This window comes from Euzebya rosea (genome assembly GCF_003073135.1).
GTDB lineage: Bacteria > Actinomycetota > Nitriliruptoria > Euzebyales > Euzebyaceae > Euzebya > Euzebya rosea.
On record NZ_PGDQ01000016.1, the window covers coordinates 1 to 57,330 of the forward strand.

Consider the following 57,330-nt stretch of genomic DNA (forward strand, 5'->3'; position numbering starts at 1 on the left):
GCCCTCCCTACGCGCCGCCTGCGGCGGCGGCGGCGATGGCGGCCTCGTTCGCGGTGAACCACGCGCGGGCCTCGTCGGCGATGGCGGCGATCTGGTCGTCGACCTCCGGCGCCCCCTCGCCCAGCTCGATGTCGTAGTCACCGAGGTAGTCGAAGTGCCAGTCCTGGCCGCTGGTGGACCACCACAGCATGGTCATGGCGGCGTCGGTCACGTTGGACCAGGCGGAGATGTCGAAGCCGATCGAGTCCGACCGGCCGTCGTAGGCGGTGAACGACACCGAGCCCAGGCCACCGTCCTCGAAGTCGGCCAGGTGATCGCTGATGACGGTCGGGATGGCTTCCAGCGCCTTCATGGACTCCCAGGCGTTCATGGCGGCACCGCGGACGAAGGGGTGGACGTTGGTCCGGGCGACGTCGGCCGCGTCGTAGACCTCCTGCCAGCGGGGGTCGCTGCGGTCGACGGTGGCCATCATCTCACCGAGGGCCTTGAGCGACCCGCCGTGGATGGCGAAGTTCTCGTGGCCGAGGTTGGCCGTCAGCGCCGTGTAGAAGTCGTCGAAAGCCGCCAGCTGGCTGGGGCTGCCCGTCTCGATGCGGAAGGTTCCCACCTTGTTGAGGTAGTCGACGTCGGAGCTGACGGCCTCAAGGTAGAGGGCCTCCACGGCCGGGTTGCCCTCCCAGTCCGCCTGCCAGATCTCGTTGGCCACCGCGGCGTCCAGGGCTGGATCGTCGATGTCGGCGGCGAGGGCGAGCATCGCGTCGAGCAGCTCGGCGGGCTCCTCGTCCAGGTTCAGCGCCTTGCCGCCCAGCTCGATGGCCGCGGTCACGATGTTGGGATCGGTGTCGGCGGACAGGTGGCTGGTGACGACGGACAGGAACTCCTCGTCGATCGGGTTGCACCCGTCGAACTCCCCGGGGCAGTAGCTCTCGTCGAGCGCCTGCAGCGCCGCGCGCACCAGCGTCGGGTCGGTCTCCGTGGCCGCCAGGTAGAGGAAGAGGGGGCCGTTGGCCTGCTCGTCCTCGAGCTCGTAGGGGAACGACTCGCCGTCGATCATGGCCGCCAGCGCGGCGGCGTCGGCGGCACGCGGGTCATCGGCAGCCGGGGCGGCGTCCTCGGTGGGCTCGGCGTCCACCTGGGTGAGCTCGGCCTCCTCGGCGGCCGGTTCCTCGGTCGGGTCGGGCGTGTCCTCGACGGTCTCGGCGGCGGCCTCGTCGGTCGGATCGGCGGCCGTCGTGTCCGACGCCTCCTCCCCTCCTCCACATGCGGCGAGCACGAGTGCGAGCACGGCGAACAGGGCGATGTAACGGGTCTTCACGATGTTGCTTCCCCTCAGAAGGTTTGTACTGCCCGGTGACCCTACACAGGGCCCCCGGGGATCCGACGAGGCGGAAAGGACCGTGTAAGGAACGGTGGTCCGCACCCCGGTGCAGGTGCTCGAATCGCTGCGGTGCATGGATGCCGACTAGGATCCGCCTCCGATGTCGACCACTGAACAGAAGCTGCAGGAGCTCCGTCGCCGCATCGACGAAGCTGAACACGCCGGATCCGCGAGGGCGGTGGAGAAGCAGCACGCGAAGGGCAAGCTGACCGCGCGCGAGCGCCTCGACCTGTTGCTCGACGAAGGATCCTTCGTCGAGACCGATCGGCTCGCCGTCCACCGCGCCACCGGATTCGGGCTGGAGGAGAAGAAGATCCCCGGCGACGGGGTCGTGACCGGCTACGGCACGATCGACGGCCGGCAGGTCTGCGTCTTCGCGCAGGACTTCACCGTCTTCGGGGGGTCCCTCGGCGAGGTGTTCGCCGAGAAGATCGTCAAGGTCATGGACCTCAGCCTGAAGATGGGCGTCCCGATGATCGGCCTGAACGACTCGGGCGGTGCACGCATCCAGGAGGGTGTGGTGGCGCTGGGCGGGTACGGCGAGATCTTCTACCGCAACGTCCAGGCGAGCGGCGTGGTGCCCCAGATCTCGGCGATCATGGGCCCCTGCGCCGGCGGCGCCGTCTACTCCCCCGCGATGACCGACTTCATCTTCATGGTGAAGGAGACCTCGCACATGTTCATCACGGGCCCGGAGGTCATCAAGACCGTCACCGGTGAGGACGTGTCCATGGAGGAGCTCGGTGGCGCGATGAGCCACAACACCAGGTCCGGTGTGGCCCACTTCGCCGCTGACGACGAGCCGGCCTGCATCGAGGACATCAAGTACCTGCTGAGCTTCCTGCCGCAGAACAACCTCGAGGACCCGCCCTGGGAGGCACCCAGCGACAGCCCCGACCGGGTCGACGAGTCGCTGGACACCTTCCTGCCCGACTCGCCGAACGTCCCCTACGACATGCGGGACATCATCACCCGGGTCGTCGACGACGAGGAGTTCTTCGAGGTCCAGCCGCACTGGGCGACCAACCTCGTCACCGGCTTCGCACGGCTGAACGGGTATCCCGTCGGCATCGTGGCGAACCAGCCGATGTCCCTGGCCGGCACCCTCAACATCTCCGCGTCGGAGAAGGGGGCGCGCTTCGTGCGGACCTGCGACGCGTTCAACCTGCCGATCATCACCTTCGAGGACGTGCCCGGGTTCCTGCCCGGCACCGAGCAGGAGTGGGGCGGCATCATCCGCCACGGCGCCAAGCTGCTGTACGCCTACTGCGAGGCGACGGTGCCGAAGCTGACCGTCATCACCCGCAAGGCCTACGGCGGGGCCTACGACGTGATGGGCTCCAAGCACGCCGGTGCGGACATGAACTTCGCCTGGCCGTCGGCGGAGGTCGCCGTGATGGGTGCACAGGGTGCGGTCAACATCCTGTACCGCAGCGAGCTGGCCGAGGCCGAGGATCCCGAGGCCAAGCGCCAGGAGATCATCGACGGCTACAACGAGCGGTTCGCGACCCCCTACATCGCTGCCGAGCGCGGCTACGTCGACGAGGTCATCGAGCCGTCGCAGACCCGCCCGATGCTGATCAAGGCGCTGGAGCTGACCAAGTCCAAGCGCGAGTCCAGGCCACCGCGCAAGCACGGCAACATCCCCCTCTAGGTTCGACACCGCCATGACCGAGTTCGACGCCGCACCGCTGGACAGCACCGCCAGGGTGGTGTCCGCGGTGCTGGTCGTGATGCTCGTCGTCATCGGCGTCGTCCTGTGGACCGTGGCCGGTCCGGCCGTCGGGCCGCTCGTGGCGATGCTGTACGTCGTCATCCTGGCCTTCAGCTGGGCCATGGCGCCGCGGTCCTACGAGGTGCAGGGCGGCGACCTCGTCGTCAACCGCAACGCCTGGCGCCCGTTCCGGTCACCGCTGCGGGGGCTGGCGGAGATGTCGGAGCCGGGCCGCATGGGCCTGCGGATCGCTGGTTCCGGCGGCGGGTTCGGCTACTACGGCCGCTTCCGCCGCGGCGACATCGGCACCTACCGTGCGTACCTGACCAGCCGTGACCACGCCACCGTGGTGCCCGTCACCACCGACGTCGGCATCGTGACCGTCAGTCCCGCCGACCCGCAGTCGTTCGTGGCGAGGGTCACCGGCCGCTGAGCCACGTCCGTCGCGGGGCCGGACGGTCACCGGACCACCTCGAACGGAACCGCCTCGCCGACGATCCGCCCGTTGACCTGGACAGCCACCGTGTGGGGTCCGGGGTGGTGGGTGCGGGTGGTGTGCTGCCGCAGCGAGACGGTCTTGACGACCTGCTGGGCCATGTCCGGTTCGAGGAGGAGCTCGGCGCCCTTGAACACCTTGGGCCGCACCGAACCATCCGCCTTCACGAAGCCGACGACGAGGTCGACCAGGGCAGGGGTCGGGGTCGACGCCGGCGTGCGCACGTCGACGGTGATGCGCACGCGATCGCCGATGACCCCGACCGGCGGGTCGACGGTGACACGGTCCACGACCACCGCGGCGTCCGCCGCGTACCCGAGGACCGCCAGCGCGCCGGGGTGGCCCCGCTTGACCAACGTCCGCAGGGCGTGGCGGACCAGCCGTCGCCGGGTGTCGTCGCCGTCGGCCCACCACCGCGCGGCGATGTCGACGACGAGGTCGGGATGGTCCTTGGCGATGTCGTTGAGGTTGTTGGCCACCGACCGGCGGACGTACTCGGAGGGATCGTCCCGCAGCAGCTCCAGCAGGGCCAGGACGGGCGAGGGGTCGGCGACGAATTCGCGCAGGACGGGCGCCCACGGCAGGCGCGGCCTCGTGCCCTCGCTGACCAACCGTCGGACGTGGTGGTTGTCGTCGGTGGCCCAGCGACGAAGGCGGGCCATCGTCGCCTCGGGAGCCTGCTGGACGAAGGTGCGGATGCTGAACTCCGCGGTGAACCGTTGGGTGAGGGCGTGCTGGAGGTCGAGGGCCGCGTCGACGTCAGCCAGTCCGTGCGTGGCAACCCAGTGGCCGTAGGGCATGTAGCGGAAGGCGTCCATGCCCTCCAGCGACTCGCCCAGGGGGTCGCCGAGCGCCGCCACGATCATGTGCATCGCCGACGTCGGATCACCGGGCAGGTGCACGGCAAGGGCACCTGCGATGTGGCGGGACCGGTCGGTCAGCTCGAGCGCCTCGAACCCGTCGAGTGCCATGGCGGTGAAGCCGTCGACGTCGAAGGTCGGATCGACGCGGGACAGGTCGGTGGCCAGGCCGTGGACGACGTCGGGCCCGAACCGGGACTTCAGGGTGTCTGCCACGGGCGGGACGCTAGCGCCCCTGTCGGTCGCCCGACGAGCTGCCGGTTGTGGGCTGCTGCCATCGCCATGGCAGGATCGTCGGCGTGAGCAGCGACGACACCCCTTCGGTCAGCATCCACGTCACGGCGGGCAACCCCACCGACGAGGAGCTGGCTGCCGTGACCGTCGCGGTCCTGGGCCTCGGCGCCGGCAGCGCCCCCGAACCCGTGCACCGCGCACCGGCGTGGGCTCGCGCCGCCCGCTTCGAGGCGATCGGCCAGGCCCCCTTCATCGCCTCCAACGACCCGCGGCTGACCCACCGCACCTCCGGTGCGCTTCCTCCCGCGGCCACCTGACCCGCCGCCCGTCCGGCCAGCACCACCTGAACGACCGGTCTCCTGACACACACCTGTCAGGAGGCGGCACCCGCGTCGGGACCTCGTCGTCGACGCCCCGAGTAGCGTGTGGCCGATGAACGCACTCAGGAGCATCCCGTGGACGCGATGATCCACGCAGAGGCGCTGACGAAGGCCTACGGCGACGTCACGGCGCTGGCGGGCATCGACCTGTCGGTCCCCGAAGGCACCGTCCAGGGCGTCCTGGGTCCCAACGGCGCGGGCAAGACCACCGCCGTCCGGATCCTGTCGACGCTGCTGAAGCCCGACGCCGGACGCGCCACGATCGCCGGGGTCGACCTGCTGTCCGACCCGTCGGGCGTCCGCGAGCTGATCGGCCTGTCGGGCCAGTCCGCCGCCGTCGACGAGTACCTGACCGGGGTCGAGAACCTGCAGATGGTCGGCGAGCTGTACGGCATGTCCCGCTCGAAGGCGAAGGCCCGCGCGACCGAGCTGCTGGCGCAGTTCTCGCTGACCGACGCCGGCGACCGGATCATCAAGACCTACTCCGGCGGCATGCGGCGACGGCTGGACCTCGCCGCAGCGCTGGTCGCGCGGCCGCCCGTGCTCTTCATGGACGAGCCAACGACGGGACTGGACCCGCGCGCACGGAACGAGCTGTGGGACGTCATCCGTGAGCTGGTCGACGGCGGCGCCACCCTCCTGCTGACCACCCAGTACCTGGAGGAGGCCGACAAGCTGGCCGACGACATCGTCGTCATGGACCACGGCCGCATCATCGCCCAGGGCGACGCCGACCAGCTCAAGGCCCAGGTCGGTGGCAAACGGGCCGAGGTCACCGTGGAACGCCCCGAGGACGTCGACCGCGCCCGCACCGTGCTGGCCACCCACGCCGTCGGTGACGTGCGAGTCACCCCCCAGTCGCGCCTGCTGACCGCCCAGGTTGCCGACGGCGCCTCGTCGTTGCGTCGCCTGCTCGACGGCCTGGACGACGCCGGCGTCGCGGTGCTGGACTTCGGCCTGCGCCGCCCCACCCTCGACGACGTGTTCCTCACCCTCACCGGCCATCGGGCAGAGACGACCACCGACGCCACCGACGCGGCCGCGACGACCCAGGAGGCCACCCGATGAGCACCATGGCCCGGACGTTCCGCGACTCGCGCATCGTCGCGCGACGCAACCTCATCAAGATCAAGCGGGTTCCCGACCTGCTGGTCTTCACGCTGCTCAGCCCGATCATGTTCGTGCTGCTGTTCGCCTACGTCTTCGGCGGGTCGATCTCCCCGCCGGGAGTGGACTACCGCGAGTTCCTCATGGCCGGCATCTTCGCCCAGACCGTCATCTTCGGCGCGACGATCACCGGGGCCGGGCTGGCCGAGGACCTGCAGAAGGGCATCATCGACCGCTTCCGGTCGTTGCCGATGTCCCGCTCGGCGGTCCTCGCCGGACGCACGGCCAGTGACGTGGTGAACAACGTGCTCGTCATCATCGTGATGTCGGTGACCGGACTGATCATCGGCTGGCGGATCCGCAGCACCCCGCTGGAGGCGATCGGCGGGTTCCTGCTGCTGCTCGCCTTCGCGTACGCGATCTCGTGGATGATGGCGTGGGTGGGGCTGCTGGTGCCCTCACCCGAGGTCGTCAACAACGCCTCGTTCATGGTGATCTTCCCGATCACCTTCATCGCCAACACGTTCGTGCCGTCCGACAACCTGCCCACCCCGCTGCGACATTTCGCCGAATGGAACCCGGTGTCGTCGGTGACACAGGCGGCGCGTGAGCTCTTCGGCAACACCGCTGCCAACATCCCCGCCCCGGATGTGTGGTCGCTGCAGCACCCGGTGCTCTACACGATGATCTGGATCGGCATCATCCTGGCGATCTTCGTGCCCCTGTCGGCCCGGCAGTACCAGCGGACCACCGAGCGGGGCTGACCCGCCCGGTCAGGCCTCCTCGCGAGCCCGGCGGGTCATGTCGACCATGACCTGCCGGACCTCCGACGGGTCGATCGGCCCGCCAGGGAAGGGGATGCGGGCGGTGCCGTCGGTGTCGTCGTCGGCGATGTCCACGTCGAACCCCCGGTCGTCCATCGCGGTGATGGTCACGTCGGTCACGTGCATCCCCGTGACGTGGCGGACGATGTCGACCAGCGCGTCGGCGTGGTCGGCGTTCATGTGGTCAACGGCCCGCTGGTAGTCGCTCATGGGCGGCAGTGTGCCCGCGACCGGCCGGTCCATGCCTGTCCACCTTGTCGGAGGATCGCGCCCGCACAACCCCGCCGCGTGTCGGGAAATCACCACCCACGGCCCAGAACCCGACAGGCGCCGGGTGGGCGATGCAACGGCGCGGGCCCCGGCCGGATCCGTGATCCAGCCGGGGCCCGTCGAGCCGTCGGTCGTGCGTCAGCCGGTGGCGGCCAGGCGGCACCACGCGCGTTCGTTGGGGGCAACCGACCCGACGATGCCGAGGTTGGTCAGCCATGCGTTGTCCAGCTCGACCTGCGAGGGGGTGGGGGCGCCCCGGTCGAAGCTGACGATGTCGATGCCGCGGGCGTAGTCCACGGAGTAGACGAACTCGTCGTCGACCCAGTAGGCCGCGCCGGCCTCGGTGGCGATCGGCTGGAAGAAGCCGACCTCGTCGATCGTGCCGACCTCCATGTCGATGTCGAAGAAGTGGATGCCGTGCTCGTACCAGCTGGCCGCCACGACACCGTCGCGGATGGTGAACCAGTGGCCGGAGCAGCCGAGGGCGTTGACGAGCGGACTGCCGTCGACGTAGGTGCCCTTCAGCGGACGGAAGACCTCCAGGGGCTGCATCTCCGCGCCCTGGTCGAAGTTGGCCATCGACCAGGTGCTCAGGCCGCCGGCGGCGCTGCAGCCGGTGTTGAGGTTGGACTCGGAGTTGCCGATCAGCAGCTCGCCCTCGCGCAGGACGGGTCGGTCGTCGAGCTCCGACAGGCTCCGCTCCCGGCCGGTGACGGTCCGGGTCTCGATGGCGTCGGCCGGGTCGGACGGATCACGGGGCGTCCAGTCCAGGGCGCCGGGACGGCGGTTGTTGTGCTGCAGCCGGTCGTCGTTCACCGGACGCTCGCCGATGGACAGCACCGCCGGGTTCTCGGGGGTGGCCAGCGGCTCGAACAGGCCGAGGGGGTCCAGGACCAGGCGCGGGGTGGAGTCGGCGATCACGAGGCCGGACTCGTCCCGGTCGAGTGCGTGGATCTGGGTGGTCTGGCGGAACTGCCCGGTGGTGGGGTCGAGGAACTGGTTCCACTGGCGCTGGATCGGGGTGATCGTGCCGGCCTCGAAGTCGACGGTGTAGATGCGGCCGGTCCGCCCGTAGATGACCGAGCAGTCGTCGACGGCGCACTCCGCGGTGTGCTCGGCGATGCCGCGGTTGGTCCCGCGTCCCATGACCAGGTCGTTGGAGGACGCGACGATCTCGGGGAGGGCCGGGTCGGTGACGTCGATCAGGGTGATGCCGACGGTCAGCGGGGCGATGGGGACCAGGATCGAGCCGTCGGCGGCGATCATGACCATCGTGCCGTCCGCGGAGGTCCGGACGTCCTCGTTCTGTGCGTGCCAGAACGGGAAGGTGCTGACCAGGATCGGGAGGGCCGGGTCGGTGATGTCGTAGATCGACAGGCCCTTCGCCCCGGTGGCGTAGAAGAACGTCTTGTCGAGGTCCTCGCGGTGGACGACCTCGCCGCCGACACCGGGCGAGTCGATCGGGATGGTGCCGTGGTAGGTGACGTTGTCGGACGTCAGGACCTGCTGGTCGAGCTGCAGCAGGTCGACGGGACCGGTCTCGCTGCGGACGACCGACAGTGCGTCGATCGCCCCGGCCGGGACAGCGACGCTGCCCAGCAGGAGGAGTGCGAGGAGGACGACGAGGCGTGCACGCATCCGGAGTTGCTCCTTGGACGTTGAGGGGATGTCGCCGCTCTGTTCGACACCCGAGCCCGGTCCTCCTGCACGACTTGGCGCCGATCCCCCTCCGTCAGGCCGCGGTGGTGCGTGCGCGTTGCGAGCGCACGCGCCCCGTCAGGCGCGGCATGCCCGTCGGCACCTTCCCGCGGGTGACGAAGCTGTCGACGACACGGCCGCCGACGCTGCGGGTGCCCAGCGACTCGATGGTGGCGCCCTCGTCGGCCAGCCAGCGGCAGATCGCCGCCAGCGTGCCCAGATGGTCATCGGCCTCGACGGTGACCAGGGTCCGGTCCTCGGTCTGGCCGTGGATGCGCACCACGGGGGCGGACGAGCGGGGGGTCGGGACGGGCACGGGCGTGCCGTCGGCCTGCTGCAGCCGCGCGCCGATGGCGTTCCAGCGCTGGACCGAGAAGTGCTCGTCGGGCTCGACGGTCAGGGAGTGCAGCGCCATGCCGAGGCGAGCCCACGTGATCGCGCTGGCCCCGAGGATCGACAGGCCCTCCCCAGCCAGGATCGCGGTGGTGTCGGCCAGCAGGCCCGGGCGGTCATGGGCGACGACGGTCAGCCGCAGCAGGCGGCTGTCCTCGATCGGCACGACGACGGCACGGACCTCCCCGTCCTCCAGCGGCGGCGTGCACAGCGCCAGGTCACCGGCGAGGGTGCGTTCGTCCTCGCTCATCAGCCACAGCGGCGACGCCTCGTCGAGCAGCCGGCGACGGTCCTCCGCCGACATCGGCGTCTGGGACAGCAGGTCGTCGAGGGCCTCCAGCCGGCTGGCGTTGGTGCGGCTGCGGTGCTCGGCGACCTGCACGTCGACGACGTTTGCCAGCACCTCGCCCATCGAGTCCGGGTCGGTCAGCAGCCACGAGTGCCGGCCGGCGACCACGTGGCCGTCGGTGCCGATGGCGGCGCAGAGCGCCTCGAAGGCAGCCTGCGGGATGACGGAGTCGGCGTCGCTGGTCAGCGCCAGGACCGGGATCCGCCGAGATCGAAGCCACGCCAGCTCGGCGGTCAGGTTGGCCCGGCGGGCCATGTGGGCCGACCGCCACACCCCCATCGGGTTGCGGACCAGGTTGCCCACCACCTCGGGCACCACCGAGCGGATCGCCTTGACATCGGTCGTGGCGACGGCCGCCTCGCGGGCGAAGTGCATCGCCCAGTCCCACAGCGGGCGGTCGGCCAGCGGTCGGCTGTCGCCCACGAGGCCCGACCACCGTCCCCCGCCCACGGCGTTCAGCAGCACCAGGTACTGCACGAGGTCCGGTTGGGAGTGGGCCATCCCGATGGCGACCGCCCCGCCGAAGGAGTGCCCGATGACGATCACCGGCTCGGACACGCCGACCGACGCCAGGAACCGGGCCGCCCACCAGCCGTAGCCGGCGACGGTCCGGGCATGTGGCGCCAGGTCGGCGGTACCCCCCAGTCCGGGCAGGGCGGGCGCGTAGATGCGGCATCCGCGGCGGATCAACCGTCGCAGCGGCCGACGGTAGGCGCGCGTCCCCAGCGCCCAGCCGTGGAGGAACAGGACCGGTGGCCCCTCGCCACCGACGGCGTACCGCGTGGGCACGCCGTCGACGTCGACCTGTCGCCAGGAGAGGACGTCGGAGGTACCCATGCCGGGCGACGATACGCCCGGTCCGTTTCGCCAGCGTTACGCGGTGCCGAGGGGGTTGGCGCTGTCGCCGGCCACCTGCTCGACGGTCCCGCCACGGGGGACGTGGAAGGCCGCAAGGGTGGACACGCCCGACCGGTCCTCCTCCACGGTGTCGACGACCCTGTAGGTGTTGGTCACCCCGTCGGGGGTGAACTCGATGATCGCGTAGCCCTTGCGGGTGCCCTCGAACCACTTGAGGTGGCGGTTGTGCAGGTACGCGTCGCTGCGAACCGGTTCGTTGCCGCCGACCTGCTCGAAGCCCGGGGAGGTAACGGACGTGCCGACGAACTCCGTGCCCACCGACGGGGCACCGGCGTCGTCGAAGTCCCGGGTCAGGTCGAACACCCAGTGGGAGTGGATGTCGCCGGTCAGCACGACGGTGTCGGGGATGGCGTTGTCGGCCAGGTGGTCCAGCAGCGCCTGGCGTTCGACCCGGTAGCCGTCCCACTGATCGATGTTGAAGTACAGGTTGCCGGCACCGCCGTCGGGGACCTCGGCGGGCAGCCCGAGGGTGCGCAGCTGGCTGACCATGACCTGCTGGGCGATGCAGCGCCATGCGGTGGTCGACGTCGACAGGTTGCCGAACAGCCAGTCCTTCTGGGTGGCGCCGAGCATGGTGGCGTCGGGGTCGTCCTGCTCGGCGCAGCGCGCGACGACGAACTGTTCACCACCCGTCAGCGGGTTCTCGCACGGCTGGTCGGTCCGGTACTGCCGAGTGTCCAGGACGCTGAGGTCCAGCAGGTCGCCGAAGACGAACTGACGGTAGATCTGGTAGTCCGGGGCGTTCACGGCGTTGCGGTCCGGTGCGGGCCGGATCGGCAGGTTCTCGTGGTAGGCCTGGAAGGCGTTGAAGCGCCGTTCGGCGTACGCCACCGGGGTGGCGTTTCCGACGTCGGTGGTGTTCTCCGGGGTCTCCCCGGCCCAGTTGTTGTCGATCTCGTGGTCGTCCCACGTCGTGATGAACGGGAAGCGGGCGTGACAGGCCCGCAGCCAGGGGTCCCCGCGATACGCGGCGTAGCGGACACGGTAGGAGTTCAGCGAGAAGACCTGGTCCACCGGGGGGCTGGAACGCAGGTCGCCGTAGCCCCCCTCGCCGTACTCGTACATGTAGTCGCCGAGGTGGAAGACCACGTCCACGTCCTCCTGGAGGAGGTTCTGGTAGGCGGTGAAGTAGCCGTGGGGGAAGCTCTGGCACGACAAGTAGGCGATCCGCAGCTGCTGCAGCGGCGCGATGCCGGCCGTCCTGGTCCGCCCGATGCGTGACGTCGCCCCGAGCGCGGCGAACCGATACCAGTACACCCTGCCGGGCTCCAGTCCGGTCACGTCGACGTGCACGGCATGTCCGGTGGCCGACGACGAGCCGACCGTGCCCCGGGCCACGACGCGACGCAGGCGGGCGTCCTCGGCCACCACCCACTCCACCTCGACGTCCTCGGGGACGGTGCCCCACGGGGCGTCGAGGTCGAAGGGGGCATCCGACAGGCGGGTCTGCAGGATGACGCTGTCCGCGGTCGGGTCACCCGAGGCGACGCCCAGCGGGAACGGGGCGGCGTCGAAGCGCACGCCCAGCGGCTGCATCTGCGCCTCGGCGTCGTCGCGCAGCATGCCGACCCCGTAGGGCAGCATCAGCCCGCCGACCCCGGCGGCTGCTGCGGCGGACATGAAGGAACGGCGGGTCCAGGTGGTCGACACGATGTGCCCTTTCGGTGCTGGAGGAGGAGGGAGGCGACGGGGGCCCGCGGTCAGCGGGCGTCCTCGGCGGCGGTCAGGGCAGCGGGGCCGACGCGGTCGGTCCCGCCCAGCACGACCAGCTCGCCGTTGCGGCCGGCCAGCGCCTCGACGACGACGCCGGAGAGGGTGTCGACGTCCGGCCCGTTGAGCAGCAGCGGCTGCAGCAGGGTGGCGCCGGCGTTGGCGAGCACCCAGCCATCGTCGGCGAAGCCCTGGACGATGGTGGTGCCGGTCACGTCGGTGCCGAACTCGGCCACCATGGCGGCGGCCGTGTGAGCGCGAGTCGGGCCGGTCACCCGCCGGTCGGCGTCCAGCGCGGTGAACACCGACGCCTCGATGGCGGCGGGGCCGCCCAGCACCACGACCTCGTGGTCGGGGTGGGCCCGGAGCCAGTCGACGGTGGCCGCCGAGGCGCCGGATCCGTCGGTGAGGAGCAGCGGGAGCCGTTCGCTGGCGGCGAGGGCCCCACCGGCGACGGCGTCGGGCCAGCGGTCCGCTCGCGCGACGAGGACGGTGTCAGCGGGGCCGTACAGCGTGGTCGCCTCGTCCGCGATGGCCGCGGCCGTGGCCGTGCGCTCCTCCCCCGCGAGCCGCACGACGCGATACCCGAGAGCCTCGACGGCGCTGACGATGTCCTCGGAGACCGCGGCGGCCCCGCCCGCGACGAACACGTCGGCAGCCGGGGGCAGGAGCCGTTGCAGCTCCGTCGCGACCGGACCCGGCAGCGTCCCGTCGGGGCCGCCGGGCACGTACAGCAACGGCCCGCCGTCGAGCAGCGGGCCCGCCGCCAGCGAGTCGGCGAACTCGTCGTCGCGCCCGAGCACGACGTGGCGGGCGGTCGTCCCGGCCCCACCGGCGTCGTCGAACGTCGCCGTCGACACCGCGATGGCCTGGCTCGAGGGGTCCGTCCCCTCCAGGCGCACCGCTGCGGGAGCGGACTGGGCGATCGCCACGCCGACCGGGACGAGTCCCACGGCGAGGGCGACCGCCACCATCCAGGGGGCACGACGACGGAGACGCGACGGGGGCAACGGGGACAGCACGGCGAACACCTCGGGCAGGACGAACCCGACCCCGGGACGAGGTCAGGACGCGCGCGGCGGACTGCTCGCCCACGCACCTACCGGACGGTAACCACGGCAGGTGAACCCACGATGGCCGGCTGGTTGCCCCCAGCCGACCGGTGGACGACCCCCGAACGACGACGCCGGACCGACGCCGGAGGGGCTACCCGACCGTGATCTCGCCCTCCATGCCGGCCGCACGGTGGCCCGGGATACCGCAGTAGTAGGTGTAGGTGCCGGCCGGGATCGTGTTCACCGCGGCGAACTCGCCCTCACCCGGACCGTCGACCAGCACGCGGTCGCCCTCGAGGCCCTCGAAGATGACGTTGTGCGGCAGGCCACCGATGACCTGCAGGCCCATGACGACCTCGTCGGCAGGCATGCTGGAGGGGGCGCTGGTGAAGGCCAGCTGCTCGGCGACCCAGACGGCCTCGGCAGACGCGAAGTCGGCCTCGGCGGCCGCTTCGCCCTCTTCGCCTTCAGCAACCTCGGCGACCGCCTGCGCGGCGGGCACCTGCTCGTTCAGGACGACCTCTGGCTCCTGGGCGCTGCACGCCGTCAGGAACATGCCGAGGACGAGGACGAGGACGATGGACGTGCGACGCATGGTCTGATGACTCCTTGCAGGACGCGTGAGTAGTCGGGGCGTGACCGAGCCGGCACAACGAAGGACGTCGCGGCGGTCGGCACGGAGCTATCCGACTGCGGAGGGTACGACGGACAGGGTGCCCGGCGCGAAGCGAGGTCACGCAGCCCTCGCTTGAAGGCTTCGGGTGTCCGACCGCTAGCATCCCGGCGAACGACCGCTCAGCCGTCGAAAGGGTCGACCCGTGTCCGCTTCTGCATCCGCCAACCCCTCCTCCGCGCTCGCCTCTCTCGGGCCGGTTCTGGTGGCCAACCGTGGGGAGATCGCCCTGCGTGTGTTCCGCACGTGCCGCGACCTGGGCCTGCCCACCGTGGCGGTGTACTCCGAGGCCGACCGTGACGCCCCGTGGCTGCGCTACGCCGACGAGGCCTACCTGCTGGGCGGTGCAGCGCCCGCGGAGTCCTACCTCAACACCGAGCGGATCGTGGAGGTCATCGAGCAGTCCGGTGCACGGTCGGTGCACCCCGGATACGGGTTCCTCAGCGAGAACGCCGACTTCGCGCAGGCGATGACCGACGCGAACGTCACATGGATCGGCCCGCCGCCCCAGTCGATCGTGAAGATGGGCGACAAGCTGAGCGCTCGCGAGGCCGCCAAGGCCGCCGAGTGCCCGCTGGTGCCGGGGATGATGGAGCCCACCGACGACGCCGAGGAGGTCAAGGCCTTCGCGGCCGAGCACGGCTACCCGCTGATCATCAAGGCTGCCTACGGCGGTGGTGGTCGCGGCATGAAGGTCGTCAACGCCGACAACGAGCTGCAGGAGGCCCTGGACTCCGCCCAGCGCGAGGCGGTCGCGGCCTTCGGTCGGGGTGAGGTCTACGTCGAGCGCTACCTGGCCCGTCCGCGCCACATCGAGATCCAGATCCTGGCCGACACCCACGGCACGACCCTGTACCTGGGCGACCGCGACTGCTCCACGCAGCGCCGACACCAGAAGCTGATCGAGGAGGCGCCTGCGCCCGGGCTGTCCGACGCCACCCGTGCGGCGATGGGTGCCTCCGCGGTCCGCGTCAGCGAGCAGGTCGGCTACACCGGCGCCGGCACCTGCGAGTACCTCTACGACCCCGCGACGGCGTCCTCGCCCGGCGCAGGCGACGGCGACTTCTTCTTCCTGGAGATGAACACCCGCCTGCAGGTCGAGCACCCCGTCACCGAGCAGGTCACCGGCATGGACCTGGTGGAGTGGCAGCTTCGGATCGCTGCGGGCGAGGCGCTGCCCCTGACCCAGGACGACGTCGAGCTGACCGGCCACTCCATCGAGGCGCGCATCAACGCCGAGAACGTGGGCATGGGCTTCGTCCCCTCCCCCGGCCTGATCACCGGGTGGCGCGCACCGTCGGGCCCGGGTGTGCGCGTCGATGGCGTCGGCGAGGCGGGCTGGGAGATCCCCCGGTCCTACGACTCGCTGATCGCCAAGCTCATCACCACCGGTTCCGACCGCGACCAGGCCCGCCGGCGCATGGTTCGTGCCCTGACCGAGCTGGAGATCGAGGGTGTCCCCACGACCGTGGACTTCTTCCGCGTCGCCTTCGAGCACGACGACTTCATCACCGCCAACACGGCGACCATCTCGGTGGAGAAGGAGTGGGACCTGTCGGGTATCCCCGTCGCCCCGATGCCGGGTGCGGCCGACGACGACGAGGCCCCCGCACAGGAGGTGACCGTCGAGGTCGGCGGCAAGCGACTCGCCGTCACCGTCCGGGGGCTCGCCGCCGCAGCGGCACCGGCCCCCACCAAGGCCAAGCGCACGCGTGGTTCCTCCGGCAGCGGCGGTGCCGCAGCCAGCGGTGACGACCTGGCGGCCCCCATGCAGGGGACCATCGTCAAGGTTGCCGTCGAGGAGGGCGCCACCGTCGAGGTGGGCGACCTGGTCGTGGTGCTGGAGGCCATGAAGATGGAGAACGCCATCAAGGCCCACAAGGCCGGGACCGTGACCGCGCTGCCCGTCGAGGCCGGCGCCGTCGTGAACTCCGGGGACGTGCTGGCCACGATCGCCGACGCGTAGGACGATGGGGTCGGTGCCGATCGTGACCGATCCCCGAACAGTCGGCGCCGCCCTCGTGGCGGCGCTGCTGCTGTCCGGCTGCGCCGGAGGCGGTGGCGCGGACACAGCGGCCCCCACGTCGGCCCCCGCGTCTGCGGCGACGACGGACACGGCCCAGCAGGACCAGCAGGACCAGCAGGGCGAGGACAAGACCTATCCGGAGCTGCAGCTCGACGACCGGCTCGAGCCGATCCCGGCACCGCCCGCCGGCGCCGACCCGACGGTCGCACCCGCGGCCTCGGAGCCGGCAGCGGACGCCGGCGGCAGCCCGACGTTCAGCCTGCCGACGGTGCCGCTGGGCACCCCGGCGGTCAGCGGGAGCTGGGAGGTCACGATCCACGGGATCGTCGACCCGCTGGAACCGGTCAACACCATCTCGGTGCCGGAGGAGGGCAGCCGGTTCGTCGGCCTCGACATGGAGGTGCACCACCTCGGCACCGAGCCGCGGACGTTCTCCGCGTCGTTCTCCACCGAGATGCTGCTGACCGACGGCACGTTCGTCGACGTGCGGGTGGCGACGCTCCACGAACCGCCGGGGCCCGGCGGGGAGATGAAGCCCGGCGAACGACAGCGCGGGATCGTCGTCTACGAGGTCCGGCAAGCCGTGGACGTCATCACCGACGCCGTCATCGTCCTGGGCCGCGCGTTCGCGACCAGCGAACCGGCGTACCTGGCCCTTCGCTGACTGGCCCTTCGCTGACCGGCCCTTCGCTGACCGGCCTTCGCTGCCCGGCCCTTCGCTGACTCACCCCGGGCTGTCGCTCAGTCGGCGAACACGTCGATCTCGGTGGCCTTGACCGACACCCAGATGCCACCGCCGCGGCCGAGCTCGAGGTCGGCGACGGCGGTCGCCGTCACCTCGGCCACGATGGGGACCCGCCCGGCGATGGAGACCCGCATGCGACCGGCCCGTCCGTCGACGGAGACCACGCCGCCGTGCCAGACGTTGCGCGGGCTGCCGCTGGGGCGCCCGCGGTGCAACGACACCGCTCGCGGGAGGATCGTCGCGAGGGCGGGACCGCGGACGTCGGTCGCCACCGCCAGGCTCTGGTCGCTGTCGGCCAGGTGGAACCGTCCGTCCTCGACCCGTCCCCGGTACAGGTTCAGCCCGACCAGCGCCGCGACCCAGTCGGTCCGCGGCCGCCGCGTGACGGCGCGCAGGTCACCGGACTGGCTGACCGTGCCGTCCTCGACCACGACGAGCCGGTCGGCCAGCGCGTAGGCGTCGACCGGATCGTGGGTGACGATCACGGTTGGCCCCTCGATGCGCGCGAGGACCGTGGCCAGCAGGCGGCGAACCTCTGCCCGGGTGCGGACGTCGAGGTTCGCCAGCGGCTCGTCCAGCAACAGGACCCGCGGATCCGACGCCAGCGCCCGCCCGAGCGACACCCGCTGGGCCTGCCCCGTAGACAGGGTGTCGGCCCGGTGGTGGCCGATCTCCGACAGCCCGAGGGCGTCGATCCAGCCGTCGGCATCCACCAGCGCGTCGGGGCCGCCGACCCCGGCGTCCAGGGCGATGGCGACGTTGGTGCGCACGTCCAGGTGTGGCAACAACAACGGCTCGGCGAGGACGAGCCCGACGCGGCGGTCGGCGGTGGGCACCCGTCGCCGTCCGCCGTCGTCCCACACCTCCTCCCCCAGGGCAACCGTGCCCCGATGCGGCCGGTCGAGGCCGGCGATCGCCCGCAGCACCGTGGTCTTGCCAGCACCCGAGGGACCGACCACACCGATGACCTCGCCGGGTTCGGCGGTGAACGCCACGTCGACGTCACGGTCGGGGACGACGACGTGGACGTGCAGCTCCCCCGGGACCCCTGCGGTCATGTCGTCACACCCAGGCGGCCACGCAGGCCGACGAGGACCAGCAAGCTGATCGCGAGCAGCAGCAGGCTGAGCAGGACGGCCGAGGGCTGGTCGGTCTGCAGCTGCAGGTAGGTGGCCAGCGGCATGGTCTGGGTCCGGCCGGGCAAGTTGCCGGCGAAGGTGATCGTCGCGCCGAACTCCCCGAGCGCCCTGGCCCATGCCACGGCCAGTCCGGCGCGGATCCCGGGCCCGGCCAGCGGCAGGGTGACCCGCCTGAACAGCCGATAGCCGGACATGCCGTAGACGCCGGCCATCTCCTCCATGCGGGGATCGACGCCACGGACGCCGGTCTCCACCGCGAGGACGCAGAACGGCAGGGCGACGAACACCTGCGCGAGGACGACCGCAGCGGAGGTGAAGGGGACGACGATGCCGATGCCGGCCAGGACCTCCCCGAACACGCCGGACCGGCCCCAGAGCAGCTGCAGGGCGACACCGCCGACGACCGGTGGCAGCACCATGGGGACCAGCACGACGGGACGGAGCCACGACCAGCGCTCGTCCCGGGCGAGCACCCATCCCAGCGGCACGCCCACGAGCGCGACGACCACCGTGGCGATCGACGCCGTCACGATCGACAGCGTCATCGCCCCGATCACCCGCTCGTCGAACAGCCGGGAGGGCAGGGTCGACCACGGCGCGGCGAACACCAACGCCAGCAGCGGCAGCGCCAGGAGGGCGACCGCGATGGCGGCGAGCGGGTGCAGGGGGCCGGCGGTTCGGTTCACGTGTCCCGGATCATGGACCGGCGAACCCGAAGCGGCGCAGGATTTGCTGCGCCTCGGTGGTGGCGAGGAACTCGAGGAAGCCGCCGGCGGCGTCGGTCAGCAGCAGCACCTCGTAGGTGATCTCCGGCTGGACGTCCGCCGGCAGCTCGATGCCGTCGACCGTGTCGAGGGCGACGACATCGGAGGCGTAGGCGATGGCCGCGTCGGCATCGCCCTGCACGACCCGGCTGACGACCGCGCGGGTGTCGGGCTCCAGCGAGACCGGCTGCAGGTCCACCCCGGCCGCGTCGAGCGCCTCCAGCGCGTAGGCCCCGACGGGCACCTCCGCCGCACCGAGCACGACATCGAGGTCGGTGAGGTCGGCCAGCGACGCGACGTCCTGCGGGTTGCCGGCGGGCACGACGATCACCAGCCGGTTGGTGGCCAGCACGATCGGCTCGCCCTGCCCGAGCCCGGCGTCGGTGACCGAGCGGACCGACTGCGGGTTGGCCGAGGCGAACAGGTCCGCCGGCGCACCGTCGACGATCTGGCCGGCCAGGATCTGGCTCCCACCGAGGTTCAGGACGATGTCGACGTCGGGATGGTCGTCCTCGTAGGCCCGCTCGAGCTCGTCGAAGGCCTCGGTCAGCGAGGCAGCCGCAGACACCACCACCTGCTGGGGCCCCGCGACCGAGCAGGCGGCCCCGGCCGGACCCAGCACGAGCAGGCACACCGCGAGCAGTGCACCGACCCCGCGCGGAGTCACTGCGCTGCGGCGGTGGCCAGGCCCATCAGCTGTCGGGCGGCCTCGGCGGTCGATCCGCCCATGGAGGGGTAGATGGTGAACGCCTGGGCGACCTGGCCGACCGTCAGCCGGTTGTGGACGGCGACGCTCAGTGGGGTGATCAGGTCCGAGGCGTTGGGCGCCACGACGGTCGCCCCCAGCACGGTACCCGACCCCTTCCGCGCATGGATCTTGACGAACCCGACGGTCGCCTCCTCCATCTTGGCGCGCGGGTTGCCGGCGAAGTCCAGCCGGATGGTGTCGACCGGACCGTTCGCCGTGTCGTCGTCGGGCCCCTGCATCCCGACCGTGGCGACCTGGGGGCTGGTGAACACGCAGGCCGCGACGGCGTCCCACCGAAGCGGCGCGACGGCCATCCCGAGGGCGTGGTACATGGCGTTGCGGCCCTGCATCGCGGCAACGGAGGCCAGCATGATGCCGCCCGTGACGTCACCGGCCGCGTAGACGGTCCGCACGTTGGTCCGGCTGACCGCATCGACGGGGATCGCGCCGTCCGGACGGGTCAGCACGCCCGCGGCCTCCAGGCCCATGCGACGGGAGTTGGGGATCATGCCGACGCAGTACAGGGCGTGGCTGGCCTCGATCCACTCCTCCTGCCCGCCGTCCTTGTCGCCGACCTTGACCCGGACGCCGTCGTCGTTGACCTCCATGTCGTAGGCACGACGACGCCGATGGATGGTCATCCCCCAGCGCTCGAACTCGCCCTCCAGCACCGCCGCGGCGTCGGGGTCCTCGCTGGGCAGGATCATGTCGCGGGAGCTGACGAGGTGGACGTCGACGCCGAACTTGGCGAACGCCTGGGCGTACTCGGCGCCGGTGACGCCCGAGCCGACGACGACCAGCCGCTCCGGGGGTTCCTGCAGCGCGAACAGCTCACGGGAGGTGAACACGCGCCTGCCGTCGGGGGTGGAGAAGGGCAGTCGACGCGGGTGGGAGCCGGTGGCCACCAGGATCGCGTCGGCGTGCAGCACCTCGACCGTGCCGTCCTCGGTCTCCACCTCGACGGTCTCCGGACCGGCCAGGCGACCGGTGCCGCGGAGGATCGTGGCCCCCGCGGCGGCGACCTTGGACTCGATGTCGGCGGACTGGTCCAGGCCGAGCAGGCGAACGCGGTCCATGACGGCCGCGATGTCGGCGTGGGTGCGCCCGCTCAGGTCGACACCCCCCTCCAGGTGCACGCCCAAGCGGCTGGCGGTCTGCATCGACCCCATCGCGACCGACGAGACAATCATCGCCTTGGAGGGCACGCAGTCCCACAGGACGCTGTTGCCGCCGAGGCCCTCACGGGACACCACGGTCACGTCGGCGCCCTGCTCCGCTGCGACGAGCGCCGCTTCGTAGCCGCCGGGGCCTCCGCCGAGAATCACGATCCGCTGTTGCATCGTCTGGACCGTATCCGACGACGGAAGATCGTCCAGAAGCGGAGTCGTCCAGAAGCGGAGTCGTCCAGAAGCGGAGTCGGTCAGAAGCGTCGCCCGGTCACCTGGTCGACCTCGATCGTGACGTAGGTGGGCTTGAGTCCGCCCGCGGAGGGCTCCAGCCGGCTCAGGCGGAGGAAGGCGGCTTCGTCCTCGTCGGTCACGACCGACGACCGTCCACGGACCAGCACGCTCCAGGCGTGGGCGACGTGGCCGTCGGCCACGACGACGGAGTCGATCTCGAAGGCCATCATCCGACCGTCGGCGGCGGCGTCGATCTTGCTGCCCGCGGCCGACCGGAACACGATGCGGCCCGCATCCAGCACGTAGTTGACGGGGAAGATGACGGGCAGGCCGTCGTCGAAGGCCACCCGTCCGACGCCGTGCTGGTGCTCGCGCAGCAGGCGGACGCACTCGTCCATGGACAGCACTCTGGTCCGGTCAGCGGTGAACATGACGCGCTCCTCGTCTCGTGGGTGGGGTGGGCGGTCGTGGGATCAGGCGGCAGTGCGGGAGGCGTTGGTCAGGCCGGGGACGAGCTCCTCGAGCAGGCGGTTGAGGGTGTGCCGGGCAACGTGGTGCATGACGAGGGCGTCGACGCCCCGTCCTGCGGCCCCGCCGGGCGGCTCGTACGCCCCGGTCACCACCAGCAGGCTCTCGCCCTCGTCGCCGTCCGGAAGCAGCTGCACGCGACCATCGAAGGCCGGCAGCACGGTGTCCCTGTGGCTCGCGTCCGGTCGCAGCGGCACCCAGCGCAGCCTCCGGCCGATGCGGCCGTCGCTGATCACGACGCCACCGATGTGGGCACGAACGGCACGTGTGGCCCGCCCGGCCCGGACCAGCAGCAGCCAGCCGGCGCCGGAGCGTCGGGCATCTCCCGGTAGCCACTCGGCGGGATCCCGCTGGAGCAGCCTCGCGGCGACCCGGGCATCGTCGGGCCCGAGGACGGTGGCGGCGCGGACGGTGGTGGACACGTGATCAGCTTGCGGGGAGCACCGGCCTGGGGGCAGGGACGAAGGTCCCGCGGACCTTGGGACCCTCGACGGGTGCTGGTCGTCCGCGACGCGGGTGTCATGGTGGCATGGCGCGCCTCGTCCACTTCTGCTTCCACACCCCGAGCGACCCCGAGCAGGTCCTCGAGGCCCTCGTCGGCAAGCCCGAGGGGTGGCTGGGCGGCCAACGCGTCGACGACGCCGTGGTGCTCGTGACGCTCCGGCCGGCGGGGCTGCTGCCGGATCCGTCGACGCCCGTGGCCGTGGAGGTCACCGTGGGCCCGGTGACCACCGACGCATCCGGACTCGTGCGCCGGCTGTCCTATCGGGTGGAGGGCCTGGTCCCCCTCGTCCGCTGCGACCTCGCGGTCGGCCCGGCCCCCGGGAACGGTGTCCGCGTCCGCCTGCAGGGCGAGTACCGTCCGACCCTCGCCTCGGCCGGAACGCTGAACGGGCGCGAACCCCACGACGAGCACGCTGCGGCGGAGGCGATCGCCCAGCCGCTCGTTCTGTCCATCATCGAGCACGCCGTGGGCGGTAGGTTGCCCGTGTGAACGAGCCAACGACCACCACGAGGACCGAGCCACGAAGCGCGTCGAGGGCCGACCTAGAGACGCTGCTGGCGCAGATCGCCGAGGAGCTGTCGGGGCAGATCGACCTCGACCAGCTGCTGATGCGGATCGTCTCCGCCGCCCGGCACGTCACCGGCGCCCCCTACGCCGCGCTCGGCGTCCTGGCTCCCTCTGGCGAGTCGCTGGTGCGCTTCATCCACGAGGGAATGGACGCCGAGACGGTCAGGCGGATCGGTCCGCACCCCACGGGGGGTGGGCTGCTCGGGGAGCTGATCCGACACCCCGAGCCGCTGGTCGTCGACCAGCTCGACGCCCACCCCGCCTACCGGGGCTTCCCGCCGAACCATCCTCCGATGACGAACTTCCTCGGTGTCCCGGTCCGCGCGGGCGGACGGATCTTCGGCAACCTCTACCTGACCGACCGGCCGGGCGGCTTCGCCGAGGAGGACCTGCGCGCGGTGGCCATCCTTGCGGCGCAGGCGGGTGCGGCCATCCACGCCTCGGAGCTGGCCGACCGCTTGCGGGACGCCGCCGTCCAGGACGAACGCGAACGCATCAGCCGTGACCTCCACGACGGGGTCATCCAGTCGCTGTTCAGCGTCGGGATGGGGCTGGAAGGCGCCAAGGCCCTGGTCGATCGCGACTCCGAGCGGCTGCAGACCAGGATCGACATCGCGGTCGACCAGCTCGACGACACCATCCGCGAGATCCGCAACACCATCTTCACGCTGCGGCCGGGCGCCGCCGACCTCGGGCTGCAGCGCGGGTTGGTCGACCTCGCCCGGGAGTACGAGGTCAACGAGATCCTGCGGCCGGTGCTCAACGTCTCGCAGTCCCTCGACGTCCACGTCGAGGAGGAGCTGGTGCCCGACGTCCTGCACATCGTGCGCGAGGCCCTGTCGAACGTGGCGAAGCACGCCACCGCGACACAGGTCATGCTGGACGCAGAGATCATCGCCGGCGAGCTGGTGATCAGCGTTCGTGACACCGGCGGTGGCTTCGACGCCGACACCGTCGTCCGCGGGAACGGCCTGGAGAACATGGCCGAACGCGCCGTGCTGCTCGGCGCCCACCTCGGTGTCACCTCCACGATCGGTGAGGGCACCACGGTCACCCTGACGGTGCCGCTGTACCCGCCCACCCCCGAGCCGGAGGACACCCAGGGATGACCGAGGAGGAGGAAGCGCCGACCCGCGTGATGTTGGTCGACGACCACGAGGTGGTCCGGCAGGGACTCAAGGCGCTGGTCGAGTCGACGGGTGAGATGGAGGTCGTGGCCCAGGCCGGCACCGTCGCCGAGGCGGTGCTCCGGGCTCGGTCCTACCACCCGGACGTCATCGTGATGGACGTGCGCCTGCCCGACGGCAGCGGCGTCGAGGCCTGTCGTGACATCCGTGCCGAGGACCCGTCGGCCCGGGTGCTGATGCTGACGTCGTTCTCCGACGACAAGGCGCTGTTCGATTCGATCATGGCGGGCGCGGCGGGCTACGTGCTGAAGCAGATCAGGGGTCACGACCTGCTCGACGGGATCCGTCGGGTTGCCGCGGGCGAGTCCCTGCTCGACCCTGCGGTGACTGCGCAGGTCCTGGAACGCATCCGGAACCCGCGGTCGGGCGACCCGCGCCTCGCCCGCCTGACCCCCACCGAACGACGAATCCTCGACCAGATCGCGGTTGGGTCGACCAACCGGCAGATCGGTGACGAGCTCGGACTGGCGGAGAAGACGATCAAGAACTACGTCTCGACGATCCTCTCCAAGCTGCAGGTGGTCCGTCGGGCCGAGGCTGCCGCATACCTCGTCGCACATCGCGACGAGAGCTGAGCCGATCGGGGGCAGCGGGTCAGTCCCCCACGGTGGTGAACGTGGACTCGAGGTCGTTGCCGACCGCCTGCCAGTCACCCAGCTCCAGGAAGTCACCCCAGATGAAGCACGGGTCGCACCCGTCCAGCACGTAGTCGTTGTCGGCGAACCGGTTGTTGCCCTCCTCGTAGAGGAAGGTCTGGTCGGTGGTGACCGACAGCCCTACGAACCCGTCGGTGAGGGTGATGTGGTTGCCGGTCACCTGCAGGTCCTCCACGAGCCGGGGGATGTCGATCTCGTCCCCGTGGTAGGACTGCACCCCGACGACCTCGTTGGTGTTGCCCGACAGCGTGTTGTTGCGGACCGTCACCCCGGGTGAGTTGGCGACGAAGATGCCGGCGGCCAGCGCACCCCCCTCGGCCCCGTTGTCGGTGATGACGTTGTCCTCCACGAGCGCGCCGGAGCTGAGCTCGTAGAACACGCCGTTGATGGCGTTGCCGCTGATCTCGTTGCCGACGATCGTGGCGTCGGTGTTCATGGTGTCGAACCAGATGCCCGGGCCGGTGTTGTCCAGCACGGCGTTGTTCCGGAAGACCAGTCCGTGGGTGTCGATGAACTTGGTGGCCCCGGCTTCCCAGGTCCAGTCGAAGCCGAGCACGCCGTTGCCCTCGATGTGGCAGCCCGTCACGAGCATCGGCCGGTCACCCTCTTCCTGATGCCAGCCGATCACCCCCATCTGGCCGTTCCCCTCCGCCCAGCAGCCGTGCACCTCCGTGCCGGAACCGAGGCGCACACCGGCCCCGTGGTTGTCGACGGTGCGGACGGCAACCAGCGTCCAGTCATGGGTCTCGGTCGCGCTGATCGCCCCCTCCTGGGCCCACACGGCGTAGTGGCGCAGCTCGACCCCTCGGACCGTGACGTCCCTGGTGCCCCTGCCGGTGACACCGACCTGGACCACGGCGAGCTCGACGAGGGCATCGGTGGGGTCGGTGCCGATCACCAGCTGGTCATTGTCGTAGTCCAGCCAGTACGTGCCCGGTCCGACGTCGTCCCTGGACAGGACGTGCCGCTGCCGCGCACCGTCCACGAAGAGGTCGTGGGGGTTGGCCTCGTTGTCCCAGCCCTCGAGCATGACGCCGTGGGGGGCAGGGTCCTCGGTCCGTCCCGAGGCAACCCAGACGTCGCCGTCGGCGACGAAGCCCTCGACCACGACCGAGCCGTCCAGGACCGCTCCGGGTTCGCCGACGAGGGTGTCGCCGTCCCGGAGTGACACCGACTGGGCCCGGTGCACGCCCGAGGCAAGGAGGAAGGTCGACCCTGCAGGGGACGCGTCCACCACGTCCTGCAGGGGTGCACCCACCTCGAGGCGGACGGCGTCGGCCAGGTCGGGTTCGGGGGGCAGCACCGCCCCGGGTCGCACGTGTCCCTCGAGTCCCGCGGGGACGGTCGCGACCTCCGTCGGCTCCGCGCCCTCCGTGGAGGCCTCCTCGGCGGGGTCCGCGCCGTCTGCCGGCACGTCCGGCTCGGCGGCCTCGCTGGCGTCGCCGTCGGCATCGGCGTTGGCCCCCGGATCGGCCTCCGCGGTCGAGGCGTCGTCGGCCGCCGGGTCGGTGGCCTCGCCCGTGCAGGCGACGAGGGCGAACAGGAGCAGGGAGGTCACGAGGAGTCGCACGGGCGCATTGGACCATCACGGACCCACCGGTGTCAGATCATCAGGCGGTCCGGACGAGGGTGCAGCGCGGCAGGGTCGCCCGGAACTCCTCGGTCGTGTCGTAGGGCAGCTCCGCGACCGGCAGCACGGTGGCATGTGTGCGCCGGGTGGCGGTGGGGATCCGGTCCAGCCACGGGATGCGGTTGTCACCGAAGCCGACGGTCATCGTCCGGTCGACGGCATGCAGTCGCACGACCACCCGCGGGCATCCATCCAGCGGCTGCTCGGCGTGCATGCTGGTCAGCTCGTCGGGGATGTCGAGGTCGGCGACCATCGCCGGCTCCTCGAAGAGCTCCCTGGTGATGTCGTAGACGTGCACCATGCCCGTCGGGCAGTCCAGGCCGTCCACGCGAGGACGCACGACGAAGAGCTCACGGGTCCCGAGCATCGGGTCGTCGATGGTCAGCGACTCGATGCGCCAGTAGTTGCGGACGAGGGGGTCGGCGATCTGGCCGAGCTTGGTGGGGACGGTCCGGTCGGCCATGTCGATGGCGACGGCGTGCGTGGCTGCCGTCGCGTACAGGACGGTCCCGTCCGCGGAGAAGGCCATGTCGTCGGCAGCGACGCCGTTGCCCGTCGGCGTGCCGGCGATCAGTCGTGGCGTGTCGGGATCCGCGACGTCCACGACGTCGGCCCAGCCGCTGCGGTCGTGCAGCTCGGTGTCGGCGACCACGAGTGTCCGCCCGTCGGGGCTGGACGCCATGGACCGGACGACGTCGTCGCGCGACACCGTGGACCGCACGACGGCGTCCGTGGCGTCGGTCACGTCGAGCAGGGCCACAGCGGGCATGGCGGTCGGGCACGGCGACGTGCTGCCGCCCAGCGCAACCGCGACGACCGCCGGCCCGTGTGCACGCTGCACCGGGACGACGCTGCGCGGATCGACGTGGCCCGCCGCAGCGGCAGCCGGCGTGCCGGTGGTCGCGGCGGGGACGAGCTCCGCACAGGTGACCGAGTCGGTCACGGTCCCGTCGGCCGGATCGACGATCGCGACCCCTTCGGCGACCGGACGGACGACGAAGGGGGCTTCGCCACGGTCCTCGGGGTACAGCAGGACCGCGCCCGTCCCGGCCCCGGCTGCCCCGTCGACCACGAGCACGGTCTCGGGAACGATCGCCGCGGCGACGCGAGGAGCAGGGGGTGGACCGACGGAGGTGGCCATCGCGGCCACCGTGGCCACACCGGCCACCGCGGCCGCCAGGACCGCGGCAACTGGTGTGGGCATCGGGCTAGGCCTCGTCGGTGGCGGGCTCGTCGGCGTCGGGCTCGTCCTCGCCGGTGTCGGGGGTCACCGCCGCCTCCTGGCCCGGGAAGCTCGGGACCTGGTCGCGTCCCAGCTCGCGGGACAGGTCGGCGTTGACGTCGGGGTCGTCACTCGGCTCGACGATGAGCGCGGTGAACATGCCGAACACCGAACCGTCGTCCTTCTCGACGTGGGACAGGATGTGGCAGTGGTAGACCCACGTGCCGGGCACCTCGGCGAAGATCACGACGGTGTAGCGCTCACCCGGCGCGACGTTGACGGTGTCCATCACGATCGGCGTGGCCAGCGGGTACCCGTCCTTGGCGATCACCATCTGCGCGTTGTTGTGCAGGTGCATCGGATGGGCCGACAGGCCCTCGTTGTAGTAGTGCAGGATCATCTGCTCGCCCTCGGTGAGGACGTAGGGCGTGGTCGCCGGGAAGCTCTTGGCGTTGAGGGTCAGTCCGATCTCACCGGCGTCGTTGAGGATCATGACGTCCTCCGCGACGACGTTGTCGGCAACGGCCGGCAGCGGGACCTGCCCGACGGTGAAGGCACCGAACGCCCCGTTGATGACCTGGTGCACACCGTTGTCGTGCCCGTGGTACATGCCGACGGAGGTCTCCTGGGCGACGAACGTCTGCTCCCAGACGTCACCCGGCATGATCGGCTCCATGGAGATCATGCCGACCCCGTCGACCTCGAAGGGGTGCATGAAGATGCCGTGCGGGTGCAGGGTCGTGGCCTCGTCGTCCAGCTCGTTGACGACGCGGATGGTGACCTCGTCACCGACGTCGACCTGGATCCACGGTCCGGGGACCTGGCCGTTGTAGGCGACGGCCTCGACGAAGTCGCCGGGGGCGACCTCCCACTCCGTCTCGTCGAGGGTCAGCTCGAAGATCTTCTCGCCGTTGTCGCCGATCTCGGGTTCCATCGGCTGGTTGCCCATGGCGGCGGTCTCGGCCGGGAACTGGCTGACGGAGGACTCGTAGTTGGCGCGAAGCCACTCGGCGCGCTCCATGCCGGTCAGGGACTCGCCGTCGACTGCGCCCTCGCCCGCGGCGGCGGGACCGGCCGGGTCGATGACAAGCGTCCCGGTCATGCCGGACTCGGCGTGGCCGACGATCGAGCAGTACAGCGGGTACTCGCCGGGCTCGAGCCCGGACAGGTCGATGTTGGCGGACTCACCGGCGTTCAGGTCGATGGTGCCGTACTGCTCCTCGTAGCCCTCCAGCTTCAGGTTGTGCGGGATGGCGCCGCTGTTGGTGACCTCGATCGTCCCCGACGGTCCGAGCACGATGTCCCCGGGCTCGAGCGCGAACTCGATGAGTCCGACGCTGGCAGTCCCACCCGAGCCGGCCTCGGCCGACACGGGAACGGTCTCGGCGGGCTCGTCCCCAGCGGGGGTGTCCCCGGCCGGCGCAGCGCCCTCCTCCAGCGCAACAGGGGCGGCGGTGCTGCCGCCACCGGAATCGATCGCGACGATGCTCGTGATCAGGGCGATCACCGAGACGATCGCGACCAACGCGATGGCAGGCGAAAAGCGGGACTCGTTCACAGGGCTTCCTCCGAGGGTGGTGGTGACTCGAGTGGAAGCGTCGTCGTGAGGCCGCGGTGCGCCACAGGCCACGGGTCCCCGCCCACGGGGGACCTTGGTCCCGGGCGGTCCCGGGACCTTCGTCGCCCCGGTCGTCGCGGGAAACCACTGGACGCACCAACCATTTATGTGCCATTGTTATGTGGCACATTAATCAGTGGGAGGCATCGCCATGACCGCCGTCGACACCGATCTCGACTACCGCACCAACGGCAAGCACCGCACCAGCGACCGCGAGACCACCGCCGAGCGGTTGCTGCGCTCGAGCGCCAAGCTGAGCTTCGACCCCACCGTCGACATCGACTGGGACCTGCCGCACGAGGACGGCAAGTGGTACATGCAGCCCGAGCGGCTGTCGTTGTACGGCACCGACCTGTGGCAGGAGATGACGCCCCAGCAACAGGTCGACCTGAGCCGCCACGAGGTCGCCAGCATCGCGGCGACCGGCATCTTCTTCGAGATGGTGCTGATGCGGATGTTGCTCAAGCACCTCGGCAAGCACGACGCCCAGTCCAAGCACTTCCAGTACGGCCTGACCGAGGTCGCCGACGAGTGTCACCACTCGACGATGTTCGGCAGGATGATCGAGTGGCTCGGGGTCCCCAGCTACGGCCCGGGCCGGAAGGTCCGACGCCTGGCGGAGCTCATGCAGACGCCGGTCATCAACGAGGCCATCGCCTTCGGCGGGACCTACTACGTCGAGGCCGTGCTCGACGCGATCCAGCGCGAGGGTGCGACCGACGAGCGCGTGCACGACGTCTGCCGTCGGGTCTCCTACATCCACGTGGTCGAGGAGGCACGCCACATGCGCTACGCCGACGAGGAGCTCGCCCGCACGATGGACGGGATGGGCTTCCTGGACCGGCAGCGGACGCGCGTCCTGCTCCCGCTGGTGGCGGCGGTCTGCAACGAGATCCTGATCCACCCCCGGGTGTACGCCAACGTCGGGCTCGACGTCGACCGGGCGAAGGCCGAGGCGGCAGCCAACCCCTACTGGCAGGAGACCATCCGTTGGGCGGCCAGAAAGCCCGTGGGCATCTTCCGGGAACAGGGCCTGCTGGACGGCCCGGCCGTGCTCGCCTGGACGCGCATGGGCCTGGCCTGACCGTCGTCCGAGCGGTCGAGGACACCCGGCGGGCGGCGCCGATAGCCTCGACCGCGCCATGGTCCCCTCCTCCGACGCGTCCCCGATCGTGCAGGTGCCATGACGAGCGGTGTCCTCGTCACCGGCACCGACGATGGGGTCGACACGGCCATCGTGTCGGCGGCGCTGGTGGCGTCGCGGCCCGGGGCGGTCCACGTCAGGCCGGTCCGCACCGGATCGGCTGACCACGACGCCGTCGTGGCGGCGCTGACCGGGCACGACACGGTGTGGGGAACCACGCTGGAGGTGGCGCTGCCCCCGGGTCCGGCCGCTCGGCATGCCGGCGTCCGCCTCGAGCGACCGCACCTCCTGGCGCCGTTCCGCGGGGTGGAGCTGGCCGTCGGGGAGGGCGCAGGTGGGCTGCTCGTCGAGCTGGGCACCGACGGGACGACCCTGGCCGACCTGGCCACGGACCTGGAGCTTCCGCTGGTCCTGGCAACCCGAGCGGTGCCGAGCGCGATCAACCACACCCGCCTGACCCTGGAGGCCTCGTGGGCCAGGGGACTCCGCGTCCTCGGCCTGGTCGTCACCGGCTACCCTTCCGATCCCGACCTGTCCGCCGCCACGACCATGGCCGAGCTGGAGCGCATGGCACCCGTCATGGCCACCGTTCCCCTCCTCGACCGTCCGTTGGTGGCCGCCGACCTCCCCCGGATCGAGTGGTGAGCACCCCGTGAGCATCACCTGGCTGGACCCCATATCCCCCGAGACGATGCCCGACGACGTCGTCGCGATGGGACAGCGCCATCCCATGCGGACAGTCACCCATGCCGCCGCGGCGGAGGTGGGCGTCTGGCAGGGCGACACGCCACGGATGGTGCAGCGGTGGTTCGACGACCTCGCCGGCGAGTGGCACACCCATGCCTCCCCCGACCGCCTGCTGCCGCTGGTCGACGCCCTCGAGCGTGGCGGCCCGATCCCCGATCACGGGACCTGGTTGGAGCTCGGCTGCGGCGACGGCTGGATGACGTCGACCCTCGCCGAGCGGGCCCCACGCCTGATCGCCACCGACCTGTCGTGGGAGATGGTCCGCCGCGTCCCTGCCGGCCCCACCCCCGTGCTGCAGGCCGACGCCGCCCACCTGCCGCTGGACGACCACGCCGTCACCGTGGCCGTCCTGGTCAACATGCTGCTGTTCCCGTGGGAGCTCGACCGCGTGATCGCCCCCGGCGGGGTGCTGGTCTGGCTGTCCTCCCGCGGACCGGCCACCCCCATCCACCTGGCCCCGGAGCAGGTCGCCGCGGCGATGCCCGGCCGCTGGGGCGGGACGGCGGGCCAGCACGGCACCGGCGTCTGGACCGTCCTGCGCCGCCTCGGCTGACCCCGCCCCCAGGCCGGGTCAGCGCTGGTCGACGACGCGCCGGGCCTTGCCGACGGAGCGGTCCAGCGCCTCGGGTGGCAGCACGTCGACCGCGACCGTGACGCCGACGCGGTGCTTGACGGCGGACGCGAGCGTTCGGGCCGCCTCGTCGGGATCGCCGCCCCACCCGTCGCGTCGTTCGACCCGGACGGTCAGCACGTCCAGCCGCTCGGGTCGGGTCAGGACGCACTCGAAGTGCGGGGCGAGCCCGTCGATGCCCAGCAGCAGCTCCTCGATCTGGGTCGGGAAGACGTTCACGCCCCGCAGGATCATCATGTCGTCGGAGCGCCCGGTGACCTTCTCCATCCGCCGCATCGTCCGGGCGGTTCCCGGCAGCAGGCGGGTCAGGTCGCGGGTGCGATACCGGATGATCGGCAGGGCCTGCTTGGTCAGCGACGTGAAGACCAGCTCGCCCTCCTCGCCGTCGGGCAGGACCTCACCGGTCTCCGGGTCGATGACCTCGGGGTAGAAATGGTCCTCCCAGATGTGCAGGCCGTCCTTGGTGTCCACGCATTCCTGTGACACGCCGGGACCGATCACCTCCGACAGGCCGTAGATGTCGACGGCGTGCATGTCGAGGGCGTCCTCGATCTCGCGCCGCATCGCGTCGGTCCACGGTTCGGCGCCGAACACGCCGACCTTCAGCGAGGTCGAGCGTGGGTCGACGCCCTGCACCCGCATCTCGTCGAGGATGGACAGCATGTAGGAGGGGGTGACGAGGATGACGTCGGGCTCGAAGTCGGTGATCAGCTGGACCTGCCGCTCGGTCATCCCACCGGACACGGGGATGACGGTGCAGCCGAGCCGCTCGGCCCCGTAGTGCACGCCGAGCCCGCCGGTGAACAGGCCGTACCCGTAGGCGACGTGGACGCGCATGCTGGGCCGGACGCCGGCGGCGCGCAACGAGCGGGCGACCACGTCGGCCCACATGTCGACGTCGTCGGCAGTGTAGCCGACCACGGTCGGCTGGCCCGTCGTGCCGGAGGATGCGTGGATACGGGCGACCTGCGCGGTCGGAACGGCGAACATGCCGAAGGGGTAGGCGTCGCGCAGGTCCTGCTTGGTGGTGAACGGGACGCGGGCGAGGTCGGCCAACGACGTGATGTCGTCGGGGTGGACCCGCGCCTCGGCGAACGCCTGCCGGTAGTGCGGCACGTTGTCGTGGGCGTGGCGCAGCGTCCAGCGCAGCCGGTCGAGCTGCAGCGCGCGCAGCTCCTCGATCGGGGCGGTCTCGATGGGATCGAGCGACGCAGGGTCGGGGGTCAGGTCCAGCAAGAGTCGGCTCCTCGAGATGGCGGAAGCCGCAGCCTAGCCCCGACCTCGGCGGTGACCGGTGGCGGATGGGATCGCAGGAAGGGGACTAACCGTATAAGATCGTTTTATCGGTTATCCCGTACGGAGGCCGACCCGACACCGAGTCCCAACCCCTCGAGGAGCGCCCATGTCCACCCCGCTCAGCACCGGCCACGTCGGCCTCAACGTCAGCGATCTCGACCGGAGCGTCGCCTTCTACACCGATGTCCTGGACCTCGACGTGCTGGAGCGACATGACGACCGGGCCCGCCGGTACGCCTACCTCGGCGTCGACGGGTCGCTCCTGCTGACCCTGTGGCAGCAGGCATCCGGTGGCTTCGATGCAACCCTGGCGGGCCTGCATCACCTGGCCTTCCTCGTCTCCGACCTCGAGGCCGTCAACGGCGTGCAGTCCCGGGTCGTCGAGTCGGGAGGGACACTGGTGCACGACCGCGTGGTCGCCCATGACGAGGGCGCCTCCTCGGGTGGCGTGTTCTTCCTCGACCCCGACGGCACACGGCTGGAGGTCTACACCGCCAGCGGACTGGACGGCACCGCCGCCGCCAGCGGCGACGGCCCCTCCTGCGGGTTCTTCTAGATGTCGCCCGCACCCGATACCGCTCCCCCTGCTGACCATCGCTGGCATGCCGGGGAACGGGCAGTGCAGTCCCGGCTGGGCGCATCCGACGTCGCCGCGCGCATCGCCCGCTCCATCCGTCCGACGCTGCCACCGGTCGCAGCGGCGTTCCTCGCCGATCAACCGATGCTCGTCATCGGCGCCAGCGACGACGAGGGGTCACCCTGGGCGTCGCTGCTGGTGGGGCCACCCGGCTTCATCCACCCGACCAGCAGCACGTCGGTCGACGTGCGGGCGCTGCCCGCGCCGGGCGATCCGCTGCACACCACGCTGGCCGAGGCCCCCGCGGAGGTGGGAACGATCGCCATCGAGCCGGCCAGTCGACGACGCATGCGCCTCAACGGTCACAGCCGACCGACGCTGTCCACCGGTGACCAGCCCGGCCTGGCCCTCACCCTGCGAGAGGTGTTCGCCAACTGCCCCAAGTACATCAGCGCGAGGACCGTGGCGACGACATCCGGCGGGGCGGCAGGGCCCTCACGCCGGTCGCCCGCGCTCTCCGATGCCGACGTGTCCCTGATCCGGGCAGCCGACACGTTCTTCATCACGACCAGCGACGCTGAAGGTGGCGTTGATTCGTCCCACCGTGGAGGCCGACCCGGGTTCGTTTCCGTCGACGACCGCGAGATCTCCTTCGCTGACTACGCCGGCAACTCCATGTACATCACGTTGGGGAACCTCGAGGTGAACCCACGGGCGGGGCTGCTGTTCCTGGACTTCGCGTCGGGCGACATCCTGCAGGTCACCGGCAGCGCATGGGTCGACTTCGGCCTGGTCCATCCCGGTGCCGCAGGAGCGCTGCGGACGGTCCGGTTCCGGGTCCGGGAGGTCGTCCGACAACCGGGTGCCACCGGGCTGGTGTGGGGGCCTGCGGAGGCCAGCCGGTTCTCCCCGGATCCTGCGGCGATCGGTGGCACGATCCAGCCATGAGCTCGTTCCAGTGGATCGGCAACCATCCCGGCATCGACCTGGTCAACACCGTGCGAGCATCCACCCCCGGCCAGCTCGTCGACCTGCTGCCCGACTGGGCGGCGATCACGCGGTGGGCTGCGGCGGCGACGCTCGTGGAGCCGTCCGTCGGGGCGGCGGCGACTCCCGACGACCCACGGGCCGAGGAGGCCCATGCGGTCGTCGTCGGCATGCGGGATGCCCTTCGGGCCGTCCTCGACGGCGAGGCGGCCGACGAGGACCTCGACGCGCACCTGGCCGGTGTACCCGTTCGGCTCACGACCGCCACGGGCCCGCCGTGGGTCGGCCCGCAGGCCGACGCAGACCCGGTCGACCTCGTCACCGTGCCGATCGCCCTGGCCGTGGTCGACGCGGCGGGACTGCCACGGGCGAGGGTCCGACGCTGCGCCAATCACGACTGCGTGCTGCGGTTCCACGACACCACCCGCGGCGGCCGACGGCGGTGGTGTGACATGGCGACCTGCGGGAACCGCGCCAAGCAGGCGGCACACGCCCGCCGCCAGCAACGCCGCAGCTGACGCGCGGGTCAGGCCGGGGCGAGGGATCTGGCCACGGCGTCTCGCACGGACCGACCCACGGCGGCCTCGCCGCCGAAGACGATCGCGCGACGGATGCTGGTGGCGTTGGCGGTGAGGTGATCGGCCACGGCCGGGGGGAGGGTGTCGCGCCCGACCAGCAGCACGGGGCCCTCTGCACGGCGGCCCAGCACCGCCCCGGCGGTCAGGGCATCGGCGAAGTCGTCGCCGCGGGCGATGCCGACCCGGGCGGGACCGGCGAAGCCGACGGTGGCGACGTCCACAGAGAGGTCGCCGGACACGCTGCCGTCGATCACCTCCTCGGCGTCGGGTGCCGCCGACGCCGCACCCTGCCCGATGGCGGTCACGGGCAGGTCGGCCTGTCCGTCCAGCCAGTCCCGGGTGGCGTCCGGCACCACGTCGCCGTCGGTCAGCAGGACCACGGCGCCTCGGTCGGCCGCCAACGGCGCCGCGACGACCGCGTCGGCGAAGGTGCCACCGTCGGCGAGGATCACACTCGCCGCATCGCCGATCCGATCGGCAACCTCCACCGCCGTGGCGAACCGGTCGGCCCCTCCGTGTCGCTCGACGGCCACACCGAGCGCACGCACGTCCGCCTCCACCCGAGCAGACAGCGCAGCCGTCCCGCCGAGCAGGTGCACGGTGCCCCCGTCGGCCAGCACGCGCTGGATCTCCGCACCCGACGCGGGATGCAACCCGTCGGAACCGGACAGCAGGATCGGTCCGCCGAGGTGGACGGCCAACGGCCCCCCGGTGATGGCGTCGGCGAAGTCGTCGGCCCGGGACACCACGACCACCTCGGCCGCACCGTCGGCGAAGGCGTCCCGTGACGCCGCCACCGCGGTCTCGATCCGCGAGGGGCCGGCCAGGCGGTCCACCGAGGCGTCGAAGGGCCACACCCCGTTGGTCAGCCGGACAGCCCAGAACCCGCTGGCCGTGTCGGAGTACCAGATCTCCCCGCGTTCGGGCACGAACGCCGGGGCGGACATGGCGAAGGACGCCCCGTCGGCGTTGAGGACCAGCGAGGAGGGGTTGGCCGGCGCGTTGAAGTAGGCGATCTCCCGTGGTGCACGCGGGTCACGGATGTCGAACACCCGCAGCCCCGAGCCGATCATGGAGCACGCCACCACGCCCGGTTCGTCGCGCTGGGGCACCGCGCAGTAGTGACCGGCGTAGCCCTGGTAGGGCCGGGTGGCCCCGGGGTCGTCGGCGAAGGAGGGGCGCAGCGCCGGGTCGTGGACCTCCAGCCGGATGTCGGCGACCACCTCGGGGGCGGTCTCGTCGCTGATGTCGATGATCCGCCCCACGCCCGGCGCGAAGTCCAGGGGCGAGGCGAACTCGGTGAAGTCCACGAACTCGTCGATCTCCACCAGGTACGGGTCGCCGTCGATGACCACCGGGATCGCCGTCTGGGCGATCGAGCTGTGCTCCCAGCTCAGCTCCGACAGCAGCTCGGCCTGCGCCAGCGGCTCGCGGTCCTGGATGGCGGAGATGTCGTAGACGGCGATGCCGCCGTCGAGCTCGCCGGTGGTCGGGATCGGCCCGCTGCCGATGTCCAGCGGCGTCATGTAGGCACGGGTGCCGTCGTCGGAGATCTGGATGCCGTGGGAGTTGACCGGCAGGAAGGCCACCGGCGTCGGCACGGCCGGGTCGGTCAGGTCGACCGCCACGACCGAGGACAGGGCGGTGGACGCGGTGTAGAAGGTCATGCCGTCCGGGGCGAAGCCCGACTCGTGGCCGAAGAACCCGACCGGCGCGGAGGCCTCGAGCTCGGGCTGGGTGCAGTCCTGGCTGACGTCGTAGACGTCGACGATGCCCGGGTAGGTCGCGGCCGTCCCGGTGACGGCGGCGAGCAGTCCGCGTGCCTGGTTCAGCTCCAGCGACTCGTGCGGCGACAGCATCGCAGGGGTGACCAGCTGGTCGGTCAGGACCGGGTTGGACGGGTCCGCCATGTCCAGCACGAGCACACCGGCGCCGGTGCTCGCCTGCACCAGCAGGTCGAGTCCGAAGATCAGCGTCGAGTCGTAGTAGGCGCACTCCTGCCCCTGCGCGTCGACGTAGCGATGGACCTTGAACCCGCCGGTGGCACCGTGGTGGCCGACGAGCTCGGTGTTGCAGGTGTAGGGGCTGTCGGCCCGACCGGAGTCGTGGTCGGCGGCCGGCACGCGGCCCTGCTCGGCGGACTCGGGGGCGCTGCCCGGTCCGCAGTCGGCTCGGGGCACGCCCGGCAGCGACGAGGACTGGCCGGTGACCGGGCTGCCCCACGGGGCGAACGCCAGGCCGGTGGACAGGAGGAGGACGAGGACGGCGAGCCCTCGTCGCAGCCGCACACGGTGGGCGATGGCGGTCGGGGGTTCGGCGAACGCGGGCATGGCGGGTCCTTCGACTGCACGGCCCCTCGGCTCGGGGGCCGGCAGCGGTTCTACCATGCGCGAGGCGGCATCACTCCAGCGTGATCCTGACGTCGTCGGCGCCCAGCTGGTCGTCGGTGTCGCCGTGCAGGGTGGTCGCGAGGGTCTCCGCCGCGATCATGTCACGGTGGACCTCCAGGGCGCCCGTGCGACCGGGCGGCACGACGAGGGTCAGCACGATCCGGTCCGACACGTGGAGGTCGGCGTCACGCCGTGCGTCGGCGACCCTGCGGATGACGTCGCGGGCCCAGCCCTCGGCCTCGAGCTCCGGCGTGACGGTGGTGTCCAGCAGGACGAAGCCGCCGGAGGGGATCTGGCCGACGACCGAGTGGTCACCGGACCCCTCAACGACCGTGGCCAGCTCGAACTCGGCCGGCTCCAGCGCCACACCGCCGCAGACGACGGTGTCGCCGTCCACCGACCAGTCGCCGGTCTTGGAGGCCTTGATGACGCCCTGCACGTCCTTGCCGAGTCGCGGTCCGGCGGCGCGGGCGTTGACGGTCAGCTGCTGGCTGACCCCGACGCCGGCGGCCTCGGCCTCGGCGATGGACACCAGGCGGACGTCCTTGACGTTGACCTCGTCGGCCAGCAGGCCGACGTAGGGCTCCAGCGCCGCGGGGTCCTCGACGGCCACGGTCAGGCTCGACAGCGGCAGCCGCACCCGCAGGCCCGCGGCGGTCCGCAGGGCCAGCACGGCCGACGCGGCCGCGCGGATCCCGTCCATGCCGGCGACCAGGTCGTGGTCGGCGGGCAGCTCGTCGGGGGTCGGCCAGTCGGTGAGGTGGACCGACCGTTCGCCGGTCAGGCCACGCCACACCTCCTCGGCGACCAGCGGCAGCAGCGGCGCCGCCAGCCGGCACAGCACCTCCAGCACCGTGTGGAGGGTGTCGACGGCGGCCTGCCCCTCCGGCGTCTCGGCGTTCCAGAACCGGTCACGGGAGCGACGCACGTACCAGTTGGTCACGCTGTCGAGGGTGTCGCCGAACGTGGCCGTGGCCCCGGCGATGTCACCCGACTCAAGTGCGCTGGTCATCCCCTCGACGGCCTCGCGGACGCGGGCCATGACGTAGCGGTCCAGCACGTCGGTGGACGCCGTCGACGTCGAACCCGCCGTCCCGGCCGCGCCGGCGTACAGCTGCAGGAAGTACCAGGTGTTCCACAGCGGCAGCAGGACCTGCCGGACCGAGTCGCGGATGCCCTGCTCGGTCACGATCAGGTTGCCGCCCCGCAGGACCGGTGAGGACATCAGGAACCAGCGCATCGCGTCGGCGCCGTCCCGGTCGAACACCTCGCGCACGTCAGGGTAGTTCTTCAGCGACTTGCTCATCTTGCGGCCGTCGTCGCCCAGCAGGATCCCGTGGGCGAGGCAGGTCGTGAACGCCGGGCGGTCGAACAGCGCCGTGGCCAGGACGTGGAGGGTGTAGAACCAGCCGCGGGTCTGGCCGTTGTACTCGACGATGAAGTCGCCCGGGTAGTGGTCCTCGAACCATTCGGCGTTCTCGAAGGGGTAGTGGACCTGGGCGAACGGCATCGAGCCGGACTCGAACCAGCAGTCCAGCACCTCGGGGACCCGGCGCATCGTGGACCGGCCCGTCGGGTCGTCGGGGTTGGGGCGGGTCAGCTTGTCGATCGCCGGCCGGTGGAGGTCGGTCAGGCGGACGCCGAAGTCGGCCTCGAGCTCGTCCAGCGAGCCGTAGACGTCGGTGCGGGGGTAGCGCGGGTCGTCGGACTGCCACACGGGGATCGGGGAGCCCCAGTAGCGGTTGCGGCTGATCGACCAGTCGCGGGCGCCGGCGAGCCACTGGCCGAACGAGCCGTCCTTGATGTGGCCGGGCACCCAGTCGATCTGCTGGTTCAGCTCGACCATGCGGTCGCGGATCTTCGTGACCTCCACGAACCACGACGAGACCGCCCGGTAGATCAGCGGGTTGTCACACCGCCAGCAGTGCGGGTAGGGGTGCTCGTAGGTCTCGTGGCGGACCAGCAGGCCGGCGTCGCGCAGGGCCCGGGTGATGGGGGTGTTGGCCTCGAAGACGTGCATGCCGGCGAAGTCGGCGACCTCGGCGGTGAACAGGCCCTGGGAGTCGACCGGCACGACCGGGGTGATCCCGGCGGCGTCGGTGACGAGCTTGTCGTCCTCACCGAACGCGGGGGCGATGTGGACCAGACCGGTGCCGTCCTCGGCCGAGACGTAGTCGGCCGCGAGGACCTGGTGGGCGTTCTCCGCGCCCGCGAAGTAGTCGAAGGGCGGGGTGTAGCGGCGGCCGAGCAGGTCGGTGCCGGTCAGGCGTGCGACAACCGGTGGCTCCTCCCCGAGCTCCCGGGCGTAGCGGGCGACGGCGGCCTCGGCGAGCACCAGCTTCTGTCCTGCGAAGTCGCCCTCGGTCGGCTGCACGACGACGTAGTCCAGGTCGGGGTGGACGGCGGCGGCCAGGTTGGAGGGAAGGGTCCACGGCGTGGTGGTCCAGATCAGCGCCAGCGCGTTGTCGAGCGCGTCACCGACCTCGGCCAGGCGCAGCCCGACGGTGACCGCCGGGTCCTGGCGCTGGCGGTAGGTGTCGTCCATCCGGGTCTCGGTGTTGGACAGCGGGGTCTCGCAGCGCCAGCAGTAGGCGAGGACCCGGAAGCCCTCGTAGATCAGGCCCTTGTCGTGAAGGGCCTTGAACGCCCACATCACCGACTCCATGTAGTCGGTGTCGAGGGTCTTGTAGTCGCCCTCGAAGTCGACCCAGCGAGCCTGCCGGGTGACGTACTGCTCCCACTCGTCGGTGTAGCGCAGGACCGAGGTGCGGCAGGCGTCGTTGAAGACCTCGATGCCCATGTCCTCGATCTCGGACTTGTGGCTGATCCCGAGCTGCTTCTCGGCTTCGACCTCGGCGGGCAGCCCGTGGCAGTCCCAGCCGAACCGACGCTCGACCCGCCGACCGGTCATCGTGCGGAACCGCGGCACGACGTCCTTCACGTAGCCGGTCAGCAGGTGGCCGTAGTGCGGCAGGCCGTTGGCGAACGGCGGGCCGTCGTAGAAGACGTACTCGTTGTCCCCGTTGGCGCCGGCTGGACGTGCGTCGACCGACGCCTCGAAGGTGGCGTCGTCGGCCCAGTAGCGCAGCACGGCCGTCTCGATCTCGGGGAAGGAGGGCGCGGCGGGCACGGTGCCGCCGTGACGGGGGTAGGCGGCACGGGTGGTCTGGGGTACGGAAGCGGTCACGGCGTGGGTCCTCGGGGCATCGGAGCTGTGCCGAGGACGAGGGCCGACGCGCTCGTCGGCCTCCGCGGTACCACCTCGTTTGTCACCGGCGGACGGCGACCACTCGTTGACGGCTGTGACGGGCCTGCCCGACCGGTTCTACTTGGCCGAGGGGTCCGCTTGGACCGCCCGACCGTTCTTCCGGTGGCTCCCCGGTGATGGCCGGATCAACGCCGCTGGACCAGAGGATAGCGCCGGGTGCCAGCCCGCCAACCCGGCCGGTTCGCCCGCCTTCCGGGGTGCTCAGGCGGAGCGTGCGCTGGAGGTGCCGGCCTCCCACGCCCCGTGCATGCGGCTGTACAACCCCCCGGCCTCGACCAGGTCGGCGTGTGGCCCGTCCTCGACGATGCGTCCGGCGTCGAACACGAGCACGCGGTCGGCCTGCTCGGCGGTGGACAGCCGGTGGGCGATCGTCACCGTCGTCCGCCCGGCGGTCAGGCCGGCGAGGGCCCGCTGCAGCCGCATCTCCGCGGCCGGGTCGACGGCCGAGGTTGCTTCGTCCAGGACCAGCACGTCGGGATCGGCGAGGTAGGCGCGGGCCAGCGCGACCAGCTGGCGTTCCCCGGCCGAGAGGGCGTCTCCGCGTTCGCCGACAGGGGTCTCGAGGCCCTGCGGGAGGCTGGCGACCCAGTCGCCCAGGCCAAGCTCGTCGAAGGCCCGGCGGACCTGTGCGACGGCCAGGTCGCCATCCCCCATGAGCACGTTCTCGGTGATCGTGCCGGCGAACAACATCCCGTCCTGGGGGACCATGACGACGCGAGACCGGAGGCTGCGGAACCGGACGTCGTGCAGGGGCACGCCACCCAGGAGGACGGCACCGCCCGTCGGGTCCATCAGCCGGGTCAGCAGCTTGGCGAAGGTCGTCTTGCCCGACCCGGTCTCGCCGACGACGGCGATGCGGGTCCGGGGCTCGATGGTGACGTCGACGTCGAACAGGACCTTGGTCGGCTGGTCGCCGTCGGCCGGCGGATAGGCGAAGTCGACGTGGTCGAAGCGGATGCCGAGCGGTTCGTCGGGCAGGTCGACGCCGTCGTCACCGGGGTCGGCGACGTCGGGGTCGGTGTCGAGGACCTCGATCACGCGTCGCCAGCCGGCGATGGCGTTCTGGGCTTCGTTGACGGCTTCGCCGAACGCCTGCACGGGCTCGACGAACAGCTGGGCGAGGAAGAGGAACGCCACGACCCGGCCGACGGTCGTGACGTCGTTGACGGCCAGCACGGCACCGACGACCAGCACTCCGGCGATGACGAGCGAGCTCAGCAGCTCGCCGACACCGGAGAAGGTCGCCGACAACCAGCCGGCCTTCAGCGAGGCCTCCCGATGGTCGGAGATGGCGTCGTCGAGGCGTTCGCGAACCCGGTCCTCCATGCCGTAGGCGCGGATGACCTGTGCGCCGACGACGGTCTCGGCCAGCGTGCCGAGCAGCCGGCCGACGCGGCGACGGACCTCCAGGTAGGCGGCGTCCAGCCGACCCTGGAACGCCTTGATGACCACGGCGATGACCGGCACGAGGACCACGACGACGAGGGCCAGCTGCCAAGTCAGGACGAGCATCACGGTCAGGGCGAGGGTGGCCTGGCCGAAGTTGATGATCAGCTGCAGGCCGGCCCACTGCATGAAGCGGGAGATCTGGTCGATGTCGGTGGTGACGCGGGCGACCAGCACGCCGCGCTGCTCGCTGGCCTGGTGCAGCATCGAAAGGTCGTGGATGTGGGCGAACGCGCGCTGGCGGAGGTTGGACAGGGCCTGCTCGGCCACGACCGCAAGCCGCAGGTTCATCACGCCGGTGGCCAGCGCGGTGAGGGCGACGGCAAGCGCGCCGAACAGCACCAGCCGGGTGACGATGCCCATGTCGACGGTACCCTGCGACACGTCGAACCCGCGGTCGAGCACCTGCTGGACCAGGACGGGAACGACGACGCGCCCGGCGGTCGAGCCGAGCGCCAGCAGGCCGGTGACGCCGAGTCCCACACGCAGCTCCGGCGACAGCGCCAGACCGCGCCGGACCGTCTCCATCGCGCCGAGCTGGTCTGCCTCGGCCGGCGTGTCGCGAGTCGTCGTGTCGGTGCTCATCGGGTTGCCCCGCTCTCGCTGGGGGTGGGCGTGCCGGTGTCGGCCGGGACCGGCTTGCCGGTGTCATACGCGTCGATCAGGGCCCGGTAGCCGGGCTGGCTGGCGTACAGCTCGTCGTGGCTGCCGCGGCCTGCGACGCGGCCGGCCTCGACGTAGACGACCTCGTCGGCGAGGGCGATGGAGGATCGGCGGTAGGCGACCAGCACGACGGTGGTGTCCAGCGCCGACAGGCCACGCAGGATCGCGGACTCCACGCTGGGGTCGACCGCCGACGTGGCGTCGTCGAGGACCAGCAGGCGGGGTCGGCGCAGCAGCGCGCGGGCCAGGGCGATCCGCTGCCGCTGCCCACCCGACAACGAGGCGCCCCGCTCCCCGAGCTGGGTGCGGTAGCCGTCCGGCAGGTCGGTGATGAAGCCGTCGGCCTGGGCCAGCTCGGCGGCCCAGCGGACGTCGTCCTCGGCCACCGGTTCCCCGAGGGTGAGGTTGCCGATGACGTCGTCGTCGAAGAGAAACGCCTCCTGGAAGACCAGGGCGACGTTGTCGGCCAGGGCGGCACGCTGGAGGTCGGCGAGGGGTCGGTCGTCCAGCGTGATCCGTCCCTCGTCGGGGTCGAACAGGCGTGCCAGCAGGTGGGCGATGGTGGTCTTGCCCGACCCGGTCGGGCCGACGACGGCCACGGTGGACCCGGCGGGGACGTCGAGGTCGATCGTCCGAAGGCCACGCGTCTGGTCCACGACCTCCTGCTGTCCCTCGGTCGTCGTGGGGGCGTCGATCGGTTCGACGACGGCGGCGTTCGAGAGGTCCTGGTAGGCCCCGTCGGGATGGCGGTAGGCCACGCCTCGGACGGTGGCACGGGCACCGGCCGCGTCAGCGGACTGACCGGGGACGTCGGTCCCGTAGTCGACCCGGTCGGTCGTGTCGAGCACGGCGTCGATCCGCTCCATGCCGACCACGGCCCGGGGCAGCTCGCCCAGCAGCCAGCCGAAGACCCGCATCGGCAGGGCCACCAGGCGGAAGAGGTAGGCGAAGGTGACAAGGTCGCCGGCCGTGATGTCGCCGCTGGCCGCGCGCTGGGCGCCGACGAAGAGGACGAGGAGGATGCCGATGCTCGGGAGGGCCTCCATCACGGGATCGAAGACCGCACGGAGCCTGCCGACCTCGATCATCCGGTCCCGCAGGGCATCGCTACGGACGCCGAAGCGCTCGACCTCGGCGTCCTCGCGACCCAGGGTCTTGACGACCAGGGCGGCGTCGAAGGACTCGTGCGCGGTCTCCGAGACCCGGGCGCGCAGCCGCTGTGCGTCGGCCGCGACGACGCGCATCTTCCGTTGGTAGACGTAGTTGGCGACCCCGAGCAACGGACCGACGGCGAACCCGACGAAGGCCAGGAAGGGGTCGGTGGACACCAGCAGGGCCGCGGTGACGACCAGCATGACGATCACGCCGACGGCCATCGGCAGCGGGGCGGCGATGAAGGACGCGGCCTCGACGTCGTCGTTGACGTTGGCCAGCAGCTGTCCGGTCGGGTGCCGGCGGTGCCAAGCGATCGGCAGCTCGAGGTACCGGTCGGTGACCTCGCGCCGGTCGCGTTGCTGCAGGCGGAACTGCGCGGCGTAGGCGCCCCCCCGGCGCAGCGCGATGCCGACGGCCCGGACCATGGACACCCCGATGACGGCGATCGCGGCGACGGCCAACGACGCGGTGCCGATCGAGCCCGCCTCCACGGCCGGGAACAGCACGGTGTCGGTGACCCAGCCGATGACGACCGACGACACGACGGTGGCCCCGGCGTAGAACGTGGTGCCCACCATGCCCAGCGCGAACTGCTTGGGGGCGCGCCTGAGCTGGCGGACGATCAGGCGCCAGCCAGCGCCGGCCAGATGGGCCCCGCCCATCTCGGCACGCTGCACCACGGCAGCTTGGTTCGCGCTCAACGCACCGACCTTTCGTCGTCCTCGGCGGCAACGAGCGGACCCGCATCGGCGTGCGCGGATCCGCCCGGTCCCATACTGATCGGTCGGTCCACTCGCTGCAGGGGCCGAAACGCGGGCCACTTCGCGGCCCACTGCGGTGTCGGCGGGGTCAGCTGCCGGGCGGGACCCGTCGCCGGAGGCCGTCGAGGATCAGGTCAAGGCCCCATTCGAACTCCGCGGCGAAGCTGTACCCGGGTTGCAGGACGTGGGCCGTGACCAGCTCGGCGAGGTGGGGGTGGGCGTCGCCGTCCATGGGCGCCATGATCTCCTCGACGTCCTTGCTGACCTGCTCACCGTCGGTGGCGTCGAACGGCAGGGCCGCCTCGGTCAGCACGAACCCGTAGACGTAGGCGTCGACGACCGAGACGGCGCGGGCAGCCATGGCGACGTCGAAGCCGTCCCGACGGTAGGCACCGATCACGGCGTCGTGGTGGCGCAGCGTGGCCGGGCCGGGTGACCGCCTGGACTCCAGCAGCGGGACGGCCCATGGGTGGGCGGACAGGACGCGACGGGCCGATCGCGCCCGAAGCCGAGCCGCCTCCTCCCAGCCGAGCTCCGCGGGCGGCAGCTCGATCTCGGCGAAGACCGCGTCGACCATGCCGTCCACCACCTCGTCCTTGTTGGCCAGGTGGTGGTACAGCGACATCGGCTTGACGTCGACGGCCTCGGCCAGCCGCCGCATCGTGACCGCGTCGATCCCGTGGGCGTCGGCGAGGGCGACGGCTGCCCGGAGGACCCGCTCCCGTGACAACGCCGGCCGGGTGGGCCGGGACGTCGGGCGGGAGGAGGTGTCACGAGCAGGCATCGACGTCTGACCGTACACCGTACGGCCGGGGGAGTCCGTGTTGTGGTCCACGTCGGAGCCCTCGGGCGGAGCGCAACCGTGCACACTGGGTGACCATGCCTCCCGTTGACCTGCACCTGGACGTCGACGAGCTCGTGGACGTCGCGCAGCGGGTGTCGACCTTCTGCGACGACGACGAGGGCTGGCCGCTCGGCCACGTGCTGCTGACCTCCCACGCCGGCCGGCGTCGGTGGATCGGCGGCAGCAGCAACGTCTACGTGATGCTCGACACGGTCGAGGGCGGGCCGATGCCGAGGGCGCTGCTGTCCCCTCGCCTGCTGCCCATGCCGTCGTTGGTCAGCGAGCTGGAGGTCGACAGCGTGCGGCTGTCGCTGCCCGCTCCGGACGAGGACGGCCTGTGCACCGGCGCGGTGGAGCTGACGGTCGGGCCGATGCGCGTCGTCCAGCCGGCGGGTGTCGGCTTCTACCCCGACGTCGCCGACACGCTCCGCACCGACACCCACGCCCGGGCCAGGACCTCCACCGTCGCGCTGCTGGCCGTGGTCGAGCAGATCCGCACGGTGCCCGGCGGCCTGGAGCTCGGCCCCGACTACCCGCCGCCGCTGGCCTGGTTCATCGCCGAGTCCGGTCGGGTGGGGGTCCGGGTCGACTGGCCGGGCGTCGGCCGGGCCGAGGCGTTCGTGGACGCCGAGGTCGAGGGAGCCGCACGCATGACCGTGCCGCTGGGGGTGCTCGAACGGCTGCTGCAGACGGCCACGGATCCCGAGATCGAGCTGTTCCTGCCGATCCAGGAGGCCAGCTGGTTGGTCATGCGCCAAGCCGGCTGGACGGGCGGCGTGGCGCGGTTCCGCCCCTTCCCCACCACCTCCGAGCTGCAGACCCGCCTGCAGCTCTGGCTGGAGGACGACTTCGGCCAGGGCGACGCGGGCCCCGACGCCGACGGTGACCTGCCGATGCGGTTCGAGGAGCAGCGGCTGTTCCTGCGGGTGGCCGACGGCGAACCCCCGGTGGTCCAGGTCTTCGCGGTCCTCGGCGAGGGCGAGGAGGACGACGGCCTGCTGCTGAACACCATCAACGGGCTGAACGCCGACGTCCGGCATGCACGGGTGTTCATCACCGGCGGGCAGATCCTGGTCGAGACCGACCTCGGCCACGACCTCAGCGTGGCCGACCTCCGCGAGGGCGCCCGCCGCATCGCCGACCTGGCACGCATGTTGCCCAGCGTCCTCGCGATCCGCCAGCAGCGCCTCCTCTGACGAGCGGGCCGGACGTCGGGCGGCCCGTACCATGACCGCCGTGCGCCTTCCCTCCCTGCCGACGTTGTCGCCGGCCGTCCGGTTCGTCCTCCGCTGGGCCGTGTCCCTCGGGGTGTTCGTGGTGGTGGCGCTGGTGCTGCGAGGCCGGTTCACCACCGTGGCCGACGCGGGGGTGCCGTGGCCGACGGCGACGTCGATCGTGCTCACGGTCGTCCTGTTCGTGGTCGCCAACGAGATCCTCGTCCGGGCGTGGCTGGCGCTGGTCCACCTCGGACACGGACACATCGACCGGAAGCTCGGCCGGTGGGTGTGGTCCAAGAGCCAGCTGGCCCGCTACGCGATGGCGATGGCGCAGGTGGCCAGCCGCGCCGTGGTGGCCCGGCGTCACGGCATGACGGCGTCGATGGGGGCGATCACGACCCTGCTCGAGGTCGTCTGGTACACGTGCATCAACGGCCTGCTGGCCGCCGCGACGATCCCGTGGTGGCTGCCCGAGACCGGGCTGACCTGGGCGGCATGGTTCGCGGTGCTGCCCGGCCTGGTCATCGCCCTCGCCGTGGTGTCCCCACGGTCGTTCGTGCAGCTCGCGGTGCTGGCCTCCAGGCTGCCGGTGCTCAACAGGATCGAGCAGCTGGGCAGGGCCGGCGACGTGGACATCTCGCGCCGCCAGACGATGCACCTGACGCTGCTCTACACCGGCAACGCGCTGGTGCGCCTCGCCGGGTTCCTCGCGCTCTACGTCGGGGTCGGTGGGTCGCTGGACGACATCCTGCGGGTGACCGGCGCCTTCGCGCTCGGGCACCTGATCGGTGCGGTCGCCGTGTTCGCGCCGGGCGGCCTCGGCCCCCGGGAGGGCGTGACGGCGCTGGCCCTGGCGCCCGTCATCGGCGGCGGTCCGGTCCTGATGCTGGTCGGTGCCACCCGCCTGTTCGAGCTGGTGGCCGAGCTCGGCTACGCCGCGTTCGCCCGCTGGCGCTGGTCGCTGTACGTCGAGGCGCATCCGGACGCCGCCGACGAGGACGACATGACGGTCGCCCTCGCCGACCCGGCGTGATCCGCCACCCCTGAACGAGGATCGGCCGACGGGACGAGGACAGCCCCCGCGGTCGAGCGGCTACCGTGACGGTGTGAGCACCCAAGCCGACGCACACGTCGACAAGGTCCGTCGGAACTACGACGACCGTGTCGCTCAGTGGCAGACGATCTACTCCGGCCAGACCTTCCACGACCACGTCATCCAGCGACGCATGGACCGTTGCCTGGAAGCCGTCGATCACCTCGGTCCGGTCGACGAGGCGCCCGGGCGCGCCCTCGACGTCGGCTGCGGTGCCGGCCAGATGGCGCTTGCCATGGCCGAACGCGGCTACGACGTCAGCGCCGTCGACATCTCCGAGGGCATGGTCGAGGCCACCACGGCGACCTTCGCCGAGGCCGGCCGGACCGCCGACATCCGCACCGCGGACATGCGCGACCTGCCCTACGAGGACGACACCTTCGACTGGGTCTCGGGCCTGGGTGCCATCGAGTACCTGACCGACCCCGGTGAGGCGGTCGAGGAGTACGCACGGGTGACCCGTCCGGGCGGCCACGTCGTCGTGACCTCCCCCAACCCGTACCGGATCGCGTTCGCGCTGGACCCCATCGGCGTGGCCATGGGTGTGTTCGGCCCGCCACCGACGGGGTACCCGCGGCAGTACATCTCGCGGAGCCAGCTCGAGGGCTACGCCCGGCGTGCCGGACTCGAGACGGTCGGGATCCTCGGCCACGGGGTCGGCCCGCTGCAGGTCGCCAAGAAGCCACTGCTGCCCCCACGCGTGTCCATGCGCCTGAGCCACGCGGCGGAGACGCACCTCCCCCTCTCGTGGCTGTCGCGGATCGGGGCCAACCTGATCCTCGTGGCTCGCAAGCCCGCCTGATCGACCGGATTCCCCGACCCGACACGGCTGGCTAGACTCCCACCGGCATGGACGCCCCCGCTCCACCAGGACTCCGACTGCGAGACGCAACGCCGGAGGATCGCGATGCCGTCTGCGCCCTGCTGGCCGAGGCCGCGGCGCAGACCGCAGGCGAGGCCCACCATGCCCCGCCGGTGCTTGCCGACCCGGCCGCACACGACTGGCTGTACTGGGACAACCCGTGGGGGCCGCCGGCCAACGTGCTGTGGGAGCAGGACGGCGAGATCGTCGCCCACGCGGGGATGTACCGGCTTCCCGGCCTCGTCGAGGGGCACGAGGTCCGCGTCGGACGGACCGCCCACGCGGTGACGACCCGGGCCTACCGGGGTCGCGGCCTGTTCGGCAGCCTTGCCCGCCGCCAGCGGCAACACCTCGGTCGCGACGTCGACCTGCTCGTGGCGCTGCCCACCGCCGCCGCCGTACCCGGGCTGGAGGGCGCCGGCGTCACCCAGCGGGACCGCGCCCAGCGCTGGTTCCGTCCGATCGACGACGACTTCCGCGACCTGGGCCGGGTCCCCCGACCGCTCGCGGCCACGATGACCCGTGTGGCCTTCGGGCCCCGTCCGCTGGGCACCGGCCAGCCGATGGAGGGCATCCCGGACGGCCTCGACGACCTCGCCCGGTCGGCGCAGGACGACGGTCCGCTGTGCGACGCCACGTGGTGGCGCTGGCGCTTCCTGGACAACCCCGTCCACACCTACGACCGGTACGTCGCCACGGACGGCCACGGCAGGATCACCGCCGCCATCGCCGTGCGGCCCGACCGGTACTTCGGGGCCGAGTTCCTCCAGATCCTGCACTGGCAGGCCATCGACGCCGACCACGCCGCCGGGGTCCTCGGCACGGCGCTGGAGGCCTCCAGCAGCGCCGTCGCCGCGACCCTCCTTGCCACCGAGGGCAGCCAGGTCGCCGAGTGGGCCCGCCGCTGCGGACTGCGTCGGCTGCCCAGCCTGATCGACGACACCTCGGGCCACATCAGCATCGCCAGCGACCCCTCGGCCGGCGCCGTCGTGCCCGGTCGCCACTGGAGCATCTCGCTGGCCGCCCACCACGACCGCTGATGCCGGCGGCCGGCCCGACGCCAGGCGGGGACGGCCTCCTCGAGGCCCTGCAGGACGTGGTCGGCCACGCCCACGTCCTGACCGACGACCACGCCACGGCCGGCTATCGCCTCGACTGGACCGGCCGGTTCGGCGGCCCCACCCGCGCGGTCGTCCGGCCTGCCGACACCGATCAGGTCGCCGCGACGCTGCGCATCTGCAGTGATGCGGGGGTCCCGGTCGTGCCCCAGGGCGGCAACACCGGACTCGTCGGCGGCGGTGTGCCACGCGATGGTGAGCTGGTCCTGTCGCTGCGTCGCCTCGACACCGTCGGTCCGGTCGACCCCCACACCCCGTCGATCACCGTGGGCGCAGGGGTCACCGCCGCCGCGGTCCAGCAGGCCGTCGCTGGCCACGGCCTGGCCCTCGGGGTGGACCTCGCGGCCCGCGACAGCGCCACGATCGGGGGGATGGTGGCCACCAACGCCGGCGGGATCCACGTCGTCGCCCACGGCTCGATGCGCCAGCAGGTCCTGGGTGTGGAAGCCGTGCTGTCCGACGGCACCGTCGTGCGGCACATGGCCGGGCTGGTCAAGGACAACGCCGGGCCCGACCTGGGACAGCTGCTGACGGGCAGCGAGGGCATCCTGGCCGTCATCACGTCGGTGATCCTGCGCCTGGTCCCCCGACCCACCCGCACCACCGTCGCCGTCATCGGCTGCGCCACCGTCGACGACGCCCTCGAGCTGCTGGCGGGGGTCAGGCGTGCCCGTCCGCTGGCGGTGGAGGTCATGCGGGGAGCCGGCGTCGCGATGGTCGCCCAGCACACCGGTACGTCCGTCCCGATCGATCCGGTTCCCCCGTGGCTGGTGCTGGTCGAGGTCGAGGGAGCAGGGGACGACGGCGGGGACGATGCCGGATCGGCGCAGCTGGTCGATGCGGTCGGCGATCGACCGACGGCGCTGGCGCAGGACGCCGCCGACGCCCGCCGGCTCTGGCAGCTGCGCGAGCGCCACACCGAGGCCATCAACGCACGGGGGGTGCCGATCAAGCTCGACGTCACCGTCCCGCTGGGCCGCTTGACGGCCTTCCTGGACCGTCTCGACGCGATCGTTCCCGCCGCCGTCTGCTTCGGCCACCTCGCCGAGGGCAACCTGCACGTGAACCTGCTGGGCGAGGAGGCAACGGCCGCCAACGAGGTTGCGGTGCTGCGTCTGGTGGCCGAGCACCGCGGCTCCATCGCGTCCGAACACGGGGTCGGGGTGGCCAAGGTCGCCCACCTGCACCTGACCCGGACCGCCGAGGAGGTCGAGGCCCTGCGCCGGATCCGCCGGGCGCTGGACCCGGCCGGCATCCTCAACCCTGGGGTGGTCCTGCCGGTGTCACGTTCCGGTCGCTGAGCGGGGGCGCGGGCTGGCCGAGCGGGATCGGCGGCATGGGGTGCTCGGGGGCGGGCGGCTGCTCGGCGTCGGGCCGACGGGCAGGCAAGCGGACGTAGAAACGGCAGCCGTCGGCCACGTTGCCGACGCTGATCGTCCCGCCGTGCGCTTCGACGAAGCCCTTGGCGATCGCCAGCCCGAGCCCGGCCCCGCCGTCGTGTCGGGGCGTGCGGGCGGACTCACCCCGGTAGGACGCGTCGAAGACCCGGTCGATGACGTCCTGGGGGATGCCGCCGCAGGTGTCCTGGACGGCCAGGAAGCCGCAGTCCTGTTCCCAGGCCGTGTCGATGCCGGCCTCGACGAGGACCGCACCGCCGTCGGCTGACTCGCGGATGGCGTTGGAGACGAGGTTGCGCAGCACCCGGGAGACCTCCGGCAGCGACGCCTCGATGCTGGCCTCGGGGTCCGCGACCCGCCCGTACACCCGGATGTGTCGCTGCTCGGCGACGGGGATCGCGGCGGCCAGGGTGTCGCTCACGAGGTCACCCAGGTTGACGTCGGTGTAGTCCAGGCGCAGCGCGCCGGCTTCGATCTTGGAGACCTCGAACAGGTCACCGACGAGGGCCGAGAGCTTGTCGGCCTCGCGGCGGAGCGTGCCGTAGTAGCCGCGGATCTCCTCGGGGTCGTCGACGATGTCGTCCTCGAGCAGCTCGGTGATGGCACGGATGCCCGCCAGCGGCGTGCGCAGGTCGTGGGACACCCAGCTCACCAGCTCGCGACGTGCCCGGTCGGTGGCCTGCTCGCGTTCGCGGGACATCTCCAGCTCGTGCCGGGTGGCCTCCAGCTGCTCGGCGAGCCGGGCGAACTCGCGGATCATCGACTCCGGCATGACGCCGTGTTCCTCGGGGTCCAGGGCGTGCTCGAGGTCGCCGAGGCGTCGGGCTGCCTCGCCGAGGGATCGGCTGGCCGCCCCGACGCGTTCGCCCAGCAGGAGGGCAGCGACGATCGCGACGACCGCCCCCACCGGCACGACGACGGCGAGGGTCTGCAGGTCACGGGTCTCCAGGAACATCGCGTTGCCGGCCGCCAACGACCCGGCGGTGACCGCGGCGGTCGAGGTGAGCGCCACGACCACGACCTGGGCGGAGAACGAGCGCCCGCGGAGCAGGTGCAGTGCCAGTCCTCCGAGTGCCCCGGTGATGAGCGCGGCCCCTCCCGCGATCATGATCAGCTCGATCGTGTCGGCGGCGGGCTTGCCCAGCGCCGAGGCGATGCCGACCACGACGATCAGGCCGACGACACCGGCGACGACCGCCGACGTGCGAGAGCTCCTGACCGTGCTCGGCGTCGGCTGGTCGGCGGGACTCATGGTCCGAACTTGTACCCCACACCCCACACGGTCTGCACGAACGTGGGGTTGGACGGGTCGGGCTCGATCTTCTCGCGCAGCCGACGCACGTGCACCGTCACGGTGGAGGTGTCCCCGAAGGTGTAGCCCCAGACGTGCTCGAGCAGCACCTCGCGGCGGAAGACCTCCTTGGGGTGCTCCATCAGGAAGGCCAGCAGGTCGAACTCGCGCTGGGTCAGGTCGACGCTGCGACCCTCGATCTCGACCTCGCGGGACTTGCGGTCCAGGCGGATGCCACCGACCTCCAGCTGCGAGCTGTTGTCGGACCGACCGTCACCGCTGCCCGACCGCTTCAGCACGTTCTTCACCCGAGCGACGAGCTCACGGGGGCTGAACGGCTTGGCCAGGTAGTCGTCGGCCCCGAGCTCGAGCCCGGCGATCCGGTCACCGGTCTCGCCCAGGGCGGTCAGCATGATGATCGGCACGTCGCTGACCGCACGGACCCGGCGACAGACCTCACGACCGTCCACGCCGGGCAGCATCAGGTCCAGCACGATCAGGTCCGGCATGCGGTCCTGCACACGGGCCAGCGCCACACCGCCGTCGGCCACGTGCTCCACCGCGAACCCCTCACGCACGAGGTAGCGCGAGACCACCTCGGCCACGGTCTTGTCGTCCTCGACGACGAGGATGCTGGCGGAGGAGTCGGACGGCGCGTGAGTCGATGCGTTCATGGTGATGGTCGACATGAAAGCATCTTCGGCCACAGGAGGCAGGAAGAGTGTGACGACTTCCTTGCCTCCGCACGGGGTCCGAGACCGTCGGCGGGCGGGTAGCGTCGTGGCGATGACCAGCCGGGAGGAGACCTCGTGCGACCGGTGCGGCCGACCCCATCCGGGTGAGCCGTGCGGTGGCGAACGTGCCCGGATCCGTCCTGCCCAGCCGCAGCAGGTCCAGACGGGCCGACCCGGCGGCCCGTCGACGGGCGGGCCGGGCGACCGGGCTGCCGCGCAGCAGCAGTAGCCGACCGTGGGACGACAACGCCGCCGCCGGGCCGAGCAGGAGTCCACGACGGCACCGCCGGTCGGCGTGGCCACCGGCGTCGGCGTCGTTCGCGTCGCCGACGACCCCACCCGACCCCGGGTGTCGCTGCTGGCCATCGACCAGCACGTCCACGGGGCCGTCGACACCGGTGACCCGACGCATCTGGCGCTCGGCTACCTGGACCGCCTCGGTCGCCTCGTGGAGGTGTTGCGCCCCGACACCGGCGGCGAACCCGGCACGATCGTGCACCTGGGCGGTGGGGCGTTCGCGCTGCCACGTGCGCTGCTGGCCCGGGCGCGAGCGGCCGGTCGGCCCGCCGACACGCAGCTGGTCATGGAGCGGTCCAGGGCGGTGATCCGGGTGGCCCGCGAGCAGCTCGGCCTGCGCGACCAGCCGGATCTGGTGGTGCGCAGCGGCGATGCGCGAGCGGGCATCGAACGCCTCGGCGACCGGCAGGCGCTGATGGTGGTGGGCGACGCCTTCGTGGGCCTGGAGACCCCTCGGCAGCTGGCCACGGTCGAGTTCCTCGACCACGTCCGACGGGTGCTCGTGCCAGACGGCGTCTACGTGGTGAACCTCGTCGACCAGCCGCCCCACCCCGTCGTGGCCGCGCAGGCAGCCACCGCCCGAGCGGTCTTCGACACCGTCTTCGTCGTCGCCGACCGAGGGGTCGCCAACCTCAGGGACCCCGGCAACGCGTTCCTCGTCGCCACCGACCGCGACGTCGCGCTCGGCGAGCTGGGGCACCTCCTCGCGGTGGGCGCCCATCCCTCCGCGGTGGTCAGGCCCGGCCGCCTGACCGCGCTCGCGGACTCGGCGCGGCCGCGGCACGACTCCGACTGACCAGCGGCGGCCCGTCAGGTGACGCCACCGAGCTTCGCGGGGTTCAGGACCGCGTTGATCTCCACGATCCGACCGTCCGGCCCGACCTGGAGGGCCATCACCGAGATGACCGCGCCGCCAGCCGACACGCGCAGGGCGGGGGACGCGTTGACCCAGGTCAGCTCGGCCGTTCCGTCGGGCCGCCCGGCAGCGAGGGCGAGGAGGAACGCCGAGACCCGACGCGCCCCCACCAGCTCCTTGCGCGCGGCATGGACCACACCCCCACCGTCGGAGCGGAACACCACGTCGGGGCTGAGCACCGCCATCAACGCGTCGAGGTCGTCGCCCCGTGCTGCGGCGAGGAACCGTTCGGCGACCTCCTGCCGCCGGGTGCGGTCCGGTTCGAACGGCGGCCCCTGGTCCTTGATCCGCCGACGGCCCCGCGCCGCCGCCTGCCGGATGGCCGCGTGGCTGCGCCCGAGCATGTCGGCGACCTCCTGGTGCGGATACCCGAACACGTCGTGCAGGACGAACGCTGCGCGCTCGACGGGTGTCATCGCCTCCATGACGCGCAGCAGCGCCATCGACACCGACTCGGCCAGCTCGAGGTCGTCCGCGGGGTCGGCGAACCCCTCCTCGACCGGCTCGGGCAACCACGGGCCCACGTAGACCTCGCGCTGGACGCGTGCCAGGCGCAGGTGGTCGATGGCCAGGCGGGTGGTGACGGTCGTCAGCCATGCGGCGGGCTGGTCCACGCCATCGGCCACCGCGAGCCTGCCGAACGCCTCCTGCACGAGGTCCTCGGCGTCTGCCCGTGAGCCCGTCAGCCGGTAGGCCAACCCCAGCAGCCGGGGGCGCTCCCCTGCCCAGGTGCTCGTCACGTCGTCATCCATCGTCATCAACCCTCCACGTCGGCGTCCGGGGCGGCAAGGCCCCGCCCACCGACATCGACGGATCGACGCCGGCGCTCGTGACGGAGCACGACGGCCTCGTGACATCCCACAGCAGGAACGCGGCCCTCGGAGGGCGAAAACGGAAAGCGAGCCGAACTTCCTGGAGCCCCTGATGCTGCACGCACTGCTGTCCCGTGGTCCGGGCGGAACCGCCCGCCGCCTGCTGGTGACGGTCCTGGCCGCCGCCCTGACCGTGTCCGCCGCCTGGGCAGGTGCCGTCCTGGCCCCCGCCCCCGACATCGACACCGCCGTCGGGACCGCCACCGGTGTGCCGGACGCCTTCGAGGTCGTCGACGGGGCCCCGCTGGGTGAGGGGCAGCTGCTGGTCGGCGCGTCGAAGGTGTCGCTGTACCCCGATCCCGACCGCATGGCCGCAACCTTCCCCGGCGCCACGTGGTTGCAGGGCGAGGAGAACGCCGGCGTCTGCACGACGCTCAGCGAGTCGACGTTCACCGAGTCCTTCGGCGACCCCGAGCACCCCGTGCACCTGGCGACCGCGACGGCCAGCCCGTGGCCGGAGAACCCCGACTGCCTGTACCAGGGCGGCTTCGGCATCGGCCCGGTCAACCCGATCCTCCACTGGGACCTCGGGCCCGGTGACCCCGGGTACGTCGCCGACGACGACCCCGAGACCGGGTACGGCCTGTGGGCACGCACCATCGTCCTGTCCGACGGGGTCGACGAGGCGGTCATCACCGTCATCGACGCCGAGGGTTTCCTGTACGAGTACGCCAACAAGTGCGTGCCCTCGCAGCTGCCCGTCGGCTGCGGGGCCCGCGAGATCGCCGAGCGGCTGGGGAGCGAGCTGGGCATCGACCCGTCGGCGTTCGTCATCGCCTCGACCCACTCCCACGCCTCGGTCGACCTCCTCGGAGGCTGGGGCTTCGTCCCCGACTGGTACTTCAACCAGGCCTACACCGCGATCGAGCAGTCCATCCGCGAGGCCCACGCCAGCATGGTCCCGGCGCACGTCGAGGTCGGCGAGGAGCGGGCACGGCAGTTCAACAGTGAGCGGCGCGACACCTACCGCTCCGCGGAGGAGCAGCAGCTGGCCTGGATGCGGGCCGTCGACGCCGAGGACGGCGAGGTCATCGCCACCGTCGGGGCCTACGCCGCACACCCGACCAGCTACGGCAACAACGACGCCACCGCCCACGCGGACTGGGTCGGCGTGTTCACCCGACGGCTCGAGGATCGCTTCGGGGGGATCGGGATGCACCTGATGACGGGGCTGGGCAACATGAGCAACCGCAGCGGCCGCACCGGCTCGACGGCGCTGGCTGACCTGATCCCTGCGGTCGGCGAGGGGCATGTCCTGACAAGCACCGACGTGCGGTCGACCGCCACCGTCTGGCAGCAGCCCGTCACCAACGCGCCGCTGAACGCCCTCGGCCTGCCCGGATTCTTCGACCGGACCTTCGTCGCCACGCCTGCCACGATCCGGACGGGCAAGACCCCCGACACCGCCCCGTGCCTGTCCGCGTCGCCGACCAGCGTGCAGCTGCAGGCCAGCGCGATCCGGATCGGCGAGGACTTCGCCCTGTCTGCCGCGCCCGGCGAGGTGTTCGCCAACCTGACCAACACCGTCAAGGAGCAGTCGCCCGCGCTGGTGACCATGCCGCTGGGACAGGCCAACGATGCGCTCGGCTACATGCCGCAGCAGTTCGAGCTGAACGAGGCCAACATGCAGGGCGCCGGCTTCGTCGCCGGCGGCGTGATGGTCGTCAACTACGAGGACAGCTACGCCGTCGACCGCTGCACCGGCGACATGGTGCTGGAGTCGACCATCGCGATGCTCCGGGGGATGTAGGACCCGGCCTGCTCAACTGGGCCGGGGGGACTGCCGATCCCTTCGCCATGGCACGTTCACCCCTCCATCGCACGGCCTCGCTGCTGCTGCGCCTCGTCGCGATCATCTACGTCGGCCACTTCCCGACCGAGCGGATCGTCGAGGGGATGCTCGAGGACCGCGTGAACCCGCTCGGCGAGTTCGTCATCGAGGCTGCGCTGCTGGGGGCCATCACGGGGTCGTTGATCTACCTGCTGGTCGTCCGCCCGCTGCGGCGAAGCCTCGAGGCCGAGAGCAACGAACGCGCTCGCCGCGAAGCGGAGCTCGCCGCGGAGACCCTACGGCAACGGTTCGAGTCACGGGTCAACCGCGGGACGGAGATGGCGACGACCGAGGCACAGACGCTGGACGTGCTCCGCAGCGTGCTGGGCACCCTGGAGGAGGAGGTGCCGGCAGCGCTGCTGCTGGCCGACTCCAGCGAGAGCCACCTGAAGACCGTGCTCGACGACTCGTCCTCTTCGGG

Annotated in this window: 51 protein-coding genes (1 of these 51 only partly in view); 25 read left to right on the top strand and 26 right to left on the bottom strand. The window is 71.6% G+C overall.

The genetic code is table 11. The annotated features are described in order from the left end of the window. Positions 1-7 precede the first annotated feature (7 nt). Positions 8-1,315 (bottom strand): hypothetical protein, encoded by a 1,308-nt coding sequence (locus CUC05_RS25420; RefSeq protein ID WP_205712438.1) that lies wholly within the window; start codon positions 1,313-1,315, stop codon positions 8-10. A 163-nt stretch (positions 1,316-1,478) separates the two neighbouring features. Between CUC05_RS25420 and CUC05_RS19305 the strand changes: the two genes are divergently transcribed. Both CUC05_RS19305 and CUC05_RS19310 read left to right on the top strand, forming a co-directional pair. After that, complete coding sequence (locus CUC05_RS19305; RefSeq protein ID WP_108667773.1) at positions 1,479-3,032, top strand: acyl-CoA carboxylase subunit beta; 1,554 nt, start codon at positions 1,479-1,481, stop codon at positions 3,030-3,032. A gap of 13 nt (positions 3,033-3,045) precedes the next feature. Then, complete coding sequence (locus CUC05_RS19310) at positions 3,046-3,525, top strand: PH domain-containing protein (protein WP_108667774.1); 480 nt, start codon at positions 3,046-3,048, stop codon at positions 3,523-3,525. Between the two features lie 26 nt (positions 3,526-3,551). Here CUC05_RS19310 and CUC05_RS19315 read toward each other — a convergent pair whose 3' ends face one another. Further along, positions 3,552-4,664, bottom strand: coding sequence for a DNA alkylation repair protein (locus CUC05_RS19315; RefSeq protein WP_108667775.1), 1,113 nt, complete (start codon positions 4,662-4,664; stop codon positions 3,552-3,554). A gap of 83 nt (positions 4,665-4,747) precedes the next feature. Here CUC05_RS19315 and CUC05_RS19320 point away from each other — a divergent pair, with 83 nt between their 5' ends. The 3 genes from CUC05_RS19320 (at position 4,748) to CUC05_RS19330 (ending at position 6,933) form a co-directional block, all read left to right on the top strand. After that, on the top strand, positions 4,748-4,999 hold the full coding sequence (locus CUC05_RS19320) for an acyl-CoA carboxylase subunit epsilon (protein ID WP_157965779.1): 252 nt from the start codon (positions 4,748-4,750) through the stop codon (positions 4,997-4,999). Between the two features lie 138 nt (positions 5,000-5,137). After that, positions 5,138-6,130, top strand: a complete 993-nt coding sequence (locus tag CUC05_RS19325; protein WP_108667870.1) for an ATP-binding cassette domain-containing protein — start codon at positions 5,138-5,140, stop codon at positions 6,128-6,130. Continuing rightward, on the top strand, positions 6,127-6,933 hold the full coding sequence (locus CUC05_RS19330; protein WP_108667777.1) for an ABC transporter permease: 807 nt from the start codon (positions 6,127-6,129) through the stop codon (positions 6,931-6,933). Before CUC05_RS19325 ends, CUC05_RS19330 begins: the two co-directional genes overlap by 4 nt. Before the next feature lie 9 nt (positions 6,934-6,942). Here CUC05_RS19330 and CUC05_RS19335 read toward each other — a convergent pair whose 3' ends face one another. The 6 genes from CUC05_RS19335 to CUC05_RS19360 form a co-directional block, all read right to left on the bottom strand. Beyond that, a complete protein-coding gene (locus tag CUC05_RS19335; RefSeq protein ID WP_157965780.1) occupies positions 6,943-7,203 on the bottom strand; it encodes a DUF2470 domain-containing protein in 261 nt (86 codons plus the stop codon). 198 nt (positions 7,204-7,401) lie between these two features. Then, positions 7,402-8,901: an LVIVD repeat-containing protein gene (locus CUC05_RS19340; protein ID WP_108667779.1), complete on the bottom strand. Its 1,500-nt coding sequence runs from the start codon at positions 8,899-8,901 to the stop codon at positions 7,402-7,404. A gap of 94 nt (positions 8,902-8,995) precedes the next feature. Beyond that, on the bottom strand, positions 8,996-10,540 hold the full coding sequence (locus CUC05_RS19345; protein ID WP_108667780.1) for an alpha/beta fold hydrolase: 1,545 nt from the start codon (positions 10,538-10,540) through the stop codon (positions 8,996-8,998). Positions 10,541-10,576: 36 nt separating this feature from the next. Next, the gene (locus CUC05_RS19350; RefSeq protein WP_108667781.1) at positions 10,577-12,271 is read right to left on the bottom strand and encodes an alkaline phosphatase D family protein; all 1,695 of its coding nucleotides are present in this window, start codon (positions 12,269-12,271) and stop codon (positions 10,577-10,579) included. A gap of 50 nt (positions 12,272-12,321) precedes the next feature. After that, positions 12,322-13,353, bottom strand: a complete 1,032-nt coding sequence (locus CUC05_RS19355; protein WP_157965781.1) for a cell wall-binding repeat-containing protein — start codon at positions 13,351-13,353, stop codon at positions 12,322-12,324. Between the two features lie 184 nt (positions 13,354-13,537). Beyond that, positions 13,538-13,981, bottom strand: a complete 444-nt coding sequence (locus tag CUC05_RS19360; protein WP_108667783.1) for a plastocyanin/azurin family copper-binding protein — start codon at positions 13,979-13,981, stop codon at positions 13,538-13,540. A gap of 223 nt (positions 13,982-14,204) precedes the next feature. Here CUC05_RS19360 and CUC05_RS19365 point away from each other — a divergent pair, with 223 nt between their 5' ends. After that, positions 14,205-16,025 (top strand): acetyl/propionyl/methylcrotonyl-CoA carboxylase subunit alpha, encoded by a 1,821-nt coding sequence (locus tag CUC05_RS19365; RefSeq protein WP_205712439.1) that lies wholly within the window; start codon positions 14,205-14,207, stop codon positions 16,023-16,025. Between the two features lie 13 nt (positions 16,026-16,038). Continuing rightward, positions 16,039-16,749, top strand: a complete 711-nt coding sequence (locus CUC05_RS19370; protein WP_157965782.1) for a DUF4352 domain-containing protein — start codon at positions 16,039-16,041, stop codon at positions 16,747-16,749. A gap of 77 nt (positions 16,750-16,826) precedes the next feature. Here the strand turns inward: CUC05_RS19370 and CUC05_RS25425 are convergent, their stop codons facing one another. The 6 genes from CUC05_RS25425 to CUC05_RS19400 form a co-directional block, all read right to left on the bottom strand. After that, entirely contained in the window at positions 16,827-17,888 is a 1,062-nt protein-coding gene (locus CUC05_RS25425) for a sulfate/molybdate ABC transporter ATP-binding protein (RefSeq protein ID WP_108667786.1), read from the bottom strand. Further along, the gene (gene modB, locus CUC05_RS25430; RefSeq protein WP_108667787.1) at positions 17,885-18,655 is read right to left on the bottom strand and encodes a molybdate ABC transporter permease subunit; all 771 of its coding nucleotides are present in this window, start codon (positions 18,653-18,655) and stop codon (positions 17,885-17,887) included. The genes CUC05_RS25425 and modB overlap by 4 nt, the downstream gene beginning before the upstream one ends. Positions 18,656-18,665: 10 nt before the next feature. Next, positions 18,666-19,400 (bottom strand): molybdate ABC transporter substrate-binding protein, encoded by a 735-nt coding sequence (gene modA, locus CUC05_RS19385; protein ID WP_157965783.1) that lies wholly within the window; start codon positions 19,398-19,400, stop codon positions 18,666-18,668. Beyond that, positions 19,397-20,821, bottom strand: coding sequence for an NAD(P)H-quinone dehydrogenase (locus CUC05_RS19390; protein ID WP_108667789.1), 1,425 nt, complete (start codon positions 20,819-20,821; stop codon positions 19,397-19,399). The genes modA and CUC05_RS19390 overlap by 4 nt, the downstream gene beginning before the upstream one ends. An 80-nt stretch (positions 20,822-20,901) precedes the next feature. Further along, positions 20,902-21,312 (bottom strand): pyridoxamine 5'-phosphate oxidase family protein, encoded by a 411-nt coding sequence (locus tag CUC05_RS19395; protein ID WP_108667790.1) that lies wholly within the window; start codon positions 21,310-21,312, stop codon positions 20,902-20,904. A 42-nt stretch (positions 21,313-21,354) separates the two neighbouring features. After that, positions 21,355-21,831, bottom strand: a complete 477-nt coding sequence (locus CUC05_RS19400; protein ID WP_108667791.1) for a hypothetical protein — start codon at positions 21,829-21,831, stop codon at positions 21,355-21,357. A gap of 107 nt (positions 21,832-21,938) precedes the next feature. Between CUC05_RS19400 and CUC05_RS19405 the strand changes: the two genes are divergently transcribed. From CUC05_RS19405 to CUC05_RS19415, 3 genes are read left to right on the top strand one after another with little or no spacing between them, the layout of a single operon-like run. After that, positions 21,939-22,403 (top strand): hypothetical protein, encoded by a 465-nt coding sequence (locus CUC05_RS19405; RefSeq protein ID WP_108667792.1) that lies wholly within the window; start codon positions 21,939-21,941, stop codon positions 22,401-22,403. Next, on the top strand, positions 22,400-23,590 hold the full coding sequence (locus CUC05_RS19410) for a GAF domain-containing sensor histidine kinase (RefSeq protein WP_108667793.1): 1,191 nt from the start codon (positions 22,400-22,402) through the stop codon (positions 23,588-23,590). The genes CUC05_RS19405 and CUC05_RS19410 overlap by 4 nt, the downstream gene beginning before the upstream one ends. Further along, entirely contained in the window at positions 23,587-24,243 is a 657-nt protein-coding gene (locus CUC05_RS19415) for a response regulator (protein WP_108667794.1), read from the top strand. The genes CUC05_RS19410 and CUC05_RS19415 overlap by 4 nt, the downstream gene beginning before the upstream one ends. Positions 24,244-24,262: 19 nt before the next feature. On the opposite strand, the gene CUC05_RS19420 is transcribed toward CUC05_RS19415, so the two are convergent. Genes CUC05_RS19420 through CUC05_RS19430 form a run of 3 tightly spaced genes read right to left on the bottom strand, consistent with a single transcriptional unit; the run spans position 24,263 to position 28,734 of the window. Then, a complete protein-coding gene (locus tag CUC05_RS19420) occupies positions 24,263-25,894 on the bottom strand; it encodes a right-handed parallel beta-helix repeat-containing protein (RefSeq protein WP_157965784.1) in 1,632 nt (543 codons plus the stop codon). Positions 25,895-25,934: 40 nt separating this feature from the next. Then, positions 25,935-27,158 carry a WD40 repeat domain-containing protein gene (locus tag CUC05_RS19425; protein ID WP_108667796.1) on the bottom strand — a complete coding sequence of 408 codons (1,224 nt, stop codon included), beginning with the start codon at positions 27,156-27,158 and terminating at the stop codon, positions 25,935-25,937. Between the two features lie 4 nt (positions 27,159-27,162). Further along, positions 27,163-28,734: a multicopper oxidase domain-containing protein gene (locus CUC05_RS19430; RefSeq protein WP_157965785.1), complete on the bottom strand. Its 1,572-nt coding sequence runs from the start codon at positions 28,732-28,734 to the stop codon at positions 27,163-27,165. 211 nt (positions 28,735-28,945) lie between these two features. On the opposite strand from CUC05_RS19430, the gene CUC05_RS19435 reads away from it, so the two are divergent. The 3 genes from CUC05_RS19435 to CUC05_RS19445 all read left to right on the top strand — a co-directional run bounded on the left by CUC05_RS19435 (position 28,946) and on the right by CUC05_RS19445 (position 31,238). Continuing rightward, on the top strand, positions 28,946-29,878 hold the full coding sequence (locus CUC05_RS19435) for an AurF N-oxygenase family protein (RefSeq protein ID WP_108667798.1): 933 nt from the start codon (positions 28,946-28,948) through the stop codon (positions 29,876-29,878). A gap of 99 nt (positions 29,879-29,977) precedes the next feature. Then, complete coding sequence (gene bioD / locus CUC05_RS19440; RefSeq protein WP_108667799.1) at positions 29,978-30,583, top strand: ATP-dependent dethiobiotin synthetase BioD; 606 nt, start codon at positions 29,978-29,980, stop codon at positions 30,581-30,583. A 7-nt stretch (positions 30,584-30,590) separates the two neighbouring features. Then, positions 30,591-31,238 carry a class I SAM-dependent methyltransferase gene (locus tag CUC05_RS19445; protein WP_108667800.1) on the top strand — a complete coding sequence of 216 codons (648 nt, stop codon included), beginning with the start codon at positions 30,591-30,593 and terminating at the stop codon, positions 31,236-31,238. Between the two features lie 18 nt (positions 31,239-31,256). Here CUC05_RS19445 and paaK read toward each other — a convergent pair whose 3' ends face one another. Next, entirely contained in the window at positions 31,257-32,552 is a 1,296-nt protein-coding gene (paaK, locus tag CUC05_RS19450; protein WP_108667801.1) for a phenylacetate--CoA ligase PaaK, read from the bottom strand. 166 nt (positions 32,553-32,718) lie between these two features. On the opposite strand from paaK, the gene CUC05_RS19455 reads away from it, so the two are divergent. From CUC05_RS19455 to CUC05_RS25435, 3 genes are read left to right on the top strand one after another with little or no spacing between them, the layout of a single operon-like run. Next, entirely contained in the window at positions 32,719-33,168 is a 450-nt protein-coding gene (locus tag CUC05_RS19455; RefSeq protein ID WP_108667802.1) for a VOC family protein, read from the top strand. Continuing rightward, a complete protein-coding gene (locus CUC05_RS19460; RefSeq protein WP_108667803.1) occupies positions 33,169-34,137 on the top strand; it encodes a pyridoxamine 5'-phosphate oxidase family protein in 969 nt (322 codons plus the stop codon). Further along, positions 34,134-34,694, top strand: a complete 561-nt coding sequence (locus CUC05_RS25435) for a CGNR zinc finger domain-containing protein (protein ID WP_108667804.1) — start codon at positions 34,134-34,136, stop codon at positions 34,692-34,694. The genes CUC05_RS19460 and CUC05_RS25435 overlap by 4 nt, the downstream gene beginning before the upstream one ends. Positions 34,695-34,702: 8 nt before the next feature. On the opposite strand, the gene CUC05_RS19470 is transcribed toward CUC05_RS25435, so the two are convergent. From CUC05_RS19470 to CUC05_RS19490, 5 genes are all read right to left on the bottom strand, one after another. Then, positions 34,703-37,084, bottom strand: coding sequence for a cell wall-binding repeat-containing protein (locus CUC05_RS19470; protein WP_108667805.1), 2,382 nt, complete (start codon positions 37,082-37,084; stop codon positions 34,703-34,705). A gap of 70 nt (positions 37,085-37,154) precedes the next feature. Continuing rightward, the gene (gene ileS, locus CUC05_RS19475; RefSeq protein WP_108667806.1) at positions 37,155-40,331 is read right to left on the bottom strand and encodes an isoleucine--tRNA ligase; all 3,177 of its coding nucleotides are present in this window, start codon (positions 40,329-40,331) and stop codon (positions 37,155-37,157) included. 282 nt (positions 40,332-40,613) lie between these two features. After that, positions 40,614-42,443, bottom strand: coding sequence for an ABC transporter ATP-binding protein (locus CUC05_RS19480; RefSeq protein WP_205712440.1), 1,830 nt, complete (start codon positions 42,441-42,443; stop codon positions 40,614-40,616). Next, positions 42,440-44,377 carry an ABC transporter ATP-binding protein gene (locus CUC05_RS19485; RefSeq protein ID WP_205712441.1) on the bottom strand — a complete coding sequence of 646 codons (1,938 nt, stop codon included), beginning with the start codon at positions 44,375-44,377 and terminating at the stop codon, positions 42,440-42,442. Before CUC05_RS19485 ends, CUC05_RS19480 begins: the two co-directional genes overlap by 4 nt. A 148-nt stretch (positions 44,378-44,525) precedes the next feature. Next, positions 44,526-45,221: a TetR/AcrR family transcriptional regulator gene (locus tag CUC05_RS19490; protein ID WP_108667873.1), complete on the bottom strand. Its 696-nt coding sequence runs from the start codon at positions 45,219-45,221 to the stop codon at positions 44,526-44,528. A 95-nt stretch (positions 45,222-45,316) separates the two neighbouring features. Here CUC05_RS19490 and CUC05_RS19495 point away from each other — a divergent pair, with 95 nt between their 5' ends. The 5 genes from CUC05_RS19495 (at position 45,317) to CUC05_RS19515 (ending at position 50,872) form a co-directional block, all read left to right on the top strand. After that, a complete protein-coding gene (locus CUC05_RS19495; RefSeq protein ID WP_157965786.1) occupies positions 45,317-46,477 on the top strand; it encodes a T3SS (YopN, CesT) and YbjN peptide-binding chaperone 1 in 1,161 nt (386 codons plus the stop codon). A gap of 40 nt (positions 46,478-46,517) precedes the next feature. Beyond that, complete coding sequence (locus CUC05_RS19500; RefSeq protein WP_157965787.1) at positions 46,518-47,531, top strand: hypothetical protein; 1,014 nt, start codon at positions 46,518-46,520, stop codon at positions 47,529-47,531. 73 nt (positions 47,532-47,604) lie between these two features. Continuing rightward, positions 47,605-48,393 carry a class I SAM-dependent methyltransferase gene (locus tag CUC05_RS19505; protein ID WP_157965788.1) on the top strand — a complete coding sequence of 263 codons (789 nt, stop codon included), beginning with the start codon at positions 47,605-47,607 and terminating at the stop codon, positions 48,391-48,393. Between the two features lie 47 nt (positions 48,394-48,440). Then, the gene (locus CUC05_RS19510; protein ID WP_108667810.1) at positions 48,441-49,493 is read left to right on the top strand and encodes a GNAT family N-acetyltransferase; all 1,053 of its coding nucleotides are present in this window, start codon (positions 48,441-48,443) and stop codon (positions 49,491-49,493) included. After that, a complete protein-coding gene (locus tag CUC05_RS19515; RefSeq protein WP_108667811.1) occupies positions 49,493-50,872 on the top strand; it encodes an FAD-binding oxidoreductase in 1,380 nt (459 codons plus the stop codon). The genes CUC05_RS19510 and CUC05_RS19515 overlap by 1 nt, the downstream gene beginning before the upstream one ends. Here the strand turns inward: CUC05_RS19515 and CUC05_RS19520 are convergent. Then, positions 50,829-52,220 carry a sensor histidine kinase gene (locus tag CUC05_RS19520; protein ID WP_108667812.1) on the bottom strand — a complete coding sequence of 464 codons (1,392 nt, stop codon included), beginning with the start codon at positions 52,218-52,220 and terminating at the stop codon, positions 50,829-50,831. The two genes, CUC05_RS19515 and CUC05_RS19520, sit on opposite strands and share 44 nt — an antisense overlap. Then, positions 52,217-52,933, bottom strand: a complete 717-nt coding sequence (locus CUC05_RS19525; protein WP_205712442.1) for a response regulator transcription factor — start codon at positions 52,931-52,933, stop codon at positions 52,217-52,219. Before CUC05_RS19525 ends, CUC05_RS19520 begins: the two co-directional genes overlap by 4 nt. 112 nt (positions 52,934-53,045) lie before the next feature. Between CUC05_RS19525 and CUC05_RS24910 the strand changes: the two genes are divergently transcribed. Both CUC05_RS24910 and CUC05_RS19530 read left to right on the top strand, forming a co-directional pair. Next, positions 53,046-53,222: a hypothetical protein gene (locus CUC05_RS24910; protein ID WP_157965789.1), complete on the top strand. Its 177-nt coding sequence runs from the start codon at positions 53,046-53,048 to the stop codon at positions 53,220-53,222. Positions 53,223-53,228: 6 nt separating this feature from the next. Beyond that, the gene (locus tag CUC05_RS19530; RefSeq protein WP_157965790.1) at positions 53,229-54,086 is read left to right on the top strand and encodes a fused MFS/spermidine synthase; all 858 of its coding nucleotides are present in this window, start codon (positions 53,229-53,231) and stop codon (positions 54,084-54,086) included. A gap of 14 nt (positions 54,087-54,100) precedes the next feature. Here CUC05_RS19530 and sigJ read toward each other — a convergent pair whose 3' ends face one another. Next, on the bottom strand, positions 54,101-54,964 hold the full coding sequence (gene sigJ, locus CUC05_RS19535; RefSeq protein WP_108667815.1) for an RNA polymerase sigma factor SigJ: 864 nt from the start codon (positions 54,962-54,964) through the stop codon (positions 54,101-54,103). 166 nt (positions 54,965-55,130) lie between these two features. Here sigJ and CUC05_RS19540 point away from each other — a divergent pair, with 166 nt between their 5' ends. Then, positions 55,131-56,828 carry a hypothetical protein gene (locus CUC05_RS19540; protein WP_108667816.1) on the top strand — a complete coding sequence of 566 codons (1,698 nt, stop codon included), beginning with the start codon at positions 55,131-55,133 and terminating at the stop codon, positions 56,826-56,828. Between the two features lie 47 nt (positions 56,829-56,875). Beyond that, on the top strand, positions 56,876-57,330 hold the 5' end (the start) of the coding sequence (locus tag CUC05_RS19545; protein WP_108667817.1) for a GGDEF domain-containing protein. Its footprint extends 883 nt past the window's final position; 455 of the gene's 1,338 nt are visible here — the first part of the coding sequence; it begins with the start codon at positions 56,876-56,878; its stop codon lies off the right edge, out of view.

What these genes read in the sequence shown, in the direction of transcription:
- CUC05_RS19305 (WP_108667773.1), top strand. Translation starts at nt 1,479, where the DNA reads ATGTCGACCACTGAACAGAAGCTGCAGGAGCTCCGTCGCCGCATCGAC.
- CUC05_RS19310 (WP_108667774.1), top strand. Translation starts at nt 3,046, where the DNA reads ATGACCGAGTTCGACGCCGCACCGCTGGACAGCACCGCCAGGGTGGTG.
- CUC05_RS19330 (WP_108667777.1), top strand. Translation starts at nt 6,127, where the DNA reads ATGAGCACCATGGCCCGGACGTTCCGCGACTCGCGCATCGTCGCGCGA.
- CUC05_RS19335 (WP_157965780.1), bottom strand. Translation starts at nt 7,203, where the DNA reads ATGAGCGACTACCAGCGGGCCGTTGACCACATGAACGCCGACCACGCC.
- CUC05_RS19340 (WP_108667779.1), bottom strand. Translation starts at nt 8,901, where the DNA reads ATGCGTGCACGCCTCGTCGTCCTCCTCGCACTCCTCCTGCTGGGCAGC.
- CUC05_RS19345 (WP_108667780.1), bottom strand. Translation starts at nt 10,540, where the DNA reads ATGGGTACCTCCGACGTCCTCTCCTGGCGACAGGTCGACGTCGACGGC.
- CUC05_RS19360 (WP_108667783.1), bottom strand. Translation starts at nt 13,981, where the DNA reads ATGCGTCGCACGTCCATCGTCCTCGTCCTCGTCCTCGGCATGTTCCTG.
- CUC05_RS25425 (WP_108667786.1), bottom strand. Translation starts at nt 17,888, where the DNA reads ATGACCGCAGGGGTCCCGGGGGAGCTGCACGTCCACGTCGTCGTCCCC.
- CUC05_RS19390 (WP_108667789.1), bottom strand. Translation starts at nt 20,821, where the DNA reads ATGCAACAGCGGATCGTGATTCTCGGCGGAGGCCCCGGCGGCTACGAA.
- CUC05_RS19395 (WP_108667790.1), bottom strand. Translation starts at nt 21,312, where the DNA reads ATGTTCACCGCTGACCGGACCAGAGTGCTGTCCATGGACGAGTGCGTC.
- CUC05_RS19405 (WP_108667792.1), top strand. Translation starts at nt 21,939, where the DNA reads ATGGCGCGCCTCGTCCACTTCTGCTTCCACACCCCGAGCGACCCCGAG.
- CUC05_RS19415 (WP_108667794.1), top strand. Translation starts at nt 23,587, where the DNA reads ATGACCGAGGAGGAGGAAGCGCCGACCCGCGTGATGTTGGTCGACGAC.
- CUC05_RS19425 (WP_108667796.1), bottom strand. Translation starts at nt 27,158, where the DNA reads ATGCCCACACCAGTTGCCGCGGTCCTGGCGGCCGCGGTGGCCGGTGTG.
- CUC05_RS19435 (WP_108667798.1), top strand. Translation starts at nt 28,946, where the DNA reads ATGACCGCCGTCGACACCGATCTCGACTACCGCACCAACGGCAAGCAC.
- bioD (WP_108667799.1), top strand. Translation starts at nt 29,978, where the DNA reads ATGACGAGCGGTGTCCTCGTCACCGGCACCGACGATGGGGTCGACACG.
- CUC05_RS19455 (WP_108667802.1), top strand. Translation starts at nt 32,719, where the DNA reads ATGTCCACCCCGCTCAGCACCGGCCACGTCGGCCTCAACGTCAGCGAT.
- CUC05_RS19460 (WP_108667803.1), top strand. Translation starts at nt 33,169, where the DNA reads ATGTCGCCCGCACCCGATACCGCTCCCCCTGCTGACCATCGCTGGCAT.
- CUC05_RS25435 (WP_108667804.1), top strand. Translation starts at nt 34,134, where the DNA reads ATGAGCTCGTTCCAGTGGATCGGCAACCATCCCGGCATCGACCTGGTC.
- CUC05_RS19470 (WP_108667805.1), bottom strand. Translation starts at nt 37,084, where the DNA reads ATGCCCGCGTTCGCCGAACCCCCGACCGCCATCGCCCACCGTGTGCGG.
- CUC05_RS19480 (WP_205712440.1), bottom strand. Translation starts at nt 42,443, where the DNA reads ATGAGCACCGACACGACGACTCGCGACACGCCGGCCGAGGCAGACCAG.
- CUC05_RS19490 (WP_108667873.1), bottom strand. Translation starts at nt 45,221, where the DNA reads ATGCCTGCTCGTGACACCTCCTCCCGCCCGACGTCCCGGCCCACCCGG.
- CUC05_RS19495 (WP_157965786.1), top strand. Translation starts at nt 45,317, where the DNA reads ATGCCTCCCGTTGACCTGCACCTGGACGTCGACGAGCTCGTGGACGTC.
- CUC05_RS19510 (WP_108667810.1), top strand. Translation starts at nt 48,441, where the DNA reads ATGGACGCCCCCGCTCCACCAGGACTCCGACTGCGAGACGCAACGCCG.
- CUC05_RS19515 (WP_108667811.1), top strand. Translation starts at nt 49,493, where the DNA reads ATGCCGGCGGCCGGCCCGACGCCAGGCGGGGACGGCCTCCTCGAGGCC.
- CUC05_RS19520 (WP_108667812.1), bottom strand. Translation starts at nt 52,220, where the DNA reads ATGAGTCCCGCCGACCAGCCGACGCCGAGCACGGTCAGGAGCTCTCGC.
- CUC05_RS19525 (WP_205712442.1), bottom strand. Translation starts at nt 52,933, where the DNA reads ATGAACGCATCGACTCACGCGCCGTCCGACTCCTCCGCCAGCATCCTC.
- CUC05_RS24910 (WP_157965789.1), top strand. Translation starts at nt 53,046, where the DNA reads ATGACCAGCCGGGAGGAGACCTCGTGCGACCGGTGCGGCCGACCCCAT.
- sigJ (WP_108667815.1), bottom strand. Translation starts at nt 54,964, where the DNA reads ATGACGATGGATGACGACGTGACGAGCACCTGGGCAGGGGAGCGCCCC.
- CUC05_RS19540 (WP_108667816.1), top strand. Translation starts at nt 55,131, where the DNA reads ATGCTGCACGCACTGCTGTCCCGTGGTCCGGGCGGAACCGCCCGCCGC.